38 protein-coding genes are annotated in these 46,653 nt (G+C 58.2%); 13 read left to right on the top strand and 25 right to left on the bottom strand.

The features are described from left to right. Positions 1-93 precede the first annotated feature (93 nt). Genes VEG30_05540 through VEG30_05530 form a run of 3 tightly spaced genes read right to left on the bottom strand, consistent with a single transcriptional unit; the run spans position 94 to position 3,468 of the window. The gene (locus VEG30_05540) at positions 94-525 is read right to left on the bottom strand and encodes a prepilin-type N-terminal cleavage/methylation domain-containing protein (protein ID HXZ79373.1); all 432 of its coding nucleotides are present in this window, start codon (positions 523-525) and stop codon (positions 94-96) included. Beyond that, positions 519-983, bottom strand: coding sequence for a type II secretion system protein (locus VEG30_05535; protein ID HXZ79372.1), 465 nt, complete (start codon positions 981-983; stop codon positions 519-521). The genes VEG30_05540 and VEG30_05535 overlap by 7 nt, the downstream gene beginning before the upstream one ends. A gap of 34 nt (positions 984-1,017) precedes the next feature. After that, positions 1,018-3,468 carry a cohesin domain-containing protein gene (locus VEG30_05530; GenBank protein ID HXZ79371.1) on the bottom strand — a complete coding sequence of 817 codons (2,451 nt, stop codon included), beginning with the start codon at positions 3,466-3,468 and terminating at the stop codon, positions 1,018-1,020. A 300-nt stretch (positions 3,469-3,768) separates the two neighbouring features. Between VEG30_05530 and smpB the strand changes: the two genes are divergently transcribed. Together smpB and VEG30_05520 are read left to right on the top strand one after the other, a co-directional pair. After that, positions 3,769-4,299 carry an SsrA-binding protein SmpB gene (gene smpB / locus VEG30_05525; protein ID HXZ79370.1) on the top strand — a complete coding sequence of 177 codons (531 nt, stop codon included), beginning with the start codon at positions 3,769-3,771 and terminating at the stop codon, positions 4,297-4,299. 207 nt (positions 4,300-4,506) lie between these two features. After that, positions 4,507-6,003 carry a leucyl aminopeptidase gene (locus VEG30_05520; protein HXZ79369.1) on the top strand — a complete coding sequence of 499 codons (1,497 nt, stop codon included), beginning with the start codon at positions 4,507-4,509 and terminating at the stop codon, positions 6,001-6,003. A gap of 136 nt (positions 6,004-6,139) precedes the next feature. On the opposite strand, the gene VEG30_05515 is transcribed toward VEG30_05520, so the two are convergent. Continuing rightward, on the bottom strand, positions 6,140-6,418 hold the full coding sequence (locus VEG30_05515; protein HXZ79368.1) for a hypothetical protein: 279 nt from the start codon (positions 6,416-6,418) through the stop codon (positions 6,140-6,142). 359 nt (positions 6,419-6,777) lie between these two features. On the opposite strand from VEG30_05515, the gene VEG30_05510 reads away from it, so the two are divergent. Both VEG30_05510 and VEG30_05505 read left to right on the top strand, forming a co-directional pair. After that, positions 6,778-7,140 carry a PilZ domain-containing protein gene (locus VEG30_05510; protein ID HXZ79367.1) on the top strand — a complete coding sequence of 121 codons (363 nt, stop codon included), beginning with the start codon at positions 6,778-6,780 and terminating at the stop codon, positions 7,138-7,140. Between the two features lie 78 nt (positions 7,141-7,218). After that, positions 7,219-7,953, top strand: coding sequence for a methyltransferase domain-containing protein (locus VEG30_05505; GenBank protein ID HXZ79366.1), 735 nt, complete (start codon positions 7,219-7,221; stop codon positions 7,951-7,953). A 536-nt stretch (positions 7,954-8,489) separates the two neighbouring features. Here VEG30_05505 and VEG30_05500 read toward each other — a convergent pair. Next, a complete protein-coding gene (locus VEG30_05500; GenBank protein HXZ79365.1) occupies positions 8,490-9,044 on the bottom strand; it encodes a macro domain-containing protein in 555 nt (184 codons plus the stop codon). A 247-nt stretch (positions 9,045-9,291) separates the two neighbouring features. Here VEG30_05500 and nuoB point away from each other — a divergent pair, with 247 nt between their 5' ends. Both nuoB and VEG30_05490 read left to right on the top strand, forming a co-directional pair. Then, a complete protein-coding gene (gene nuoB, locus VEG30_05495; protein HXZ79364.1) occupies positions 9,292-9,852 on the top strand; it encodes an NADH-quinone oxidoreductase subunit NuoB in 561 nt (186 codons plus the stop codon). Between the two features lie 219 nt (positions 9,853-10,071). Next, complete coding sequence (locus VEG30_05490) at positions 10,072-10,383, top strand: Rieske (2Fe-2S) protein (protein HXZ79363.1); 312 nt, start codon at positions 10,072-10,074, stop codon at positions 10,381-10,383. A 466-nt stretch (positions 10,384-10,849) separates the two neighbouring features. Here VEG30_05490 and VEG30_05485 read toward each other — a convergent pair whose 3' ends face one another. From VEG30_05485 to larC, 8 genes are all read right to left on the bottom strand, one after another. Then, a complete protein-coding gene (locus tag VEG30_05485; GenBank protein ID HXZ79362.1) occupies positions 10,850-12,094 on the bottom strand; it encodes a DUF1501 domain-containing protein in 1,245 nt (414 codons plus the stop codon). Between the two features lie 37 nt (positions 12,095-12,131). Then, positions 12,132-14,270, bottom strand: a complete 2,139-nt coding sequence (locus VEG30_05480) for a DUF1800 family protein (protein HXZ79361.1) — start codon at positions 14,268-14,270, stop codon at positions 12,132-12,134. Positions 14,271-14,494: 224 nt separating this feature from the next. After that, positions 14,495-15,748: an HD domain-containing phosphohydrolase gene (locus VEG30_05475; protein ID HXZ79360.1), complete on the bottom strand. Its 1,254-nt coding sequence runs from the start codon at positions 15,746-15,748 to the stop codon at positions 14,495-14,497. A gap of 233 nt (positions 15,749-15,981) precedes the next feature. Next, positions 15,982-16,980 (bottom strand): polyprenyl synthetase family protein, encoded by a 999-nt coding sequence (locus tag VEG30_05470; GenBank protein ID HXZ79359.1) that lies wholly within the window; start codon positions 16,978-16,980, stop codon positions 15,982-15,984. A gap of 44 nt (positions 16,981-17,024) precedes the next feature. Beyond that, entirely contained in the window at positions 17,025-17,522 is a 498-nt protein-coding gene (locus VEG30_05465; GenBank protein HXZ79358.1) for a YajQ family cyclic di-GMP-binding protein, read from the bottom strand. 18 nt (positions 17,523-17,540) lie between these two features. Next, the gene (locus VEG30_05460; GenBank protein ID HXZ79357.1) at positions 17,541-18,377 is read right to left on the bottom strand and encodes a TatD family hydrolase; all 837 of its coding nucleotides are present in this window, start codon (positions 18,375-18,377) and stop codon (positions 17,541-17,543) included. Between the two features lie 131 nt (positions 18,378-18,508). Next, positions 18,509-20,512: a methionine--tRNA ligase gene (gene metG, locus VEG30_05455; protein HXZ79356.1), complete on the bottom strand. Its 2,004-nt coding sequence runs from the start codon at positions 20,510-20,512 to the stop codon at positions 18,509-18,511. After that, on the bottom strand, positions 20,505-21,830 hold the full coding sequence (larC, locus tag VEG30_05450; GenBank protein ID HXZ79355.1) for a nickel pincer cofactor biosynthesis protein LarC: 1,326 nt from the start codon (positions 21,828-21,830) through the stop codon (positions 20,505-20,507). Before larC ends, metG begins: the two co-directional genes overlap by 8 nt. A 171-nt stretch (positions 21,831-22,001) precedes the next feature. Here larC and argS point away from each other — a divergent pair, with 171 nt between their 5' ends. Continuing rightward, positions 22,002-23,966, top strand: coding sequence for an arginine--tRNA ligase (argS, locus tag VEG30_05445; protein HXZ79354.1), 1,965 nt, complete (start codon positions 22,002-22,004; stop codon positions 23,964-23,966). A 90-nt stretch (positions 23,967-24,056) separates the two neighbouring features. Here argS and VEG30_05440 read toward each other — a convergent pair whose 3' ends face one another. Beyond that, positions 24,057-26,090 carry an Ig-like domain-containing protein gene (locus VEG30_05440; GenBank protein ID HXZ79353.1) on the bottom strand — a complete coding sequence of 678 codons (2,034 nt, stop codon included), beginning with the start codon at positions 26,088-26,090 and terminating at the stop codon, positions 24,057-24,059. Positions 26,091-26,724: 634 nt separating this feature from the next. Between VEG30_05440 and VEG30_05435 the strand changes: the two genes are divergently transcribed. After that, positions 26,725-27,924, top strand: coding sequence for a saccharopine dehydrogenase C-terminal domain-containing protein (locus VEG30_05435; GenBank protein ID HXZ79352.1), 1,200 nt, complete (start codon positions 26,725-26,727; stop codon positions 27,922-27,924). 166 nt (positions 27,925-28,090) lie between these two features. Further along, positions 28,091-28,510 carry a DoxX family protein gene (locus VEG30_05430; GenBank protein ID HXZ79351.1) on the top strand — a complete coding sequence of 140 codons (420 nt, stop codon included), beginning with the start codon at positions 28,091-28,093 and terminating at the stop codon, positions 28,508-28,510. Positions 28,511-28,601: 91 nt separating this feature from the next. On the opposite strand, the gene VEG30_05425 is transcribed toward VEG30_05430, so the two are convergent. Then, complete coding sequence (locus tag VEG30_05425) at positions 28,602-30,803, bottom strand: dehydrogenase E1 component subunit alpha/beta (protein ID HXZ79350.1); 2,202 nt, start codon at positions 30,801-30,803, stop codon at positions 28,602-28,604. A gap of 251 nt (positions 30,804-31,054) precedes the next feature. Here VEG30_05425 and VEG30_05420 point away from each other — a divergent pair, with 251 nt between their 5' ends. The 4 genes from VEG30_05420 to VEG30_05405 all read left to right on the top strand — a co-directional run bounded on the left by VEG30_05420 (position 31,055) and on the right by VEG30_05405 (position 35,957). Then, on the top strand, positions 31,055-31,768 hold the full coding sequence (locus VEG30_05420; GenBank protein HXZ79349.1) for an HAD-IA family hydrolase: 714 nt from the start codon (positions 31,055-31,057) through the stop codon (positions 31,766-31,768). 91 nt (positions 31,769-31,859) lie between these two features. Beyond that, the gene (locus VEG30_05415) at positions 31,860-32,465 is read left to right on the top strand and encodes a hypothetical protein (protein HXZ79348.1); all 606 of its coding nucleotides are present in this window, start codon (positions 31,860-31,862) and stop codon (positions 32,463-32,465) included. Between the two features lie 79 nt (positions 32,466-32,544). Next, positions 32,545-34,533, top strand: a complete 1,989-nt coding sequence (uvrB, locus tag VEG30_05410; protein HXZ79347.1) for an excinuclease ABC subunit UvrB — start codon at positions 32,545-32,547, stop codon at positions 34,531-34,533. 131 nt (positions 34,534-34,664) lie between these two features. Beyond that, positions 34,665-35,957, top strand: coding sequence for an MFS transporter (locus tag VEG30_05405; protein HXZ79346.1), 1,293 nt, complete (start codon positions 34,665-34,667; stop codon positions 35,955-35,957). A 220-nt stretch (positions 35,958-36,177) separates the two neighbouring features. Here VEG30_05405 and VEG30_05400 read toward each other — a convergent pair whose 3' ends face one another. The 10 genes from VEG30_05400 to VEG30_05355 all read right to left on the bottom strand — a co-directional run. Then, a complete protein-coding gene (locus VEG30_05400; GenBank protein HXZ79345.1) occupies positions 36,178-37,029 on the bottom strand; it encodes a response regulator in 852 nt (283 codons plus the stop codon). Beyond that, complete coding sequence (locus tag VEG30_05395; GenBank protein HXZ79344.1) at positions 37,026-37,805, bottom strand: DUF4388 domain-containing protein; 780 nt, start codon at positions 37,803-37,805, stop codon at positions 37,026-37,028. Before VEG30_05395 ends, VEG30_05400 begins: the two co-directional genes overlap by 4 nt. Then, positions 37,802-38,248, bottom strand: a complete 447-nt coding sequence (locus tag VEG30_05390; GenBank protein HXZ79343.1) for a chemotaxis protein CheW — start codon at positions 38,246-38,248, stop codon at positions 37,802-37,804. The genes VEG30_05395 and VEG30_05390 overlap by 4 nt, the downstream gene beginning before the upstream one ends. Beyond that, complete coding sequence (locus tag VEG30_05385) at positions 38,245-38,772, bottom strand: chemotaxis protein CheW (protein ID HXZ79342.1); 528 nt, start codon at positions 38,770-38,772, stop codon at positions 38,245-38,247. Before VEG30_05385 ends, VEG30_05390 begins: the two co-directional genes overlap by 4 nt. Next, positions 38,769-39,893 carry a chemotaxis response regulator protein-glutamate methylesterase gene (locus VEG30_05380; GenBank protein ID HXZ79341.1) on the bottom strand — a complete coding sequence of 375 codons (1,125 nt, stop codon included), beginning with the start codon at positions 39,891-39,893 and terminating at the stop codon, positions 38,769-38,771. Before VEG30_05380 ends, VEG30_05385 begins: the two co-directional genes overlap by 4 nt. Before the next feature lie 2 nt (positions 39,894-39,895). Then, positions 39,896-43,114, bottom strand: a complete 3,219-nt coding sequence (locus tag VEG30_05375) for a hybrid sensor histidine kinase/response regulator (GenBank protein HXZ79340.1) — start codon at positions 43,112-43,114, stop codon at positions 39,896-39,898. Continuing rightward, entirely contained in the window at positions 43,111-44,004 is an 894-nt protein-coding gene (locus VEG30_05370) for a protein-glutamate O-methyltransferase CheR (GenBank protein ID HXZ79339.1), read from the bottom strand. Before VEG30_05370 ends, VEG30_05375 begins: the two co-directional genes overlap by 4 nt. Before the next feature lie 26 nt (positions 44,005-44,030). Further along, on the bottom strand, positions 44,031-45,473 hold the full coding sequence (locus tag VEG30_05365; protein HXZ79338.1) for a HAMP domain-containing methyl-accepting chemotaxis protein: 1,443 nt from the start codon (positions 45,471-45,473) through the stop codon (positions 44,031-44,033). Between the two features lie 119 nt (positions 45,474-45,592). Then, positions 45,593-46,144, bottom strand: a complete 552-nt coding sequence (locus VEG30_05360; GenBank protein ID HXZ79337.1) for a chemotaxis protein CheW — start codon at positions 46,142-46,144, stop codon at positions 45,593-45,595. Between the two features lie 14 nt (positions 46,145-46,158). Continuing rightward, positions 46,159-46,653: response regulator (locus VEG30_05355; protein ID HXZ79336.1), on the bottom strand; the 495-nt coding region annotated here is incomplete at its 5' end.

Raw genomic sequence — 46,653 nt, 5'->3', positions numbered from 1 at the left:
AGAGCTTAAATACTCTCTCCCCGAGGAGAGCTTTCCGGCTCTCAGTCTTCCAAGGTCACAAGTTGTTGGGGATTCTAGCCGAGGTAGAGGCCGCTACCAGGTGTTATATGCGGTTCCGTCCGTGCCGGTGGCACTAGACCCGCTATGCACGTCCGTAATGCCGGGCTGGCTCTGATCCACGCTCAGCAGCACATCTTCCTGGTCCACTTGCCAGGTGTCGCGCGCGTTGGTAAACGGATCCATAGGAATTTCTTTCAGGTATCCCGCCTGCACCAGGTCATCGAGCGATTGTGGCGCTTTTTGCTTATCCAGCGAGTACTGGTCGATGCAACTGCGCAGGGTGAATAGATTTTGCTTCAGCACCGCTTCTCGCGCATGAACGATGGACTGATTGTAGATGGGAACAGCCACTGAAATGAGGATCAGAATGATGCTGATTACCACCATCAATTCGATAAGCGTGAAGCCACGCTGGCGCGCGTGCGCGCCGACACTACCCTTGCGATTTTTATTCCGCTTTACCATTCCGAGTATCGCGTCCCATCCAGAGCGGTATCCTCAGACTTGCTGTAGACGTCAAAGACGTTTTGTCCGCCCCAGGAATCACTCTTAGGATCGTCCTGCATCGAGCGCAATCCCCACTCTGCCTTGCCCGTCATGGGATCTACCGGGATGCTGCGCAAAAATCGAACCTTCTTCCCACCAACGTCCACGCCCTTTACCAGTGTTTCCAGATCTGGCGGGTAGCCCTCTGTCCCGAGCTTGACCTGGAACATACCCCGATCACCGGCGTCCTTGTAACGGTCAATACCGTCCCGTAGCTGCCACAGATCCCGCCGCAGCTCCCGTTCCTTATCCCGGCGAACCGTCACTCGCGCGAGCGGCAACGCTGCTCCGGTAAGGACCATCAGGATCGTGATCGCGACGATCAGCTCAACCAGAGTCAGCCCGCTTTCCCCGCCCCTTGCTGCTGATCTCCTCATACAAACATTTTAGCCTTTGGTGAGCCTTCGTACATCACCGGACGCTCACCATTGCCTGACCGCCCACTACTGGGATCGCCTGGTTATTCGGATCGCGTGCCTGCACTCTGTTGATGTTCAATACTGCCTGCCCCGGCCCGCGCGCCATGAACGTCAACGTAAACACCGCCCCGGTGCCACCTACTCCTCCTGAACCAGGCGGACGTGTAGCCGTCACCTGTACCGTCCCCGATGTGGCATCATCACGATGCACCAGCGCCACTGCCTGCCCGTCCTTGCTCAGGAAATCGCCGCTCGAGATATTCACCAGCTGCAGCAATTTTGGATCGTAGGTGATTTGTGCCGGCACGGCGTAAACATTCTCCGCCCCGCTCATGCTGACATTCACCATAAACGTCCGGCCAGAGTTAGCCGAGATGTTGGCTGGCTGGAAGCTCATCACTGCACTTCCCGTGGAGAGACTCGCCGGGGCTGAACCGTTGGGGGGTACCGTCGGCGTCGCAGCCGCGACCGTAGTCGAAGGTGCGACCGCCTGGTTGTTTTGCGCCGGGGGTGGCGCGGTCGCCGCTGGCGGAGGAGTCTGCGGAGCCGCTGCGGGTTGTGGAGGAGCCGGGGGTTGCGGAGCCGCGGACGGCGCCACCCCATTATGATTGGCGCTCGTCGCCGCCCCTCCTCCGGGTTGTTGTCCGGTCGGCGACGGCGGCGGCGGCGCCGATGCGTGCCTCAAGCCGATGAAATTCGCCGTGCCTACATCCAGTGGCCGCAGGTTCAGCTCGCTCACATCCTGGGCGCGAACGATGTGTGGTGTAACCGCAAAAACAATCTCATTCTCCTGCCGCGTCTTCTGGTCCTGCGCAAAGAAGTATTTCAGGATCGGAATCTTCGACAGCCAGGGATAGCCGCTCAGCGAAGTCACGTCGGAATCTTCCAGAAACCCGCTGATCAGGTTGGTCTCTCCCTCTCGCAGCCGGATCTCGTGCTCGATCTTGCGCTGCCCGATCGTGGGCTGCTGAATTCCGCCAATATTCGAACTTCCCGTCACCGACGAGATTTCCAGCGTCATCTTCAGCGTCACTTCTCTGCCGGCATGGATATGCGGCGTGATGTCCACATTCACCCCGACATCCAAATACTGGAACTGCGTGTTGACCAGGGGGTTGATTCCGACACCCCCGATGCCCGGCTGGAACGATCCCGTCGCTACTGGCACACGATCGCCAATCTTGAGTGTGGCTTTCTGATTGTCCAGGGCGCGAATTTGAGGATTCTGGATGATTTTCGTATGGGCATCCGTCAGCAGGAACGAAATTGTCGCCGGCGGTATCGTCACCGCAAAGTTCTTGGCATTCAGATTGGCAAGATCGTTGAGCGTAAGATTCGTGCTTGTGCCGGAGGTGATTGTGGCCGGAGTTGTTGTGCTTCCCTGCGAAGATGCAGTCGTCGTGTTGGTAGTAGTGGTCACGTTCGATTGCAACTGTACGGTCGCCGACGTCGGGGGATTGATACCCAGAGTGCGTGTCAGGTTCCGGCTCACCTGCATGACCGCCACTTCCACCAATACCTCGGGCTTAGCTTTATCGATGTCGGAGACCAGTTTTTCCGCCACCGCCACCTGATCCGGGGTGCCGCGCAGAACGATGGCATTTTGCGACGCGATCTGCTGCACCTGCCGCACATCCAGAATGGTACGGATTGCGTTCACCATATCCTGCAGATCATTGGGAGTGGACACGTTAGAGAGATAGATCGTCTTGATGACGCTCTGTTCCAACTCCTTACGCTTGGCCTGAGTATCGGAGGCGATGAAAATCGTATTGGATGTGACCGGCCGCCAGAATGTCTTCGACTCCAGTGCCACGATCTGCAGCGCCTGGTTCAGGGTTACGTTATTCAGTTCAATCGTGATGCGGCGCGAAGTGTAGTCAGGATCAAACAACACATTGATTCCCGCCAGCTTACCAATCGTGGTGTAAATGACCTTGGTATCTTCGGTCATTCGCAGATTGATGGGTGCGTTGGAGATCGGCTTCAGCTCGACCGGTCCTTCAGCCTCCTGCACGATACGCTCCAGGGAAGACTGGGGTGGCGGCGCTGGAGGCGGAGCGGGTGCTGTCTTACCCGACTCGATCTCTGCCTTCGTCTTGCGAATTTCCTGCTGGGCTATGAAGCTGGAGGGATCGATTTCCGCCGCACGCTGGAATTCGGCCAGCGCTTCCGTTAGCTTGCCCTGTTCGTGTAGCAACTGACCCTGATGCACATGGGCCGTAGAAGCGTAGAACCGCATTCGCGTGTATGCAGCTTTGTATCTTATGTCGGCAGGTTTGAGGTCGTAAGCCTGCTTGTAGTCTGCTAAAGCCTCGTCATATTTCTCACGCGCCTCGGCATCAACCCCCTGCTTGTAAGCAGAGTATGCCTTGTCGGCATGGAGGGGCGAAACGGCTGCCATGACGATAATCAAGACAGCCAGGGCTCCCTGTGGTCTCATCGTGTCCCCTGGGCAAACCTGTTCTTCAAAATAACCGCCAACTACGTGGAAGCTATTGCCAGTCGTGCAGTTAGGGAGAGCCGGATTATAGCACTCACCCTCGAAACACCAATCCACTAACTCTTTGGGGGAGAGTTACTACGGAGCGTTACCAGGTCCTTAGTCGTTATTAGAACGTGAATTAACTGCTCGCCTTGCGCGCAAAGTATATCCCACCCTGCCACAGAATCGACCCGAACTTTCGTCCCTCTAAGTTTTCCACGTGCTAGCATGAGACCCCAGTGCACGTGATTGACCACTATGCCCCGTCAGCAATCCCATCAGACAAAGCCGAATCCGGAAAAGTCCCCCCGGCGCCAGCCTACCGCTTCCGGGGAAAAGGACGCAGCGGTCAACCGCGCCGCCTCCCACAACTACTTCTTGTTGGAAAAGTTCGAGGCTGGCATCGCCCTGACCGGAACCGAGGTCAAGTCGATCCGCTCCGGTCGTGCCAACCTCAAAGACGCCTACGCTATCGTCAAGGACTCTGAACTCTGGCTTCTGAACGCGCACATCTCCCCCTACGAGCATGGCAGTTACAGCAACCATGAAGCTCTGCGCACCCGCAAGTTACTGGTTCACAAAGACGAAATTCGTCGGTTGATCGGAAAAACCCAGCAGAGGGGGCTTACCCTCATTCCTACCCGCCTCTACTTTAAGAATGGACGCGTGAAGGTGGAGGTTGCCTTGGCCAAGGGCAAACAACTTTGGGACAAGCGGGAAACCGAGCGCCGCCGCACCGCCGACCGCGAGGCCCGCGAAGCCATGCAGCGCGCCCGCAAGGCCGGCTAGCCGTACATAAGAGCGAACGTCTCGTCCGCTCAGGTCGAGGCACAGCCTCGACTCTTCCGCGCCTCTATCTTTTCTCACTCCCCCGGCAACCGAATGCCAGCAAACCCTTGAGGGGTCATGCTGAGCCCGCCGAGCGGGCGAAGCATCTATGTATTTGCTTCCCCGATCAAACCTCATACTTGTCCTTCATTTATTATTTCTCTCGCTATGAAAATACTGCTCTCTTCTAGCCCGCTTGCCCAAATTGAAACTGAATGCCTGGTAGCCACCGTCCTCGACCATTCCGACAATAACAACAAGCCTTCTCCCCGGGTCGCCACCAGCGATCCCGCCATCCCCGCAGCCGCCCAGGATCTCATCGCTACCGGCGAGGTCACCGGAAAATCCGGCGAGACCACTCTCCTGCATAAGCCAGCTGGCCTGAAGGCGCGCCGCCTGCTGCTCCTCGGTGGCGGCAAAGCTAAAAGCTTCAATTCTTACGAACTTCGCAAACTCGCCGGCACTGCGGTTCGCTTCCTGAAGTCTCGCGGCCTGCGCAGCTTTGCTTTTGCCGAACCAGAAATCCCCTCCGGCCCTACCGATGCCGTAAAGGCTACCGTGGAAGGCGCTTTCGTCGGCAACTTCGACTCCGACTTTTACAAGAGCGACCGCAAGGATCAGCACATCGACGAACTCACGATCGTTCCCACCATTCTGCAGAGCCCCGCCCTCGAAGCCGCAGTAAACGAGGGCCGAATTATCGGGGAGTCACAGAACTTCACTCGCACCCTCGTCAATGAGCCCGGCAACCGTATGACTCCCACAGTACTCGCCGATCGCGCCCGCAAAATGGCCGAGGAAGTCGGCCTCAAGTGCGAAACCTACGGCGCCGACAAAATCAAAGAACTCAAAATGGGCGCTTTCTGGAGTGTGGCCCAGGGTTCCGATGAGCCTCCTGCACTCATCATTCTCCGCTACGAACCGGCAGGCGCGCCCGACAAACCCGTGTTAGGCCTGATCGGAAAGGGAATCACGTTCGATAGCGGCGGCATCTCCATCAAGCCTGCCGACGGTATGGAAAAGATGAAATACGACATGGCCGGCGGCGCGGCCATGCTCGGCGCGATGCGCGCCATCGCCCTGCTTAGGCCGAAGGTGAAAGTGATCGCAATTGTGCTGGCCACTGAGAACATGCCTTCCGGCAAAGCACAGAAGCCGGGCGACGTGCAGATCGCCATGTCGGGCAAGTCCATCGAGATCATCAACACCGACGCTGAGGGTCGCCTCGTCCTCGCCGATGGACTGCACTACGCGCGCCAACTCGGCGTTACTCACCTGATCGATGCCGCCACGCTGACTGGCGCAGTTGTCGTGGCGCTCGGTTACGTCAACGCCGGCATCTTCGCCAACGATGACGCCATGTACGACCGCTTCCGCCAGGCACTCGAGCGTGCGGGAGAAAAAATGTGGCGTCTGCCGCTCGATTCCGAGTACCAGGAGATGATCAAATCCAACATTGCCGACATCGTGAACAGCGGCGGCCGCTGGGGCGGCGCAGTCACCGCCGCCATGTTCCTGAAGGAATTCGTCGGTGACACGCCCTGGCTCCATCTCGACATCGCCGGCACTGCTTGGGTGGAAGACAGTAAGGGTTGGATCGCCAAAGGCCCTTCAGGAATCGCCGTGCGTTCGATCGTGGAGTTTGCCCGCGACCTCGGATCCTAGACCTGGAAGCTCCACAATTTCAGGATTGCCATCCCGACCAAGTGCTGGTCTGATTCGATAACCGTCGGGTGGCCCACTCAAGCCCTCCGTTGGCTTGAGTGGGATAGGAGGATACCCCGGCTTCGACGCGACCAGCCTAATTCTCCAGCGGCCCGAACATCGCCCACAACGCCCCCTCCAGTGCAATAGGATCTTTGTACACCTCATAATGACCCGGCATCAGCACGCTAACCTGATTTCCGTTATGCGAGATCTGCGCGCGATGAACGCCCTGACAAGCGCGCACGTACAGATCCGAACTTACCCCGGACATCTCCTCATGCAGGATCTGTTTGTACCCATACCTGAGCAATACTTCTGCCAGCGGTGATTTCGGCTGTTCCGACAGGCGGCCCAACACTGCACGGCTTCTCATGCAACGCTTCCCATGCGCAACGAGATTCACCCCGCATTTGGAGCAGGCCAGAGCTCCCTGTTCGAGCAGTTGGTCGAAGTACTTGGGAGACACAACTACGTGGCGGTACTTCCATTTTGGGCGCAGCATAAGGGTCGAACAAATCTTACAAACGCTTTCGCCGCGTCGGCCTGGAACTAACCGAATCGTCAATTACCGAGGTGCGAGAAGGCCCTTGTCCGAACGAACCAACAGACTCCGGCGAGGCGAACCACCTGCGGAACCCATGCCGCCCGTCACCAGCTAGGGTTACGTCAGTCATTAGCAGTGCGATACCGACTCGCCTACCATTATGTGGAGGCAGAGCTTCAGACCAGCTTTTGAGCGCCGCGAGCCCACACCCGTCAAAGCCGCGCTGGAACACCCAGCGGCGTTTTGCCCGTTTTGCCGTCAGTCTCCACCTCAGCATCCTTCAACCCGGCTCTATGAACCCGATCACCGAGGGTCGCATACTGGACCTTGGCCTCGGCGGGCTGCGTTGCAATCTCCCCCTGAGTCTTCCCCTGGGTCAGCAGGTCTGGCTGGCTTTCAGCCTGCCGGGACGAAGTCAGTCGCTGCGCATCTTGGCCTGCGTGCGCTACTCGCAACATCGGCTCCATGGCTTCGAATTTCTCAGCGATAGCGCCGATCAGCGCAATCTCATTCGCAGCTTCTGCGCCGCATTCCTGCCCCTGGTGGAGTAAGCGTAGCTCGAGCCCTCTTGGCGAACGCACCCTAAGCACATTTCGCCCAGCATCCCCACCCGGCAGTAAAATCGTCCTATGACCCCCGAAGAAATCCTCCGCCTGGAGTTCAATCGTTGGGCCGAGGACGGCCGCGGCCCGGAGATGGAGAAGCATCACCTCTACATTACCGAGGAGGCAATCCGTCACATGGAACTGCGCGCCGGTGAGCGGATTCTCAATCTCGGTTGCGGCACGGGATGGGCTACTCGCCTGCTTGCCCGCCTCGTAGGCGAGGGCCTGGAAGGCTTCGGCCAGGTCGTAGGGCTCGACATCTCCGATGAAATGATCCGCCAGGCCCGCAAGCAGTCCCCTGAATTCGAAAACATCATGTTCATCCAGGGCTCGTCGGACCGCATTCCCTGGGAAGAAAATTTCTTCGAGAAGGTGTTGTCCGTCGAATCGTTTTACTACTACCCCGACCAGGACCGCACACTGGCTGAGTTGTTCCGCGTCATGGCGCCCAATGGACACATGTTCCTGCTCATCAACCTCTACCGCGACAACCACTACTCTCTGCGCTGGGTCGATGAATTGAAAGTCCCTGTGCGGGTGCGGTCAGAAGCGGAATACGTGCAGCTGCTAAAAGCACATGCCTTCGAAGATGTCGAAGCCTTTCGTATTCCCGACGAGACTCCAACGCCGAACGAATACTCCGGCAAGTGGTTCCGCAATGCGGAGGAACTGCGCGACTTTAAGCGCATCGGCGCGCTGCTGTTGACCGCACGCAAGCCCAACGTGCGCACCATGGCCCCCGCAATTCAGATCTACTAATAAGGGTCCGCCCCGGATGCTCTCACGGCACGGCCGCTGACATCGCGTATGTTTGTCATCACGAGCCGGCGGCGCGGGCGAGGGATCTGCAGTTGGTTTACTGTGCTCACGTCCACACCGGTAATCCAGGATTAGCCGAGTAGAACAAAATGCCGTCAGCGCCCTCACCCACACACTTGAAGGCGAGCCGCCCTCCTTTCTCCTCTCTGCTCTCTGTGGTTAATTTTCCTTTGTGTCCCTTGGTAACAAATAACTAAGGCGGGCTTTGCAGCCCGCCTATCAGCACCCCCAAGCGGAGAAGGTGGTATCAGGGGCGTGTTGAAGGGACCACCCTCCCGCTGGAGCTTGTCATGGCCACCTTCTCAACTATCGCGGACGCCGTCACCATATGAGACGTATAACGGCTATTATCGCGAACATCAGCTAGCACCAACGCTGCGATCGTCCCCAGGATCAGTCCCGCGATAGTTGAGATTTTCTGCTTCATTACGTTTTCTCAGTTCACTCTGATAGACGCGGCAGGCTCTGATTTGTTATCAGGGCAGTTCAGGCTGGCGATTGAAGACCTGGCGGAAGGTATCGTAATCGGATTTCCCGAACAACACGAACGCAACCAGCTTCACACCGCTTGCTGGGTGTTCGATCGCATATTCACGCACCGCTCCCAGCATGACCTCAGCACATTCGTCCACGGGAAATCCCGCGACTCCGGTGGCCAGCGCTGGAAACCCAATACTCGCGAGCTTCTTCTCTTCTGCGAGGCGCAGGCTGTTGAGTGTTGCGTTACGAATGATGGGAGCGCTGGAAAGTGATCCCGGCCGCTTGGGCACGCGATGATCTTCTGGCCGATAACCCATTGCCGCAGCATGAATCACGAATTTGTTCGGCAACTGTCCGCCGACGGTGACAACCGCCTCACCTAGCGCAATCGGCCCTTGTGCCTGCGCTTCTTCATCGATCTCATTGCCGCCCTTCCTGCGGATCGCTCCCGCCACACCTGACCCCAGCGCGAGGTCAGTGTTCGCAGCGTTCACGATCGCGTCCAGATCAGGCTGCTCGGTGAGGTCACCCTGACGAATATCAATGTGCATAGCAACGAACCCTGAGGGTGCCCTACTCTAGCCGTCTTTTGGCTAGTGTGGGGTAGTTGCTTTTGGCCGCATCTGCCACCCACCCGCAATTGACGCCCCCGCCTCGCCCGGCCTAGACTGGCCTCAATCGCGGCATCCGAGTTCTTTGTGACCGTAGTCACATGATTGCCGTTCGGCCTGCCGCCGTTATCCTATCCCGGTTCGTATAGGATGAATAGCTTCGAGGCTCAGGTCCATGGGGGAATAAATGTCCTGGTTGCAGAACAAGTTCGAAAAGAACTTTCTGATCACCACGGTTGACTACGTCTTCAACTGGGCGCGCAAATCTGCGCTCTGGCCCATGACCTTCGGTCTGGCCTGCTGCGCCATCGAGATGATCGCCTCCTCTACCGCCCGCTTCGATATCGCACGCTTCGGGTCCGAAGTCTTTCGCCCCAGCCCGCGGCAGAGCGATCTTATGATCGTCTCCGGCACCGTAACCCTGAAAATGGCGCCGGTCGTGAAGCGAATCTACGACCAGATGCCTGACCCCAAGTGGGTAATCTCCATGGGCGCATGCTCATCCGTTGGTGGGCCATTCAACACTTACGCTGTCTTGCAGGGCGTCGATCGTATCGTCCCCGTTGACGTGTACGTAATCGGCTGTCCGCCGCGCCCGGAAAATCTCTTCTACGCGCTGCTCAAACTGCAGGACAAAATTGACCAGATGTCGGTCGCCAGGAAACCTACTGAAGTCCGCCTGGAAGAGAACATGGTGGAAAACTTCAAGCGCCAGGTCATGATCGCGCAAACCCTGCAGCCGAAATAGCCGGCCCCTGTCCCGTAATCCCAGCCTGATTGTTATCCCGACCAAGCGATGGGATCGCTTGCGGGCGATTTTATCGCGCGTGGAGGGACCTGCTTTTGCCTCATCGCCTCCGGGAGTTCAGGTGGCCCACTCAATCCGTCTTTTGGCTTGAGTGGGATATTCAGTTTTCCCAGTTTTCCCAGTTTTCAATTTCCCATTTGCAATTTACAGTTCCCCTGCATGTCCGATTTCGTCAGACTAGCTTCGAAGCCCGATCTCCCCGAGGAAGGTGAAGCCCGCGAATTTCCCCTGGGCGACAAGACGATCTGCATCGCCAACGTTGACGGCAACTATTGCGCGATGGATAACGTCTGCGTCCACCGCGGCGGTCCTTTAGCTCAAGGCGTGGTCGCCGATGGCAAGATCATCTGTCCCTGGCACGGCTGGCAATACGATCCCAAGACCGGCGTCCCTGCCGAGAATCCCGCCCTCAAGGTCGCGGTCTATCCCATCAAAATCGAAGGCGAGGAAGTTCTGGTAGAGGTGGGGTAGCCGACACCTTCGATTTCTGTCAAGCCCCTCGGTCCTCCTCTTTTCTCCTATCCCCATGTTGCACGAGTAAATAAATCGCCGCTCCCAATGTCCCATTTGCCTATCCCGATTTGCTAAGCTGGAATTAGGGACATTGATCAAGAGCTGCTGGCGAACGCGGGACATCAGCGCAGTAATCTTCGATCCCACAACGAGTCCTAAAACGATTTGTCATCACGAGCGAGCAAAGCGAGCGAAGGATCTGCACTCATTCCCGCCACCAGCAAGCATTAAGGCGTCGTGCTGTATCAGCCCCAGGCGGAGGAAGTGTGGTCTCAAAACACAAACGCTAGCCCTTTGTTTTCAATAGTTTGAGACTTAAGCCGATTGGATTGTTGGATTTTGCAGCGCCTCTCGCGCCAATCATCTGAAAACAGTAGATTTTTGCAAGTACGGTAGGCGAACCTGCGCGCCTCGAAGCTTCGATTCACCCCAGGAATCTCAGAAATCCCCTGGGATCGTTTTCAAAATTCGGAAACACGGCGTTCAGGTCCCGCACTCCCATGTGCCGGTACACGACCTCGCCCAGGACCCTGCGAAAGTCCGTCGTCAGCGCGAGATCTCGCCCCTCGTAGAGTTGCTCGGGCGTCAGGCCGGGCCAGCGTCCATAGACGCGCCCGCCCTTCACCGGGCCACCCATGATGAACATCACGTTGGCGTGGCCGTGGTCGGTGCCGCGGTTGCCGTTTTCTCGAGCCGTGCGCCCGAACTCCGACATCGTCACCACCACCGTGCTTTCCGCCAGGTCGCCGAGGTCGGTCCAGAATGCGGCCATCGACTGCGAGAGTTCGGTCAACCGGTTCGCGATCTGCCCCTGCACTGCTCCCTCATTGACGTGGTGGTCCCATCCGCCGATGTCGGTGAACGCAACCTCTACGCCCAGATCCGCCTTGATAAGTTGCGCCACCTGACGAAGCGCTTGCCCCAGCCCGCCGTTGGGATAGTTGGCCCCGCGCGCCGGCGTGTACTTGTCAGGATTCGCCGCCTTGAGCATTTTTACTGCGTCGAAAGTCTCCTGCCCGGTGCCGTGCAGCACGGTATCCACCGACTGGCTGTACATGGCTTCAAACGTGTTCGCCAGCGGTTGCGCCGCAGGATTTCTCCCGCCGACGCCAAAGTCGTTAACGTTACTGATTGCCACCGCCGGTGCCGAGCCCGCCAGAATCCGCGGCAGTCGCGTGCCCAACGCCACCGCACGGAACGCTGAGTCATGCTCCCCCGTATGTGGTGAGTGCAGGCAGCGATTTAGCCAGCCATCCTCCGTACTCTTGTAGCCTGGAGTTCCTGATTCCATGTAATCCTGCGCGTCAAAGTGCGAGCGCGTGGCATCGGGCGATCCGGCAGCGTGCACGATGGCGAGATGCCCCTGATCCCAAAGCGGCTTGAATGACGTCAGTGCCGGATGGAGTCCAAACATCCCATTCAGATCGATGACCTGTTGTCGCGGGATGTTAATGCTCGGCCGCATGGCGTAGTACGACGGCTCGCCGTGGGGCACGACAATATTCAAGCCATCAGCGGCGCCCCGCATGAAGATGACGACGAACCGTTTATGGCCGTTGGGCAGACCCTCCGCGGCGTAAACTGCGCGCGACAAAAAGGCAGGAATCGCGGCGGTGCCTACGATCGCCATGGCCCCGCCCTTCAGGAAAACTCTGCGTGTAATTGACATACCTTTGTGTTCCTTCATGTCCGCCGTGGTGGAGGGTTCATCGCCGCTGAAACTCCGGCGACCCCAGGAGCAACCCCGCAATTACCCCCACATTCGGTGGGCGCGACGCATCGTCCAGCACCCGTCCGGTGACCTGTGGATCGGCAAGCTGTTTCAGGATCGTGGCGTGCGTCTGCTGCGAAATGTCTCCTGCCAGCAGCACACTCTCCAGGGATCCAACCGCCTGTTCCGCGGTAGATGAACTGGACGTTGCTAACAATTGTGAGGCATTGAACTCCACCCCGCGCATGCGCCCATTTCCCAATTGCAGAGCAAAGTTCATGCGGTTCAGCAACGCAGACGAATTCACCCACGCTTCCGCCTTCATGGGATATCCGGTCGGCGGCTGTTGCCCATACAAAGGCATGCCCATGCGATTGAGCGCTTGCACCAAGGGCCTCGCATTGTTGATATCGGCTCCAGTCGCACGAATGGAGGAAACCACGAACTCCAGCGGCGTCTTGACTTTGGCGCGATAGGCCGCTGGTGACCAGAACTCCGGCGAGTTGAACATTGTCATCAGTACTTCCCGGATGTCTCCGTCGCTCTTCCGAAACGTTTCGGCCATGCGATCGACCAACGTCGGCGGAGGATTATCGGAAACAAAACGGGTGGCCAGCTTGGTGGAGATAAACCGTGCCGTCGAGGGATGACGGGCTAGCATCTCCAGCACCTTCATGCCTTCTTTCTCCCCATCCTCTTTGATCTTCTGGCCCAGGACCGTCTTGTTACCCGGTTCATGCTTGCGTTCGTCGAATTCGTAACCGCCGCCGCGCCGCGGCTCGCGCAATGTCCAACCGGTGAATACGCGCGCTACTTCGGTCACGTCTTTCTGTGTATATCCGCCATCGACGCCCAGCGTGTGCAGCTCCATCAGTTCGCGAGCGTAGTTCTCGTTCAGACCTTTCTGCTGCTTTTTCTGCTGTTGTGCCTGCGGCCGAGCTACCGGCGGCCTCCCGCCGAATGGCCCGCCAAAGTAGGGACGCCGCGGATGAAACGAGGCGTTGTTACGCGCAGGATGATTACCGTACTTTGCGAATTCCGAGTTCGGACCCACGCTGTCCCAGTTGTCCAGATACCACAGCATGGCCGGACTCTTAGCCGTAGCCACCAGCAGGTCCTTGAATTTGCCCAGCGCATGCGCACGTATCACGTCGCGCTCATACGAAGTGATGAGGTAGCGATCCGGCCCCTTGCCGATAAAAACGTTGAAGTGGTTGAACCAGAAGTCGGTCATCACCTCGTCCAGTTGCCGTTCACTGTAGGCAGCGCGCAATATCTTGCCCTGCTGTAATTCGCCGACCACCACCTGTTCCGGATTTGCCAGCGCCATGACGGTCTCGCGCTGATCGGGCGTGAGCGATGCCAATAGCTGTTCGCGATCTTCCGGGCGCAATGCTCGCGCGAAGCGCTCGCGCTCTTGCGCATCCATCTTGAGGATGGCCTGCATACGTTTTTCCGCCGGCATCGCCATGAACTCTTCATACTTCAAGTCGGCATACATGCGGGCTTCCCGCTGCGCGGCTTTCTGCTGTTCATTGGCCTGATCGCTGCTGGCGGAGTTATCAGGCGGCTTTGAAGAATTGGAGACGACTGGCGAGATCCCCTGTCCCACGCCGGAAACTGCCGGGTTTGCCGTTTGCGTATCGACATTCGCCGCTTGTGGCGCGCCGTCACCCTTGGCTTGTTTGCGGGCCTGCTGATCCTCAATCTTCTGGATCTGCGATTCGTAGATGGCGCGCTTCACAGGATCGGACGGCAGCGGTGCTCTGCCATTGATTACCGCCTGCACCGCCTGGCGCGGCGGAAAATTCTCAACCAGCATCTGCGTGTCCATGTTCAGACTGCGAAAGGGTGAAAGCCGAGCCTCCAGCGCAGAGTCATTGATTTTGTCAGGATGAAGCTGCTCCTCGAACCATTTGTCCACGCCCATCGCCATCACGCGATCCACATCTCCCGGCCGCGGGCCGAACGTGAAGCGATTTAGAACATGCAGAGCCCGCTGGCGTTCATCCATCTGCGCCTGGACAGCCGCCGCCTTCTTTTTGTCCTTCTTCTTATTACCCGCGGAGACTAGGGATGTGGAGAGCGCCAGACTCAGTACCAGGAGTCCAGCGAGAAGTGCTTTCCTTGGCAAATGCATAGGCCCTCACCCGGCGCGCGGGAACTCAGCGATTATCAACCCTTAACCAGTAAAATTGTTGCGTTACCCCAGTGCATATGCCATCGCGGTCGTCTTGGGCCGTGGGTAAGCCTTCGGCCCACTCAAGAATGAAAAATTAGGAATGGGGTGCCCCACCCTTCCGCCGTCTTTTGGCGAAGGGTGGGAATTCTGTCCTTCACGTGAAAGCGGGAAGAGCTTTATGCCGAGTACACCCGTCCGCTGGCCAGCTTGTGGTTGAGGGTCGAAGCCAGGGCATCGACGTCAGTGGGTCCGATGCTGCATATAACGCGCTCATCCAGGAACTTGCTCTTGTTACGCCCCGTAGAATCTCGCCGCACCTGGATGAGCAACGCCTGGACTGCGGTGGGATCGAACTTGCCGGGTGTATTGCGAACGATTTCGCTGAGGGCTTCTCCGATGCTGTGGGAATGCCGGTAGGGACGCTCGCTGGTCATCGCGTCGAATGTGTCCGCGAGCCCAATCACGCGCGCAGGCAAAACAATCTCGTCCAGGTGCAGACGATCGGGATAGCCGCTGCCGTCGGCTCGCTCGTGATGGTTGCGCACCACCTCGGCAACCTTGGGCCAGGGGAATTGCACTCCAGTGACGATCTGATGACCGATAACAGTGTGATCGGCCATCTCGCGAAACTCGTCTGGGTTGAGCGCGCTGGGCTTGCCGAACAGCGCCTTGTCGACCGCCACCTTGCCGATGTCGTGCAGATACCCGCTGGCGCGAAGGCCGGCAACATCTGGCGCTTCCATGCCCATCGCTTCGCCTACTGCTGCTGCATAACGCCCAACCCGCAGGGAATGCCCGCGTATATGGACATGCTTAACATCGATGGCATTGGCAAACGTCTCTAACGCGGTGTCGTAGAAATTCTGTACCGAGGCCAGCAGCCGAAGGTGTTCAGACACACGCTGCGAGAGGGATTCCGTCAGCGTGTAGTTGTGTACCGCCAGCGCAACGTAGTTGCAGAGCATGCGCAGGGCATCTAATTCATCGTCGCTGTAGGGGCCGTCGGTCGCTCGTTGCCCCAGAGCCAGCATGCCTACCAGCTTCCCGCTGACCAGCAGAGGCACAATGCACTTGAACAGTTCCGGTGCGATGTTGCCGTTGGGACTTAAGAATCCCTCGTAGTTCTTCGCACTCAGAGCCTGAGGTCCGCGCAGGGAAACCAAGGCATGCACGTGCTTGGGAAGTAGTGGAATTACCGCCTGGGGAGGAAACGCCTGAAACCCACGCGCGGCGATCGAGGCCAGCATGGCCGGCTTGTCTCGAAAAAGGAAAAGAGCGGCTTCCGCCGCGTCCACCGCTTCCATTAAGGCGCTCAGGACGGAACTGGCAGTCTCCCGGAAATCGCGATCGGCCGTCATTAATGATCCGAGGTCGGACAGAGCCTCGAAGGTCATCAGCAGCCGGCGGAAGTTGTTGTTTCTTAGGCCCACTCAGTGGTGAGCAAGAATCTTCAGAGCAATCGAAGCCTACCACGCTGCCCGGCCAACACATCAGGCCGTCCCTGTTACTTAGTTTGGTGCACACCAAAGTACCATTTCCGGCGTGCGGGAACCGAAAATGCAACCACCATGCAATCTGAGGGTGCCCCACTCTAGCCGTCTTTTTGGCAGGGTGGGAGGTCGAGGCGTAGCCTCGACAGGGAAGTGGATTGAAACGTACTACGCTACTTCTCCCGCGCCACCACAAACTCCGGGATCCACACCATCGCCCGCTTGATCTCTGAATCGGGAAAGCCGCAGATGGCCTTACGCGCATCCTCCGCGTACCGATTGGCACAAGCAATGGCGTCCGCCAATGAGCCATAGCGATGCAGGATCGCCAGCACCTCAGCATGCGACACGCCATTGAACGCCCGCTCCCGCAAAACTGTCTCGATCGCTTTTCGTTCCGAAGACGTGCAGCGCTCCAGGGCGTGAATGACCGCCATGGTGGCTTTGCCTTCGCGCAGATCGCTGGCGACGGGCTTTCCCAGGACTTCCTCGCTGGCAGTTAAATCGAGCACGTCATCTACGATCTGGAACGCCATCCCCAGATTCCGTCCGTAGGCCGCCAACCGGTCTTCCTGATCTGATGTGGCATTACCGAGAATCCCGCCTAGCCTCATGCAAACTGAAAACAGGCAAGCTGTCTTGCGGTAGATGAGATCGAAGTGTTCGTCGAGTGAGATGCAGCGGCCCAGCTTCTCCATCTGCAGGAGCTCGCCCTCCACCATCTGCTGGGTGAGCTCGATCAGTACGTCAAGAACCCGGAAGTTGCGTTCCTGCACCGCAACCTTGAAGGCCTGCATGTAGAGCCAATCCCCCGCCAGAACACACTTGGAATTGCCCCATTGCGTATTGGCGGCAGCGCGACCACGGCGGGTCTGGGCTTCGTCGATAATGTCGTCATGCACCAGGGTCGCGGTGTGGATGATTTCGACCACCGCGCCCAGCTTGACGGGACTGCTGCCGGTCTTATTACAGAGCTTGGCCGAAAGCAGCAGCAAAGCCGGACGCAGGCGCTTGCCCCCGCCAGCACGCAAGTATTCTCCAATCTCGGTGATGACCGGCACCCCCGAGACGGTGTCACAACCGAACTCGTGCTCGATCGCCGCCAGGTCCTCGCGCAGCAGATCAAAGACTTCTTTTGCGTTCGTGGTAGCTGATGTCCCCAAGCTTTCCATCCGCTATCGATGGTATCTAGGCTGCCAAGCAGGCCGGTATCCGCTCAGTTCGACCGGTAATTCGTAAACTGCATGTCGATCCCGAAATCCTTCTGCTTCAGCAGCGAGATGATCTCCTGCAGGGTGTCGCGGTCTTTTCCTGAGACTCGCACCAGATCCCCCTGGATCGATGCCTGTACCTTCTTCTTCGAATCCTTGATGGTCTTCACGATGTCGCGTGCTTTTTCCACCGGAATTCCCTGCTGCAAGCTGATTCGCTGCCGGACGGTGCTGCCCGCAGCGGGCTCGATCGCACCGTAACTCAATCCCTTCAGGGGAACTCCCCTCTTCACCAGCTTCGCCTGCAGAACTTCGTTCACGGCTTTGAGCTTATAGTCATCTGCCGAAGCGAGAATGATCGCCTCTTTGCCTTCCAGTGTGATGTTGGAATGCGAACCTTTTAGATCAAACCGGGTGTGGATCTCCTTCAGCGCATTCTGAATGGCATTGCTGACTTCCTGCAGGTCGATCCTGCTGACAATATCAAACGTGTTCTCAGGCATAGCTCTTTCCAGTGTACGCTAACGGCTCTTTTCCACGGCCAGCGGATTTGTCAGGCTTATATCGAAGAAGCGATAGAAATTTTCTGAAGTCATTCGCCCAACCTCTTCCCGATCCATTCCACGCAATTCGCCGATCTGGCGTGCGGTTTCCACCACGAATGCCGGCTCGTTGCGCTTGCCGCGATGCGGTATCGGCGCCAGGTAAGGCGAATCCGTCTCGATAAACATTCGGTCCATCGGAATCACCTTAGCAACTCTGCGTATGTTCTCCGCTTTCGGATAAGTCAGGTTCCCTGCAAATGAAATCACAAATCCCATCACCAATGCCGTGCGGGCGTGGCTCTCTTCTCCGGTGAAACAGTGCAGCACGCCACCCAGGCCACTTCCGGACCAATGCTCACGGATCAGGCGCAGACAGTCGGTCCAGGAGTCCTCGCTATTTTCTGATGGCCGGCAGTGAATGATGATCGGCAGCCCCGCCGCACGCGCGAGCTCCATCTGCCGCACAAAAACCTGCTGCTGGATTTCGCGAGGAGAATGATCGTAGTAATAGTCGAGCCCCATTTCTCCCCAAGCGATCACCTTCGGATTGCGCGCCAATTGCTCCATGCGCGCGTAGTGCTCTTCCTTCGCCAGGCGAGCCTCATGAGGATGGATTCCGACCGTGGCGTAGATTGCCGGCCCTTCCTTCACAGACTCCGCCAGCTTCAGCGCGCAGTCCACATCATCTGGACCTTCGCCATTCCCGATCACCAGCATGGCCTCGACGCCCACCTCTTGAGCACGAGCTAGGACCTGATCGCGATCCTTTTGGAATCGCGGTCCATCCAGATGGCAATGGGAATCGACGAACATTCGCTATTGTGAAACTGGAAAAGCTAGCCCGCTCTAATCAAAATTTCAGCTGTCATCCTGAGCGAGGGCCGGGCCAACCCTCCCTGCCCGAGTCGAAGGACCTTGCGTTTCTTAGAACCGAACCTCTCCGCCTACTTCAGCCTCGCCCCTACCGGAACGTCTTCCAGAAATCCGGCAAGCACGGGTCTTCCCTCTTCGCCGATGGACGCCGCCAGCAGCATGCCGTTTGACTCCAGCCCGCGCAGCTTGCGGGCTTCCAGATTAGCTACGATGACGATCTTGCGCCCAATCAACTGCTCGGGCTCGTATGCCTTGGCGATTCCGGCAACGATCTGCCGCACTTCATTACCCAGATCAACCTCCAGTCGCAGCAGCTTATCGGCTCCCTTGACCTTCTCCGCGCTCTTCACCTGTGCCACCCGCAGCTCCACTTTCATGAAGTCGTCGATTTTGATCTTGTTGCCATCGGCTGTAGGAACAGCAGCGGGCTGAGAGGGACCGCATGCCGCTGGTGTGGCGCTTGCTGCCGGCGCGCTGAGGGCTTGTGTACGTTCCTGTTCTTCCAATTGCTGCATCCTTTCAATTGCGGATTTGTCGGCGCGGGGAAATACGGGTTCCACCTTGCCGATTCTTATGCCCAGACCGAGTTGTCCCCACTTCAGGTCCGGCAAACGAAACTTCCGTATGTCGCCTAACCCAAGTTGTGACCAGATGCGGGCAGTGGAATCGGGAATCACCGGATGAACCAGCGCCGTCACAATGCGCAGCGCCTCGGCGGACGTGTAAAGAACCGTGGCCAAACGTGCCCGGCTGGTTTCATCGCTCTTTTCCGCCAGCACCCAGGGCTCATTCTCGACGATGTACTTGTTCACCGCGCCAATCAGGCCCCAGGCACTCTCCAGGGCGCGCGAGAACTGGTACTGATCGAAAAGCGAGTTGGTCTCCGCAATGGTGCGCGTTGCCAGATCAGCAATCGCATTGTCCCCGGCGGTGCGCGCTGCTGCCGCCGACGGATATGGAACCTGCTCATGAAAGTAGCGCGCGATCATGGTGAGCGTGCGACTGGCCAGATTCCCCAGATCGTTAGCCAAATCAGAATTGAAGCGCTGCACCAAAGCATCGAACGAGAACGACCCATCCTGGCCAAAGACAATTTCCCGCAGCAGAAAATAACGCAGCGCATCCGCACCCAGAACTTCGAGGATGGTTTCCGCGCGAACGATATTTCCGCGCGATTTTGACATCTTGCTTTCTTCAAACAACAGCCAGCCGTGCGCGAAGATGCCCCTGGGAAGCGGCAGCCCCGCTGCCATCAGAAAGGCCGGCCAGTAAACGCAGTGGAAACGCACGATCTCCTTCCCGATCATGTGCAGGTCTACCGGCCACCACTTTTCGAAATTCTCCTGGTCGGCTGGTTCGGGCGCTCCGAAGCCGATGGCGGTGATGTAGTTGATCAGCGCATCCAGCCAGACGTAGATGACCTGCTGCGGGTCGTCAGGAACGGGGATGCCCCACTTGAACGTGCTGCGGCTGATCGAGAGATCGCGTAGTCCGCCGCTGACAAAAGAAACTACTTCGTTGCGGCGCGTCTCCGGACGAATGAAGTCAGGCTGGGCGTACAGCTTGAGCAGCTTGTCCTCGAAAGCGGAGAGCCGGAAGAAATAATTCTCCTCACTCACAGTCTCCGTCGGCCGTCCGCATTCCGGGCAGGGCTCGCCCGGGCCCACCGAATCCACGTAGAGCTCGTCGAAAACGCAGTACTGGCCGGTATACGAGCCTTTGTAGATGTAGCCATTCTTCTGCAGCAACCGGAATAATTCCTGTACGCCACGTTTATGGCGGTCCTCGGTGGTACGGATAAAGTCGTCGTATGTAATTCCCATCCGCTCCCATAGACCGCGAAACTCCCCTGAGACTTCGTCCGCGAGCGCCTTGGGAGTAATTCCGCGGGCGGCGGCCGCTCGCTCAATCTTCATGCCATGTTCGTCCGTGCCGGTAAGAAACCACGTATCCGCACCTAGCATGCGCTGCCGCCGGGCGATCACGTCGCACACAATGGTGGTGTAGCTGTGCCCAATGTGCGGGCGCGCATTCACGTAATAGATCGGAGTTGTAATGTAGAACTTTCTACTCATTCTGCTGGTCCAGGTAGGCGCGGATAGCTTCCTGCATCACGCGTTTCAGCGGAACCCCGCGCTCTGAGGCAATGCGCCGGCAATCTTCGTATTCGGGCGCATAGTTCACCACCGTGCCATTGAGGTTGGCGAGCTTCATCTGGACCTCACCCCACGGCGTTTGCACCGGAAGGGAACGGCGCACCAGCACCTCGCGCCGTTCCTCCCGCATTCGCACACCGAGGGTGGTGCTCTCCGCAAAGATCAGCCGCGTCAGGCGCTCCGCATCCTGCGGCAAGGCCAGCACCGTAAGCACGGTTCCCGGGCGGTTCTTCTTCATCTGAGCTGGGGTGGCGAACACATCCAGCGCACCCTCAGCCAGCAGGCGATCCATAACGTAGCCGAAAACCTGCGGGTTCAGATCGTCGAGATTGGCCTCGAGCACGGAGATCGTGTCCGCAGTCTGGCGCGATTCCTGAACTGCCTCGCCGACAATCAGCCGCAGAACATTCGGAGCGCCAGGAATATCTCGCGAGCCTGCCCCGTACCCGCTGGCCTCAACTCGCAGCGGCGGCAGCTCACCGAATCTCGTCGCCAGCACGCTGACAATCGCCGCCCCCGTGGGCGTCACCAATTCTTTCTCGATGCCCGATGAATAGACCGGGCCCCCTTTGAGCAACTCGACTACCGCCGGCGCCGGCACTGGAAAGCGTCCATGCGCGCACTCTACGGTGCCACCACCCACATTCAGAGGTGAGCAAACCCATTCGTCTACGCCCAAAGTCTCGCTGCCCACCGCCGCGCAGACAATGTCCACGATCGCATCCACTGCTCCCACTTCGTGAAAATGCACCTGCTCGATGTTGCAGCCATGGACCTTGGCCTCGGCCTTGCCCAGCGCTTCAAAGATGGCGAGCGCTCTGGCCTTTGCCGATTCACTGATTGGCGCGCGTTCAATGATTTGCCGAATCTCGCTGAGCGCCCGCCCATGGGCATGGTGAGCATGCTGCGCATCGTCCTCGTGTTCCGGGTCAGTATGTAGATCATGAACATGTGGGTGCGGATGCTGGTGGTCATGAACTCGCGCATGCACTTGCTTGTCCCGGCGGACGCGCCAGTTGTCGTCACGCGGCTGATCCTTTTCTCCGCCCACCCAGACATCGACCTTTGTGGCACTGATCCCGCTGCGATCCACCCGCGAAATCTCCAGGTGTGCATCCAGGCCCAGCGCTGCAACCGTATCCATCAGCAGCTTGGGCGAGACGCCCGCGTCAACCAGCGCGCCGAGAAACATGTCGCCGCTGATGCCGGAAAAGCACTGCAGATAGGCGATTCGCATAAGCCTCAGAACCTGGTTCTTTGCACCCGCCGCCCTCCTTTACAGGCCGCAGATGCGCGCACACAGGAAACTTTCATCATAGGGTGACGACCAAATTGCGTCAAACCGAGCGCCGCATTGCGTTTGTTATAATCGCTTTTTTCTTCAGCAGCTTACGAGGACTCCTGTCGCTTGTACCGTTATTTTCAGCAGATCCTGACGGAGCGCGTTCGCGACTTTCTCCGTCAAAAATACGAACTCGAGTTGGAAGGCATCATTACCGAGCAGCCTCCCCGCATCGAACTCGGGGAATATGCGCTTCCGCTTTCATTCGAACTGGCCAAGAAGCTGCGCAAGGCGCCGCGAAAAATCGCCGAAGAGATCGTGTCCGGCATCGGCTATGTACCCGGATTTCAGCGCCTGGAAGTGGCCGGGGCAGGCTATATCAATGCGCGGCTGAAACGGACCGAGGTGGCTGCGCTGCTCGCTCGCGGCGATCAGCCCGTCACAGCTGCTGAAGCCTCACCGAAACTTAAGATTCTGGTCGAGCACAGCAGCATTAATCCCAACAAAGCGGCGCATATAGGGCACCTGCGCAACGCGATCCTCGGCGATACGTTCGTTCGTCTTCTGCGCTTCAGTGATTTCCCGGTAGACGTGCAGAACTACATCGACAACACCGGGGTGCAGGTCGCAGACGTGGTGGTCGGGTTCCTCGAGTTGGAGAAGCGCAGCCGCGCGGATGTAGAGAAGTTGATCGAGCAGAGTCCGCGTTTCGACTACATCTGCTGGGATGTGTACGCACGAACCTCATCCTGGTACGAAGAGAATCGCGCTAACCAGCAGAAGCGCGCTGAAGTCCTGCACGCCATCGAGCAAGGCAACAACGACGTAGCCGAGTTGGCCAACCTCATCTCGACCGCCGTCCTCCATCGCCACCTTGAAACCATGGACCGCCTGGCAATCGAGTACGACTTTCTGCCGCGGGAGAGCGAAATTCTGCATTTGAATTTCTGGGCTCTCGCGTTCGAGCAGATGAAGCAGAAAAGCGTTCTCTACTACGAAACCCAGGGCAAGAATGCCGGCTGTTGGGTGATGAAGCGTCCTACTGCCATGGGCAAGAAACCGGAAGAGCTAACCGATGAAGATACCAAGGTGATCGTGCGTTCCAACGGCACGGTTGGCTATGTAGGCAAGGACATTGCTTACCATCTCTGGAAGTTTGGGTTGCTGGGCCGCGATTTCGGTTATCGCAAGTTCTACCGCTATCCCACTGGCTTGCAGTGCTGGATTTCCGCCGAGCATGGTGACCCGAATCACCCGCACTTCGGCGACGTCAGCGCGGTCTACAACGTAATCGACACGCGCCAGTCCGAAGCCCAGAACACCGTCATCGAAGCCCTGCGGGGCATGGGCTATACCGAGGCCGCCGATCACTACACACATTTTTCCTACGAAATGGTGGCGCTTACGCCGCGTTGTGCGGAAGAACTTGGCTATCCACTCTCGGAAGATGAGATGGGCAAGCCCTTCATCGAGGTTTCCGGACGGCGCGGATTCGGAGTGAAAGCGGACGACCTGATCGACCGGCTCATCGCTACCGCTCAGAAGGAAGTGGATGTTCGCCATCCTGATCTGAGCGAGGCCGAGCGCAAGGATATCGCCACCCAAATCGCTGTGGGAGCCTTGCGCTACTTCATGCTGAAATTTACTAAGACCTCGGTCATCGCCTTCGACTTCAAGGAAGCCTTGAGCTTTGAAGGTGAAACTGGTCCCTACGTGCAATATGCCGTGGTGCGTGCCAGCAACATCTTTCGCAAGGCGGGTGTCACACCGGAGCAAGTGTTGGCCGAACCCGTCGAACTCTGCGACTTCCTGGAAGGCGAGAGTGGAACCGAAATCTGGGAGTTATGGCTGACCTCATCCAAGACTTCCTACGTTGTCGAACAGTGCATCTTTACCACCGAGCCCGCGCACGCCGCCAAGCATGCCTTTCAGTTAGCGCAGCTCTTTAACAATTTCTATCATCGGCATCGCATCCTGACGGAAAGCGACCCCTTGAGGAGGAAATTTCTGCTCGCTACCGCGGCTGTAGTTCGGCGTGAACTGATCCGCATTCTCGCGGTCATGGGGATCACAACGCCACCGGTCATGTAGCTCTGCTTATTCCCTCGCCAGGGGCAAAAAAGAGCCGCCCTGTTTCGAGGACGGCTCAAGTAATTCTTTAGCTGGTTAGCTCACCGAGACTCACGGCATGTTCCATTCAGTTATAAAGCCGGATTCGCTGCCCTTGTAATACTTGTCTCCGCTGTAGACCGCCTTCACATACTGGGTAACGTCGGGAAGTGCGGTGGTGAGAGATGCTTTCCCGCCCGACAAAGGAACAGTCGCCAGAACTGTTTGCGAGAGACCACTATCGATAAAGGTAATGGTCCCGGTGGCGGCGCCGATTGCTGGCGAAGACGTCACCGTAGCGGTAAAGGTCACCTTCTGTCCCGGGCTGAAGAATTGACTCGATGATTTAATCGTTGTTGTTGTGGGGACATCCAGAATCAGCTTCAGCAATTCCCATCCACCCAGCAGCTTTCCCGGAGAATTGTCAGTCAACAGATTCATGGGATTGGCCATGCCGAGATAGAGTGCATCATCCGCGAACATGGTGCGAATGCCATAGCTGCTCTGGTTACCTACCCCGGTAATGCTCACGGGAACTGCCGGTTGCGAAGTGGAATAGAACTTCCACAGGTCTGCCCCTTCAAAGCCGAGGGCCGCCTGCAGGACTGCAGGGGGAACCTGGTTGCTGAGGCTTGAGATCCCATGGACTGCAAGGTAGAGCCAATCCATGGTTCCCACGAAGAGCTCGTTATTATAGACATCCATGCTCCACGTGTAGTTGTTAAAGAAGTTGTTGAAGCCCGCCCAGCCATAGGTGGGTTTCTGTCCCAGACCATTCGGCACCAGCTGCCACTGGCTGCTGCCAGAGTCGAACTTAGGCAGCACGGATGAGCCGTACAACAACTCCACTTGCTGCGATGCGGTACCGAAATTACGCCCACGGAAGATCACGATCGGCCGATACGTACCCAGGAAGGCAGCAAGATCGACCGGCGCCGTGGGATAGAGCTGATTGAAGTACACCAGCCCAGTGCCCGGAACATGCATTGTTCCCCAATATAGATAGCCTCCGAACGAAGCCAGAGCACCGCCCGCTTGAGGTGCGGCAGGCTCAACTTCGTATTGCCCGAGGTTAAAGACTTCCGTCCAGCCGCCTTGGTCCGCCGTGGTCAACATGTCCTGGCTGCTGGCAAGTTGGCGGCTCATCACTATTGCGGTGCCGGCGATAGCCCCACCAATGCCCCAGGTGGATACGAAGATTCGGTTCGCGTGTTCAACCAGGTAGGCGGGATCGCCGGTGAGATTGCCCACCACGTCGAAATGGAAGGGATCCGCCAGGCTGCCTGTCCAGCGGAGGATGTTGCCTCCTCCTGGTTTCGCCATCCCGGTATAGAGCTGTCCGTGGATGACCCGCCACTGCCGAATGTTGGTGTAAGGCCCCGGCCGGCCGCTCTGGCCATCCAGAGTGATCGATCCCAGGAAGCCATGGGTTGCGGCATTGAAGGCAAAGAGCGTAACGCCTTTAGAACTGATGCCGCCGAGAAATACTACACCACCGAAGTTTCCCGCTGAACGCAGTCCAACAGTTCCACCAAGGCGAGCGGCGTCAGCTGGACTCGCGCCGAGGACCGCTCCGGTCATGTCTGTGAGTGTGTTCGTCGAAGTGTTGTAGACGAAAATCCGAGGTGGGCGAATGTCTTTCCCGCTCATCTCGCACTCCCAGGAATCCGTCTGAGCAGCCGGGAACGTGCCGGACGGGTAGAACCCATCGAGCACTAGGCAAAGAGTATTGGCGACGGTCCCGAGCCAAAGTTCGGCTCCGTACTTGGTGAGTCCCCAAACGTAAGCTTGATTCACCTTGGGAAGACCGTTTGCCGAGATGCAGGCAGCGATATCGCTGGCACTGAAATCGTTCGGGTATTTGGATTTGAAAGAATTCAGGTTGTTGACGTTTCCGAGTCCGTAGAAGCACTCGTCAACTTTGGCCTTGGCCAATAGCTGACGCCAGTAAGCTGACTCACTGGGTGCACTGGGCACATAGCCATAGGCGTTGGACCAGAATTGTTGAAGCATGTCCTGCGAATCTGCCTGAACAAGCATGGGAGAAGCAAGCCAGGCGAGGATTCCCAGACCCAGGAGAATTGCGGCGCGCGTAGAATTGTTCATCTGCTACTCCTGTTAAAAAGCGAGGGTCAGGAAGTCGGATAACTTCCGCTTTGGGTCAAGCACAACTTGGGCCGTGGGGGAGATTGTGGCCGAGTGAAGTATGTGGCCCGATGACAAGGCCAATCTGTCGCAAGAGCAGGCTTCTGTCGATGACCCGGGTTACATTAGTGCGTAGGCTGCCCGAATCGGGAAACGCCCGATTCAAAATCGATTCTCGGGCAACCTGCTAACTCATCAATCCCTGGCACATCTTTCGCGCCACAAAGTTGCGCCTTCGTTGCGCAACCGGCGGACGAGCAAGCAGTCAGTCGTCACGCCCAAAAGCAACGCGGCGTGTGCTAGATTGCCTGAATGTCGAGTCCCCAGACGCTGCCGGTCGAGCCACAACCTCTGTACTGCCCCAACTGCGCGCGGGAGGTGATCGATCCCCTCATCTGCGGAGACTGCTCAGCAGTGATCTGCCGAGTGTGTGGGACACCTCTTGAATCTCCGGATGAGCTGGGCATTGGATGAGCAACATGCTTCGGCCATAGGTGCGCCGCTACTCGCTTCGCTTCTAACTGCAAACCCCTCATGGCGAGATTTGCGGTAATCTTTTACATTCGGCTGATCTGATCTTCTGGAGTAACTCCCCATGAAACTACTCGTCATCGGTGCTGGACAGATGGGCTCGGCCGCTGCCTACGACATGGCACAGTCGCCTGAGGTAAAGCATGTGACTTTGGCGGACTCGGATTACCGCCGCGCTAAAGACGCCGCCTCACGCATTAACAAGCTGGCGCGCTCGAAGAAAGTGGAAGCGGACGAAATCGATGCCGGCAGCGAAAAAGCGGCTCGCAAGCTGATGCGTGATCACGATGCCGCGCTTTCGGCGGTTCCATACTTCTACAACCTGGGCCTGGCTAAGGCGGCGATCGATGCGGGCTGCCACTTCGCGGACCTGGGCGGTAATAACCGTGTTGTTCGCGCGGAACTGGATCTCTCGCGCAAGGCGGAGAAAGCGGAAGTAGCGATCGCACCCGATTGCGGGTTGTCGCCAGGGATGGCGTCGGTTCTTGCGGGCGAGCTCATGCGCCGCATAGGTGGTCGCGCGGACTCTCTGAAGATCTACGTCGGCGGATTGCCAGTAAAGCCCAAGCCGCCCTTCAATTACCAGATGGTGTTTTCGGTTGAGGGCTTGATCAACGAGTACGTAGAACCGGCCAAGATTCTCCGTCACGGAAAAATCACTACCATAGAACCGCTCACAGAAATCGAATCGTTCAAGCTCGATGGCCTGCCCACGCTGGAAGCATTTCACACCTCCGGCGGGACCTCGACTCTCCCGGAAACCTTTGAAGATCAGGTCGGAGAGTGCTTTGAGAAGACGCTCCGGTTCCCCGGCCACTGCGCCATGATCCGGGGTCTCTACGATCTGGGGATGTTTTCCAGCGAGAGACGGAGAATCAATGGTGTGCAAATCTCCCCACGCGAAGTCACGGCCAAACTCCTGGAGGAAAAGCTCTCCGGCGATGGACAGGACATGACCGTGCTACGCGTGGAAGCTGATTCTCCTGGGCCGGGCGCCTTGCGGCGGCTGCTAGGCAAACGACCTGAACCGCAGCGCCGGATGAGCTTCACTCTGATAGACCGCTATGACCCAGAAACGGATATGACCTCGATGATGCGCACCACTGCCTGGCCCGCCTCCATCGTGCTGCAAATGCTCGCTTCCGGTGTTATCTCCAAACGTGGCGCGGTGCTGCAGGAGCGCGATGTGCCGGCGAAGGAATTCCTGGAAACCATGGCGCGGCGTGGAATCGAGATTCGCTACGAATCGAAGCTGGCATCATAGGAATTCAGCCATTTCGCGAACCTGAAAACCCCACCCAAGCTGCGCTCGAGTGGAGAACCCTCAATCCCTTGTCTCCACTAAGCCTGTGCACCAGCGGTGCGACTCCCGGAAATCCGCGTCCTTTGCGTAGAATGCTGCAACGTTTCGCGTTCTCCGGGAGGTTCGGTTGAACCTGCGCTTTCTTGATCGACTTCAGCCTTTGGGCATGTTCATTGCACGAGCTGCTGCTGGCGCCATCATGGTGGCGCATGGATATCCCAAGGTCTTTGGTGGCCTGCACAGGCACGCGGAGCTTGTCCATAGCCTGGGCATGCCCGGCTGGCTGGGCTATGTGTCGTCCTTCGCCGAGCTGCTGGGAGGAATTTTGCTGATCCTGGGCTTAGCCACGCGCTTTGCCGGACTGGCGGTCTGCATCGATCTGGTCGTGGCGATCGTGAAGGTGCACTGGAAGAATGGATTTACCGGGCAGAACAATTACCAGTTTCCGCTAGCGCTGGCCGCGATTGCTTTTTTACTCATCTTTACTGGGGCTGGCCCGATTTCGCTCGATTGGGTATTCGGCAGAGGTGGTGGGGTTAAGAAGTAAAAACAGACATCCCTCGCTTCGCTCAGATGACCCAATAGGAACGTTTAGAGTTGTGCGCAGTTTAGCTCACGCACAGTCTAGTTTCAGCGCTTCAGTACCTGCTCATCTCGAGCATGGCTTGATAGAGGTCATCGACCTGGGGCAGAATCACGTCTTCCAGCGCCGGCTGATATGCGACGAACGTGTCCAAAGCAGCGACGCGCCGGACGGGGGCATCAAGTTCATCGAACAGGTCGCTGGCGATGCGCGCAGCGATCTCCGCCCCATATCCCCAGCTCTTAGTGTCTTCATAGGCAACGATGACGCGATTGGTTTTGTGTACTGAGGTCGCGATCGCCTCCCAATCGTAGGGATTCAGAGTCCGCAAATCGATAAGTTCTACCTTCACTCCCTGCTCGCGCTCCAGGCGCTGCGTCGCTTGTAACGCCCGCGGGACGATCGCTCCATAGGTCACTACCGTCATATCCGCTCCCGGCTGGACAACCCGCGCCTTTCCGAATGGGATCAAGTAATCCGGCCCGGGATATGGCGCCCGCCCGAAAGTCTCGCGGTAGAGCCGCTTGTGTTCCAGGAACATCACGGGATCATCGCAACGAATCGCGGTGCGCAGGAGTCCATTGGCATCCAGCGCATTGGAAGGAAACACCACGCGCATCCCTGGGATGTGGGTAAAGATATTCTCGCCCGACTGCGAGTGATAAATTCCACCTCCCGTCAGGTATCCACCAATCGCTACGCGGACCACCATGGGGCAGAAAAAGGCATTGTTGGAACGCCAGCGGATCAGCGGCATTTCATTGCGCAACTGGTGCATCGCCGGCCAGATGTAATCGAAGAACTGGATTTCGACCACCGGCTTCAAACCGCGCGTGCCCATGCCGATCGCTCTTCCCACGATATTCGCTTCGGCGAGCGGCGAGTTGAACACCCGGTCGCTGCCGAAATCGCACTGCAGGCCGGAGGTCAGCTTGAATACTCCGCCCTTCCCTTTTACCGATTTTTCCGCCAGGTATTGCTCGCGGCTGCAGTCGGCAACGTCCTCCCCGAAGATGACGACGCGTTCGTCACGCTTCATCTCGTCCTTAAGGCAGGCGTTGATGAGATCAGCCATGGTCTTCTCGACCGGCGCCTTACCTGGCTTCGGTTCGGGAAAGACGGGCTGGGTTTCGAATTGCCGGGAACACGGATCAAGATCCGGCGAATAAACGAACCGCTTGACCGAGTCTTTGGGCGGCAGGGGCGTGACCAGCGCACGATCCGTCGCTTCCTGAACTTCTTCGTCCACTTCTTTTTCCAGCGCCGTGATTGTGCCTTCGTCGAGAATGCCCTCTCGCAGGAGAAACATCTGCATGCTCTGTATGGGATCACGCTCCGCTTCGTCCTGACGTTCTTTCTCAGGGCGATAGAGGCGTTCGTCGTCAGAGAGCGAGTGCGAATACGGCCGCACGACGTGACCGTGCACGAAGGCAGGGCCTCTTCCCGAGCGAACGTATTCAGCGGCTCGCTTCAGCGCTCCATAACTTTCCAGGAGATTGCAGCCGTCGACCTCGGCGAAAGTGAAGTTCGGAAAATTTGCGACCAGGTGGGAAATGTTGGCGCCCGCGGTTTGCACTTCCACCGGCACCGAGATGGCGTATTCATTGTCCTCGCAGACAAACAACACCGGCAACTTGCGATTAGCTGCGGTGTTCATCGCCTCCCAGAACTCGCCTTCGCTGGTTGCGCCATCGCCCATCGAGCAGTAAACGATTTCGTCCGCCTCGAACCGGACCTCCTTGAATTCTCGGTAGTCACCCGCCACTTTGGCGGCCGCTTTCGGATGCTGGTTGAAATAACGGCCCGCTTCGGCGCACCCCACGGCTTGCAGGAACTGAGTTCCCGTGGGAGAAGACTGGGTGACGATGTTGAGCCGCTTGCTGCCCCAGTGCGAAGGCATCTGGCGCCCGCCAGATGCGGGATCCTCCGCATTGCCCAAAGCCTGGCACAGCATATCGTAGGGAGTGACGCCCAGCGCCAGGCACAGAGTGCGATCGCGATAATACGGATAAAACCAGTCGTAAGCGGGTTTCAGGACAAGACCCGCGGCCATCATCAAAGCTTCGTGGCCGGCCCCGGAAATCTGGAAGAAGATACGCTGCTGTCTTTTAAGAAGTATCTCGCGGTCATCGAGTCGCCGCGAGGTATACATCAGGCGGTACGCTTTGATGAGCTGTTCGGGGGTGAGACCCTCATAGGTCCTGGCCGGCGCTTCAGCCAGTTTGGCTGTCCTGGGCTCCGTCTTGGTCGTCGCCATTCATTTCCCCACACAATTCACCCCAAGAAGCTGCGGAAGCGTTCTTGGGGCCAAAGATTAGATGCAGCGAAATTGTCTTACGTCCCGGAAAAACCCAGGGACACAGCATTGTAAATCCACTTGGGCGATCTCGCCTATCCTGGAGTGGATGGGGGAAAGCGGCCCCCTGGGTACTTGGGTAATCGCAGGTGAAAGCCTGGGTATCCCCCTTGAAACGATCCTTCCGCGGCACCATTTAGAATCGTGGTGCAATGCTCAGAATTCACCGGCGCATTCCGGCGGAAGATCTGCGCCTGCTGATCTTCGATCTGGATGGAACGCTAATCGACTCGCGTGTCGACCTCTGCAACTCGGTCAATGCCATGTTGCGCAACTTTCGCCGACCAGAGCTGCCCTGCGAGATGATCGCGACCTACATCGGAGACGGTGCACCCATGCTGGTCAGGCGGGCTTTGGGCGACCCCGACGACCAGGAATTCCTGAATGCGGCGCTGCAATACTTCCTCGCCTGGTACCGGGAGCACAAGCTGGATCACACCCAGGTCTATGAAGGAATCCGGGAGATCCTGGAGGACATTCGCAGAGCGCGCAACGGCCAAATAAAGATGGCGGTACTGAGCAACAAGCCGGTGAATCCGTCGCGCGCCATTCTGGAGGCGCTCGGGTTGAGCCCCTTCTTTTTCCAGGTCTACGGCGGAAACAGCTTCCCAACGAAGAAGCCGGACCCCCTGGGTGCTCAGGAACTGCTGCGCGAAGCAGGTTCTGCATCGCGCCAAGCCGCCATGATCGGAGACTCAGCGAACGATGTGTTGACAGCGCGTAATGCCGGGATGTGGAGCATTGGTCTCAATTGGGGCCTATCTCCCGAATCTCTGCAGAGGGTTCCACCAGACGTGCTCATCGATCGTCCGGATGAACTTGGCGAACTCCTGCTGGCGGGGCCGGAGGGCCCGTGGACAGAATGAGTAGAGCTACCGTTTCCCTGGCGATTATTCACCTGAAACGGAACTCCAGATCCCTCGTCGGACTTGCCTTTTCCTCGTGATGACAAGAGCATTGGACACGTACGAATTCACCAGGGCTGAACTGCGCCGGCTGCGCGCATTGCGCACGCCACAGCTAATCCAGCGATTCCTGGATGCTCTGCCCTATCATCTTGGCAATACTGCATGGTCTCCGCGCCGCGTGTTGTGCGAGGGGACGGCTCATTGTCTCGAAGGCGCCATATTCGCAGCGGCAGCTTTACGGGTAAACGGCTTCCCGCCGCTGCTTCTGGACCTGGAGGCTACTCGCGATTTTGACCACGTGCTTGCCATCTATCGCTATGATGGACACTGGGGCGCGATCGCGAAGTCGAACTTCGCCGGTCTTCGTTTCCGCGAGCCGGTCCATCGTTCGCTGCGCGAGCTGGCCATCAGTTATTTCGACGACTACTACAATCTGCTGGGCGAGCGCACCTTGCGCGCGTTTTCTCGACCCATCAATCTCAAGCGCTTTGACCATCTCGATTGGATGACCACGGAGAAGCCTGTTGGGTTCATCCCGGAATATCTGTGCACGATCGCCCACACGCCATTGATTACTCCGTTTCAGGAAAAGCGTCTCAGCCGGCTCGATGCGCGCTCCAAGACGGCAGGCCTGACCGGTTATCGGCGGCATTAGGGGTGCGCGGACAAGGTTATAATCAAAGATTGCTCCCCGGCTGAGATTTGCTTCTGTGAGACTTCGGGACCGCCGATTTATGGATTTCAAGCTTCATTCCGACTACAGCCCGCAGGGCGATCAGGCAGAAGCCATCTCCTCCCTGACTCGCGGCGCGCTCGAAGGCGAGAAGCACCAGGTCCTGCTTGGGGTTACGGGCTCGGGTAAGACTTACACCATGGCGAAGGTGATCGAAGCCGTGAATCGTTCGGCCCTCGTCCTGGCCCACAACAAGACGCTTGCCGCACAGCTCTACCACGAATTTAAGAGCTTCTTCCCCAGGAATGCCGTGGAGTATTTCGTATCCTATTACGACTATTACCAGCCCGAGGCCTACATTCCTTCCGGAGATGTGTACATCGAGAAGGAAGCGACGATTAATGATGAACTCGACAAACTGCGTCTGTCGGCAACCAAATCGCTATTCGAGCGGCGAGACTGCATCATCATCGCCTCTGTGTCCTGCATTTACGGCCTCGGCTCGCCCGAGGCCTACTACGGGATGCTGCTCTTTCTGGAAAAGGGACAGCAGGTCAAACGCGAGGATATTCTCCGCAAGCTGGTAGAAATTCTTTATGAACGTTCAGACGGCGAATTGCGTCGCGGTACGTTCCGTGTGCGCGGTGATGTGATAGAAGTCTTTCCCGCCTATGACGATTTCGCTTATCGCATCGAATTGTGGGGAGATCAGGTTGAGTCGCTGTCTCAAATCGACCCGCTATTCGCTACCGTCAAGCAACGCTACCTGCGGCTGCCGATCTATCCAAAATCGCATTACGTGATGAAGCCCGAAACCAAAAAGCGCGCCATTGACTCCATTCTGGAAGAGCTTGCATGGTGGGAAGGCGAATTGCAAAAACAGGGCAGGCTGGTGGAAGCGCAGCGTGTCCACCAGCGCACCCGCTTCGATCTGGAGATGATCAAGTCGGTCGGCTACTGCCACGGCATTGAAAACTATTCGCGTCACTTCACAGGACGTCTGCCGGGCGAACCTCCGCCGACGTTGCTGGATTATGTTCCTCGCGATTACCTGCTATTTATCGATGAATCCCACCAAACCATTCCTCAGTTACACGGAATGTGGCACGGGGACCGCTCCCGCAAATCCACACTGATTGAGTACGGCTTTCGCTTACCTTCGGCGCTGGATAATCGTCCGCTGACATTCGAAGAATTTGAGCATCGGGTGAATCAGGCGATCTATGTTTCAGCGACCCCTGGCCCTTACGAATTGACCAAATCAGCGGGGGAAGTGGTCGAGCAGATTATCCGTCCTACGGGCCTGGTGGATCCAGAAGTGGAAGTTAGGTCAGTGAAAGGCCAGATTGACGATTTGCTGCACGAAATCCGCGACCGCGCGCAGCGCAAGGAACGGGTGCTGGTCACAACGCTCACTAAGCGTATGGCCGAGGACCTGGCGGAGTATTACAGCGAGGTCGGCGTACGCTGCCGCTATATGCATTCGGAAATCGAAACTCTGGAGCGAGTCAAGATTCTGCGCGATCTGCGAAAAGGCGAGTTCGACGTGCTGATCGGAATCAATCTGCTGCGCGAGGGTCTTGATCTACCGGAGGTTTCGTTGGTAGCCGTTCTCGATGCCGACAAAGAAGGATTCCTGCGCTCCTCTGGCTCACTGATCCAGACCATCGGGCGCTGCGCCCGGCATCTGAACGGTCGCGCGATTCTTTACGCGGACACGATGACCGACTCCATGCGCAAAGCAATCGACGAGACTGAGCGCCGCCGCGCGATTCAGCAGGCCTACAACGAGCAAAACGGTATTACCCCGCAGTCGATTTCGCGGCCGCTACAGATGTCGCTGGCAGCCATTGTTGAAGCCGACTACACGGATCTTACCGATCAGGCTGAAGGCATTCCTGAATTTAAAAACCAGGAAGAACTCGACGCATACATCGCAAAGTTGGAAAGCGATATGCGCGAGGCAGCAAAGCGTTTTGAATTCGAAAAAGCTGCCAAGTTGCGCGACATGATCAAGGACCTGCGCACGAAAGAGTTCCTCTTCGCATAAACTCTCACCCAGTTATACAGATTCTTTGCGAGCTTTGATTTCTTGAGACGCCCCACTCCGTTCGCTTCAGTCCAGCAGTTGCAACTCCTGCTTTATGTTGCGGCGATCTATACTACCGAGCCGCTTCGATTATGGCCGGCACAACCGCCCTTCCTGAAATCGCTCAGAGCGCCCGCCACCGCATAGCTTGGCGGCTCTTGCCGTTTCTGCTGGTGCTCTTCATCGTGGCCTTCATCGACCGCACGAATATCGGCATGGCAGCATTGCAAATGCCGGGAGAACTTGGTTTTGATGAGCGCGTGATCGGCCTGGGGTCGGGCATCTTCTTTCTTGGTTATTTTGTGCTGCAGATTCCGGGCGCTCTGATGGTGGAGTTGCGCAGCGCAAGGCGGATCATCAGCTTCATGATGATCTCCTGGGGAGTGATCACAATATTCACGGCTGCAATCCGGACTGCTCCTCAGTTTTACCTGCTCCGTCTGCTCCTGGGAGCCGCTGAGGCGGCATTCTTTCCCGGCATAGTCGTCTATCTCACGCACTGGTTCACCGCGCGCGACCGTGCCAAGGCACTGGCCAACTTTATCGCTGCCATTCCGGTTTCGTTCGTGATCGGTACACCACTGGCAGGATGGATCCTGGGATTCCATTGGCTCGGCCTGAGCGGCTGGCGCTGGCTGTTCATCCTGGAGGGGATTCCGGCGATCGTGATTGGCATCATTACCATCTTCTATCTGACCGATTGGCCACATCAGGCCAGCTGGTTGAGCGCCCAGGAGAGCGCCTGGATTGCAGGTGAACTCGAACGGGAGAAGGCAGCCAAACAGGCGGACCGTTCTTCCAGCATCACCCAGGCATTCAAAGATCGCGATGTGATTCTTCTCACTGTGCTGTATTTCTTCCTGGTAGCCGGAAACTATGCGCTCGCCTTTTGGTTGCCGACCATTCTTAAGCGGAGTTCGGGAGGCAGTAACTTGAGAGTTTCCCTGCTCACCGCCATTCCCTACCTGGTGGCGCTGGTTGCGATGCAGCTGAATGGGTGGCATTCCGATTACACCGGCGAGCGCCGCTGGCATACAGCGGTTCCGCTTCTTCTTTGTGGAATCGGCCTGCTTCTTGCGGGTTTGCTCAACCCGAAGCTGTGGTTCACGGTTGGTCTGTTCACGCTCGTCGCCTGTGGCATAGAAGCCAGTCTCCCGGCGTTTTGGGCGATGCCTACTGCCGTGCTGAGCGATGCTGCAGCGGCAGCTTCAGTAGGCCTGATTAATGCTGTGGGCAACCTGGGTGGATTTGTGGGACCCTTCGCGCTTGGATATCTTAGCTCGCGAACTCATTCCTTCACGCCCGGCTTGATGCTTCTGGTAGTCGGATATCTAGTGGCGGCGTGGCTGGCCTTGGCGGTGCGGGCGCGAGGTCAAGCGCCATGAAAAGCAAGGTCCCCAACGAGAAACTGGGCGCTCCTGGAGCGAAATCCACGCTTAGTCCGAATGAAGACAGCTAAAACGAAAGCAAACTCAAAAGGCACCCTGAACCGGGGCTCAGAATGCCTTTTCGGTGTCGCCTGATACGGCTACGACACAAACTTGATACATCATTCTTCGGAGTGTATCGGCGCCCCCGGGGAAACTCTAGCCGCCGGAGGAGATATCACTCGGTTTCTTGTAACGTCTTTACGTGCTCCTCGAGGGCCCGCGCGTACTCGCGCTCGGCCTGCAATTCGGAATGCAACTTCTTGACCAGATTCTCCAGCCGCAAAATCTCAATCCGCAGTTTGGCTACATCTGACGAAGCGGACACCTGCGACCGCGCGGATGCGGTTGCTGCCGAAACACTCGGCGGCGAAGGTGTAACAGTTGCTGGTGGAGGTGCAACTGCGGGCGCTACTGCAGGTCTCTCAGGAGCGACGACTGGACCCGGTGCTGGAGTGCTGACGGGTGGAACCGGAATGCCAAAGCGCGCCGAAATTGTGCCCGGCACACCTCCCCCGGCCGCGGAAGGACTTGTCGCAGCCCTCCCGCCATTGGCGGGACCGGCAAAGATGCTGCTGAGTGCCGCCGAGGCTCCTGCGTTTGCGACCACCTGCCCGTTTCGGCCGGCGACCGAGAGTTCTGTCCTCTTGTCTTTCTCCTTGGGCTGCAGCAGATGCTTCACCCGGGCAATCAGATCCTGGGGCTGGAAGGGCTTGCGAATCAACTCGTCCGCTTTAACGGCGAACGCCTTCTCCGCCACGCTACGGTTCACCACGCCCGACATCAGCACGACGGGGGTGTTAGCCGTCGCCGGATTCTGCTTGATCAGCTGGCAGACGTCGTATCCGTCTTTGCCCGGCATGATCACGTCGCTGATGACCACATCCGGCGGCGCCTCGCGCATTTGATTGATAGCGGCATCCCCATCGTGACAGGCCACCACATCAATGTTCTCGCGGCGGAACGCAATCTTGATGACCTCGCGCATGGTGGCGCTATCGTCGATGAAATACACGGTGGGCGCACTCAAAACAGTACCTCTTCTTCGTTGCCGTGCTCTTCTTCATCAATTTCGCGCAGCGCCTGCAGCATCAACTCGGTAGCCGATCGCAACACGGTGCGGGTAGAAGGCGCATAGCCATGAATGAACTTGTAGACTCCCGTCTCGGCACGATTGCAGTTCTTCACGATCTGCAGCACGGCATCGTCGCCGATGAGTTCGCCGCTCTCGGCATGCGTGAGTTGCCCGCCATCAAAAATGATGATTCCATCCGTGTCGCCGGCATTGATGTGCAGCGATCCTGTCTGACGCGAATGCTGCAGCATCTGGATCACGCCAGGCAGGTCGAGATGCGAGAGGCTCCCTTCCATCGCGGTTACGGAGCTTTCCAGCATCTGCGTTGGGTGGAAGCCTTCTTCGCGGCTGCGCAGGAACGTGCGCAGGTGGGCAGCAATATTTTCCGGACCCAGCTTACGGTCGACACAGTCATCGCAGCCGGCGCGGAAGGCAGCCATCAGACTCTTCTCTCCGCTTTCACCTAGTGCGACGATCGGAATGTGGGCAGTCTTGGCGTCTCCGTGGAGGATGGGAACGATTTCGTAGGCTCCCAGCTCGCGCATATTGGTGGCGCAAACGATGGCGTCCGGCGTGTTCCATTCCAGCATGGTCATGGCGTACGCCGTGTCCGGACTGTGCAGCACCTCAAATCCCTGCTGCTCAAGCGCGTGGGCCAGGCGTTTGGCAAAAAAGACGTTGCTGTCGATGATTAGAATTTTTCCGATGCCCGCCGCCGTACTAGTGGTCATCGCTCCACCTCGGCAGTAGTTGCGGCATCGCTCGACAATAATTTCTCCAGATCGATTACTTCTACGATCTCGGACTCGAGAGAGAGCACACCAGCGGCGTAGTTGGGCAGCTTGCCGGTTACGGGCAGCATCTCTGTGACCGCCAACTCGCAATCCCCGCTGACCGGGATGCCAGTATCCTCCTCGGTTGAGCCGAACCGCCGCTTGGCAATCAGGTAGAACCTGCGTGGCGCTGTAGTTCCCGGCACCAGTACCTGCGCGATGTCACACACCGGAACCACATTTCCCCGTCGCACGAGAACGCCAGTCAGCCATGGAGAGGTGTGAGGGAAATCCTGTAACTGGTCAGCGCGCGCCAGCTCGCTCACCTGATCCGCAGGAAAAGCAAAGCGCTTCTCTCCCAAGGGAAACAGTACGAAGGCGGTGACGGCAGCATCTTTCATGCCAGCACTCCCGCACGTTCGACAGATTTCGCCGGTGACAGCGCTCGCTCCAGCGCCCTCTGCTCGAAGCGGCTTAGAAAAGAAGCGGTATTGACGGCCGGCACGACCTGATTGCCGATCAGCGCCAACCCGCGATACCACTGGCGCTCTTGCCCTTGAAACGCGGCTGGCAAGGGAAGCAGAGTCTCGATTTCCGTCATGCGCTCAATGGCGTCCACTTTCAGAGCTACGCGCGAGTCGCGCAACAGCAGAACGCGCGTGCTTTGCGCCTGAGGAAGATGGAAGTGATGATGAGCGTCCACCACGAAATAGGTCCCGCACTCGCGTTCCAGGATGTATTTAACTTTGCTATTCAGTGTGCTCGATCTTGCAAATGGCAGCGGCTTAAGCTCGCGCAGGCTCTGAATTTCGGCGACCCCGCTGGCGGAGATGGCGAACACGTATCCAGCCACCGAGAACAGAATCGCGGCCTCGCCCTGATGGGTAGCCAGCAGGCTCCGCCTTTGCAGCCGGCCAATCCTCACACTACACCTACTTCCGCAGCGCCCATTAAATAGAGGATGCGCTTCTCGATGGCGGGCATGATGGCGTCAATGGCCAGCACCTGATCCACCATTCCGGTTTTTATCGCCTCTGCGGGCATTCCGAAAATTACCGAAGTAACTTCATCCTGCGCGATGACATGCCCTCCGGCAGTCTTTACTGCCTGTACCCCTTTGGAACCGTCTGCTCCCATTCCAGTCAGGACAACTGCTATCGTCATGGGACCGGCGTAGGTGGCCGCGGTCTCCATGGCGACATCGGCGCAAGGTCGGTAGCCGTTGATCCGCTCGCCACCCTCGATTGACAGGCGTCCATTGGCCATGACTCTCATGTGCCGTGCTCCCGGGCAGACATAGACGCTGGCCGGTTGTAGCGGGTCATTGTTTTCCGCCTCTTTCACACGTACCGCGGAGACCTCAGCCAACTGCTTGGCAAACTGCGCAGTGAAGGTTCCCGGCATGTGTTGCACGAGAAGAACAGCGGCCCCGAAGTCTCTCGGTAATGCGGGAACGAATTGCATTAGCATCTGCGGCCCTCCAGTGGAAGCCGCCACCACGACGATGGGGAATTTGGCATTTCCACTGGCGAGAAGACTGACTTGCGAACTCGCCTCGCTGGGCGTGAACTTGCCTTCCGAATAGGAAGAAGCCGCCGGTGGCTTAGCGCCGCTGCGCGTGATGGTGCGGATAACCCGCACTCGTGATGCAACCTTCAGCTTCCGGCACAGCTCGTCGCGCAGATGCTGCATGTCGAGATCGATGCCGCTGACCGGCTTGGGAACAAAATCGATGGCCCCCAGTTCGAGCGCCTTGAGCGTGATGTCAGCGCCTTCCTTGGTTTCCGAGCTGACAATTACGATCGGCCGCGGATTCTTCGACATGATCATCTGCGTCGCTTGCAAGCCATCGACGTGGGGCATCATGATGTCCATGCTGACCACGTCGGGACGCAGCGAGTCCGCCATCGCCACCGCCTCTCGCCCATCGCGGGCTTCCCCAATCACCTCCATCTGCGGATCGGCAGTGATGATGCTCTGCAACACCTTGCGCATGAAGGTGGAGTCATCGACAACCAGCACCCGAGTTTTGGGTCCAAGCTCCATTGCTAATTGCTGGCCGGCACCTGCTCGGATGACTCGGCCGGACTCGTCAGACTTGCTCCTAATAGCTGGGCCACGCTGCTGATCAACTGATCTTCCTGCACCGGCTTCACCAGAAATGCGGTCGCGCCTTCGCTGATGGCACGCTCGCGATGCTTGGCGCCAGCCCGCGAGGTGACGACCAGCACTGGAATGCTTTGGGTCGTGGGATTCTGCCGGAGATGCATCATCAACTCGTAGCCATTGGTGCGCGGCATCTCCAAATCGGTAATGACCAGATCGCAGCGGCCCTGTGCGATTAATTCCAAAGCCTCCAGGCCATCGGCCGCCAGCTTCACGCGATAGCCAGCCTTCTCCAGCATGCGGCCCACGAACTTGCGGACGCTGATGGAGTCATCGGCCAGGACGATGATCTTCTCGTCTGGCACTGGGGCCATTACCTCGGACGGAATTTCTCCCGCCGCCACTGCGATGGCACCTGGAGCAAAGACCCGTGCTGCGGCTGCCGACAACATCAACGGTTTGCGCTCAATCGATTCGCCGGCGATCAGCCGGTTCAGGTCGATCAGCAGGATCAAGCTGCCTTCGGGCGCGATGGTGACCCCTGGGAAGAGCTTCACGTTGCGCAGATACTCGCCCAGGCTCTTGATGACGATCTCGTCTTTGCGGAGTACTTCTTCAACCACGATTCCGACCTGCCGGCCACCTGCACTGACGATTACCATGCGGAAAAAGCCGTTGATCGGCTCAATCGGGTCCAGGCCGAGCTCTTTGTCCAGCCGGACGACTTCGGTGACTTCGTCGCGAACCTTGGTCAGGAGTTTGCCGCCAATCTCTTCGATTTCCTGGCTGCGCAGCCGCCGGATTTCCTCCACAAAAGAGAGCGGGAAGGCGAACTGCATATTGCCGCAGCGCACGAACAAGGCTTGCGAGATGATAAGCGTCAGCGGCACTTTCAACGTGAAGCGTGTCCCCAGACCCTGCTGAGTATCGATGTCGATCTCGCCGTTCAGGGCGGTAAGGTTCGAGCGGACTACATCGAGCCCGACGCCACGGCCCGCCAGCTCCGATTTTCGCGGCGCGGTTGAGAATCCCGGATGGAAGAGCAATTCCAGCAGCTCACGTTCGCTGAGCTGGGACGCTCGTTCGTAGGTGACCAGCCCCAGCTCCACCGCGGTGCTGCGCACTTTGTTGTAGTCGATGCCGCGGCCGTCGTCTTCCACCTCGATGTAGATGTGGTTGCCGCGATGGTAGGCGCGCACGGCGACATTGCCGTGGTCAGGCTTGCCGTTATCGTAGCGCTCGTCGGGACGCTCGATACCGTGGGCAACGGCGTTGCGCACCAGGTGCAGCAGAGGATCTGCGATCTGCTGGATGATGTTGTTGTCCAGTTCGGTCTCGGCGCCCTCCAGCTGCAACTCGATCAGTTTGTTAGCCGCTTTGGCGGCATCGCGCGCCGTGCGGGCGATGCGCGTGTAGAGGTTGCCAATCGGCACCATGCGGGCCTGTGTTATTTCGTCCTGCAGGCGGTGTGCCAGTTTGGTGAACTCGTCGATATCACCGTCCACGCGGCGCACAAAACCGTCGAGCTGGCTGAGAACCTCGGTGATGTCGGCCGAGATTTCCGTGAGCGAGCGGGAAAGGATGTTGAACTCGTCGTAGCGGTCCATCTCCAGATCGCTGAACTCGGCCAGTGCAGGGTCAAAGCTGCGGGAATAACTCGAGTATCCACCGCGGAAGGGATAGCTCTCCGCGGGGTGCCAGCCCAACGAGCGGGCAAAGCTGCCGTCGCCACCTGCTGGAGTAAACATCGGCGGCCCAGCGGCAAGCCGGGAGGCCTGGCCATGGGGAAGCCGGTTAAATTCGTATTTTTCCTGGAACTCGGTTATTTTGTCGATTAGTCGAGCCTTGGAGAAGTTCAAAACGTCGGCCAGGCGCTCGAGTTCTGCTAACCGGCCCAGCATGCGCGTGCGGTTGATCACCAGTTCGCCAACCGCATTCATCATGCGATCGAGCCGTTCCAGTGCAATGCGTACCGATTTTGAGGCGGGCGCCGCCGCAGGGTTGCGGAAGCCACGGGTTGGATCTTCGTCATCTGTGGTCGGCGGGGCTGGAACGAGCGCCGTAGGCGTGGCGGCCGCCGACGGGGCAGCTACCAGCACTTCACCCTCAGACTCACCTTCCGATTCTTTTGTGCCCTCCGGCTCCCATCCGGGTTCGTCGATGTGCAGCTCTTCGGCGTGAATCTCCTGCGGGCCAGTGCTTTCGGCCACGGCGGCTGTACTTGCCTGAGATCCCTCCGCTACCTCTTCTTGTTCAGGTTCTTCTTCAGGGACCAGGCGAGCGATGCGTGCCAGCAGAGATTTGACTGAGCTCTGCAGCGTGCTTTCGTCGGGCCACTGCCGGTAAAGAAACTTTTTGAGCGTATCGGCTGCTTCCAGGCAGAGATCGACGATCTCCGGACTGGGCTCGAGGGCGCCATCCCGCAGCCGCCCAATCAGGTCTTCCGCCCGATGCGCGACACGCGAGATGCGTTGGAGTCCGACCTGCGCCGCCGAACCCTTGATGGTGTGCATGGCGCGGAAGAGCCGGTGAATGTCTTCGCTGCGCGGGTTGGCTTCGAGCGCCAGCAGGCAGTCGGTTACGGTTTGCAGGTGTTCTTCGGCCTCAGGCACGAAGAATTCCATCACCTCGCCCGCTACCTCGCCATCGGGCGGCAGGTCAGGCGAAAGCAGATCATCGCCTGAGGGCTCGGCTATCTCTGGATGAGTTTGGGCCGAAACACCTGCCGCTGTTTCTTCCTGGCCGTCGTTTGCCTTGACGGTCGTTGCCCCCTGGAATGCAAACGGATACTTCTGCCTGAAGGCATCGATTTCATCCTGAGCCTCGGCGTGATCGCTGCTGATCATCAGGAGATCGGACTCGAGCACCGCTACCGCTTCGGAGATGAACTCGACCAGGGGACCGGAAGCTTCCGCGCTGATGCTTGCGTTCATCGCATACTGAAAAATGTGAGCCAGCTTGCTCGACACTTCAGAGAACAGCGGGTACCCATACATGGCGGACGAGCCTACCAGGGTGTGGGCAGCAACGTAGAGCCGGTCGAGTTCCGCCGGAACCGGGTAGGGATCCTGCAGGATGTTGCAGTACTCACGCAGGTACTGGAGATGCTGGGAAGCCTCCTCCAGAAACACTTCGATGAACTCGGATCCCGACGTGCTCAAACCGATTCCTCCCCAACTCCGATACTGGAGGCAAAGCGTACCGTGCCGTTCATCGGCTTCAGGTAGAGCCGGGCATCGCGATGAACAACGCTTTCAAACTTGACGTTCACACCGGCGATCGATTCCGCGTGGCCCAGAAACATGTAACCACCGGGCTCCAGTGAATCGTGCAGGCGCTGAATCACCCCGACGCGTTGCTCATCAGAGAAATAGATGAGGACATTCATGCAGAAGATGGCGTCGTAGCGGCGCAGGTACACGCCATCCACCAGGTTCATGGGAACGAAAGTCACCATGTTGCGGATACGAGGTTTGATCAGGAATTGGTCGCCTACCTTGGCGAAGTGGGACTCCACCTGCTTGGGCGTCAGTTCGCCCAAGGCGCGCCGTGAGTACACCCCGCGTTCAGCGTGCTCCAGAGCACGGCGGCTGATATCGGTAGCCAGGATCTGCAGATTCCAGCCTTCAGTGAAGTCCAGGGCTTCGGCCAGGGTAATGGCAATGGAGTATGCCTCTTCTCCGGTAGCGCAGCCCGCGCACCATAATCGCAGGGTGCGCGGATTCTCCCAGAACTTCTTCACATGGATTTCCGGCAGAACTCTCTTCTCCAAAGCCTCAAAGACGTGCGGATAGCGGAAAAATGAGGTCTCCTGCGTGAGCAGCGTTTCCAGTAGGGCTTCGTACTCCAGGTTGGAAGTCTTCAGGATGCGCAACAAGTCCTGCCCATGGACCAGCTTTCTGCAGGTCATGTGCTCGCGGATACGGGAATGGAAGAACCGATCACGCGATTGATCGAAGAGCAGCCCGGCGCGCCGCTCAATGAGCGCGCGAATCTCCTCGAGTTCATGCTCGCTGAGCATCGGGATCACGTTTTGTTGCCTGGTAATCAAGCGCTACCCACTCCCGCAGAGATTAATCAGGCGCGGACGCCTCCTCCGTTACGGCCTGCGACCGCCACTTCGGGTGAGGCCGCCGCGGGTGGACCGCCACCGGCCGGATGCTGGTTGATCTTGAACTGAAACAGCGCTTCGTTCAGTTGTTCCGAGAGCTTCACCATGCGTTCCACAGTGTGCGTGGTCTGGCGAGCTCCCTGCGATGTCTGCCGCGTAATGCTGGAGATGATCTGCATGGCATTGGCCACGCCCTCCGTTCCACGCACCTGCTGTTTGGAAGCCAGCGAGATCTCCTGCACCAACTCTGCCGACTGACGCACCACACTGGAGATGGCTTCCAAGGCCTTACCCGCCTGGTCGGCCAGCTTGGCGCCAACTTCCACCTCCCGCGTGCCGTCTTCCATCACCACCACCGCTTCGTTGGTCTCCGCCTGGATGGCTTTGATCAGTCCGGCAATGTCTTTGGTAGCGCTGCGTGAGTGCTCGGCAAGCTTGCGCACTTCGTCGGCGACAACCGCAAAGCCACGTCCTGCCTCTCCCGCGCGCGCCGCTTCGATCGCAGCATTCAGGGCCAGCAAGTTGGTCTGCTCGGTAATGTCGTTGATGACGTTAACGATCTCGGAAATTTCCAGCGAGCGGTCACCCAGCGACTTGATCTTCTTCGCCGTAGCCTGCACCGAGGCCCGAATGCGCTGCATGCCGTCGAGGGTGTCGCGCACGGAACGGTTTCCCTGTTCGGCAGCATCCAGCGCCCGGCGCGCCGCTTCCGCGCTGGCCTCAGCGTTGTTGGACACCTGCTTCATGGAGACCGTTAGCTCTTCCACCGCCGATGACGTATTGGTGATCTCCTGATCCTGCTGGCTGGCGCCGCTGGCCATGTCTTCTGCGGAGACCAGGATTTCGCTGGCGCTCGATTGCACATCGACGGCGCCCTTGCGTACCCGCTCCAGCACGCGGCAGAAGTTGTCGAGCATGTAGTTGACGGAGTCGACCACGTTGCCCAGCGCGTCGTTGGTGACTTTGCCGCGCAGGGTCAAGTCGCCGCGCGCAATCTGGCTGACGATGGTCAGGAACTCGGTGACGCTGCGCTGCAGTGAGTCTTGCGCCCCCTGGTCGCGGCCGGCGCGCGACATCTTGTCCGCCACACGGTTCCAGTTCTGGGCAATCAGGCCGAACTCATTGGACACGGTGGCGTCCAGGCGCACGCTGTCATCGCCAGCCGCCATGCGTTCGGTGAAATGGGTCAAGTCTTCCACCGGCTTTATCAGCTTGCCGCTCAGCGAGGACGCCAGAATCACGGTCATGACGACGGCCGCACCAATCGCAGCCATCATCTCGATCCCGACGCCTCCGCCTTGCGCGGCTGACTTCTGTCCGGCGACATAGGCAAGACCCAGCACGCCGAACAGCGCCAGGGCGTTCATGCCTACGGTCAACCAGACGGTCGAACTCAAACGACCTTTCATCACGACCTCCAAGCTCTTAGCCCGTGCGCTTCCCGCGCCGGACTTCCAGCTCAAAACTCTTACATTTGCTTTGCGGCCCTACCCTGGGTTGCGCTCAGGGTGAGGCCCCCTGATGCCCGCTAGATCATCGGCACAGGGAAACTCTCTACTAGCCGGCGAAGATCGAGCGCCAGAGCCAAATGCTGCCCGTAACGCAGCATGCCGCAGCAATGAGGCACATCTTTTGGGGCCTCGTCCACCAGCAGTGGCTCGGTCGACGTGTAGGTGCCTAAAACTTCGTCCGAGGCGATCCCGATCCGCACCTCAGCATTCTGCTCACTTGCTGCCAGTCGCGCCACCACCACATGCTTGGGCAGAAGATCCGCGCGCCGTCCCTCGGTGAATGCAATGTCGATCACGGGCACGATGTTGCCGCGCAGATTGAACACACCCACCAGGAATTTCGGCGACAGCGGCACCGGGGTCACCAAGGGCCATTCCACTACCTCCTCGATATTCAGCACCTCGAGGCAAAAACGCTCGCGACCCGCGCGAAACACGCAGTACTGGCACACGAATAGCGGCTCCTGCGGCAAGGCAGAATTGTCGAGTGCCTCATTCTGTCCCGCCTCGGCTCCTTCCTCCGGCAGGGCCACCGCTTCGACTTGCGCCGCGTCTTGTTTTTCGTGCATCACACCAATTCGCCTCAAAGAAACTTCTGAATCTCTCCCAGCAACTGATCGCGAGTAAACGGCTTCACCACGTAACCATCCGCGCCCTGCTGCTGCGCCCAGAACTTGTCACTCTCGGTGTTTTTCGAGGTCACCAGAACCACCGGAATGCGCCCGTACACCGGGCTGGACTTCAGCTCGCGACAGGCCTGAAAGCCGTTGCGCTGGGGCATAACCACGTCCAGCAGAATCAGGCCCGGATGCTCGATCTCGATGGTCTGCTCCAAGCGGGTGGGATCGTTTAACGCCACCGACCAGTAGCCGGCCTGTTCTAGGACCGCCTGCATCACCTTGGTCTCGGCCAGGGAATCGTCGACGATCAGGACTTTTTTCAACGACACAGCGTCTCCAACCAAATAAGGAAAGCAATTGCAGAGCCAGATGTCCGTCGCCGTATCAGACGCGAATGCTGGTTCCAGGCCCTTTTTCTTCAGATGGTTACCAGAACCAAATCGGGCCTCAGTTGGGGG

The organism is Terriglobales bacterium (assembly GCA_035624455.1).
Lineage (GTDB): Bacteria > Acidobacteriota > Terriglobia > Terriglobales > Acidobacteriaceae > DASPRM01.
Note: the sequence above shows the minus strand (reverse complement) of the source record. Positions and strands in the feature narration are given on the sequence as shown.

Excerpts from the sequence above, each read along its gene's own strand:
- metG (HXZ79356.1), bottom strand. The coding sequence starts at position 20,512 with ATGAGTAGAAAGTTCTACATTACAACTCCGATCTATTACGTGAATGCG.
- VEG30_05435 (HXZ79352.1), top strand. The coding sequence starts at position 26,725 with ATGAAACTACTCGTCATCGGTGCTGGACAGATGGGCTCGGCCGCTGCC.
- nuoB (HXZ79364.1), top strand. The coding sequence starts at position 9,292 with ATGTCCTGGTTGCAGAACAAGTTCGAAAAGAACTTTCTGATCACCACG.
- VEG30_05515 (HXZ79368.1), bottom strand. The coding sequence starts at position 6,418 with ATGAGAAGCCGTGCAGTGTTGGGCCGCCTGTCGGAACAGCCGAAATCA.
- VEG30_05470 (HXZ79359.1), bottom strand. The coding sequence starts at position 16,980 with ATGGAAAGCTTGGGGACATCAGCTACCACGAACGCAAAAGAAGTCTTT.
- VEG30_05380 (HXZ79341.1), bottom strand. The coding sequence starts at position 39,893 with ATGGAGCTTGGACCCAAAACTCGGGTGCTGGTTGTCGATGACTCCACC.
- VEG30_05535 (HXZ79372.1), bottom strand. The coding sequence starts at position 983 with ATGAGGAGATCAGCAGCAAGGGGCGGGGAAAGCGGGCTGACTCTGGTT.
- VEG30_05425 (HXZ79350.1), bottom strand. The coding sequence starts at position 30,803 with ATGGCGACGACCAAGACGGAGCCCAGGACAGCCAAACTGGCTGAAGCG.
- VEG30_05405 (HXZ79346.1), top strand. The coding sequence starts at position 34,665 with ATGGCCGGCACAACCGCCCTTCCTGAAATCGCTCAGAGCGCCCGCCAC.
- uvrB (HXZ79347.1), top strand. The coding sequence starts at position 32,545 with ATGGATTTCAAGCTTCATTCCGACTACAGCCCGCAGGGCGATCAGGCA.
- VEG30_05520 (HXZ79369.1), top strand. The coding sequence starts at position 4,507 with ATGAAAATACTGCTCTCTTCTAGCCCGCTTGCCCAAATTGAAACTGAA.
- VEG30_05500 (HXZ79365.1), bottom strand. The coding sequence starts at position 9,044 with ATGCACATTGATATTCGTCAGGGTGACCTCACCGAGCAGCCTGATCTG.
- VEG30_05505 (HXZ79366.1), top strand. The coding sequence starts at position 7,219 with ATGACCCCCGAAGAAATCCTCCGCCTGGAGTTCAATCGTTGGGCCGAG.
- VEG30_05420 (HXZ79349.1), top strand. The coding sequence starts at position 31,055 with ATGCTCAGAATTCACCGGCGCATTCCGGCGGAAGATCTGCGCCTGCTG.
- smpB (HXZ79370.1), top strand. The coding sequence starts at position 3,769 with ATGCCCCGTCAGCAATCCCATCAGACAAAGCCGAATCCGGAAAAGTCC.
- VEG30_05530 (HXZ79371.1), bottom strand. The coding sequence starts at position 3,468 with ATGAGACCACAGGGAGCCCTGGCTGTCTTGATTATCGTCATGGCAGCC.
- larC (HXZ79355.1), bottom strand. The coding sequence starts at position 21,830 with ATGCGAATCGCCTATCTGCAGTGCTTTTCCGGCATCAGCGGCGACATG.
- VEG30_05490 (HXZ79363.1), top strand. The coding sequence starts at position 10,072 with ATGTCCGATTTCGTCAGACTAGCTTCGAAGCCCGATCTCCCCGAGGAA.
- VEG30_05485 (HXZ79362.1), bottom strand. The coding sequence starts at position 12,094 with ATGTCAATTACACGCAGAGTTTTCCTGAAGGGCGGGGCCATGGCGATC.
- VEG30_05460 (HXZ79357.1), bottom strand. The coding sequence starts at position 18,377 with ATGTTCGTCGATTCCCATTGCCATCTGGATGGACCGCGATTCCAAAAG.
- VEG30_05465 (HXZ79358.1), bottom strand. The coding sequence starts at position 17,522 with ATGCCTGAGAACACGTTTGATATTGTCAGCAGGATCGACCTGCAGGAA.
- VEG30_05390 (HXZ79343.1), bottom strand. The coding sequence starts at position 38,248 with ATGAAAGATGCTGCCGTCACCGCCTTCGTACTGTTTCCCTTGGGAGAG.
- VEG30_05360 (HXZ79337.1), bottom strand. The coding sequence starts at position 46,144 with ATGCACGAAAAACAAGACGCGGCGCAAGTCGAAGCGGTGGCCCTGCCG.
- VEG30_05540 (HXZ79373.1), bottom strand. The coding sequence starts at position 525 with ATGGTAAAGCGGAATAAAAATCGCAAGGGTAGTGTCGGCGCGCACGCG.
- VEG30_05440 (HXZ79353.1), bottom strand. The coding sequence starts at position 26,090 with ATGAACAATTCTACGCGCGCCGCAATTCTCCTGGGTCTGGGAATCCTC.
- VEG30_05365 (HXZ79338.1), bottom strand. The coding sequence starts at position 45,473 with ATGAAAGGTCGTTTGAGTTCGACCGTCTGGTTGACCGTAGGCATGAAC.
- VEG30_05395 (HXZ79344.1), bottom strand. The coding sequence starts at position 37,805 with ATGACCACTAGTACGGCGGCGGGCATCGGAAAAATTCTAATCATCGAC.